A 55,950-nucleotide genomic window follows, 5' to 3' on the forward strand; every position below is an offset into this window, starting at 1 on the left:
TCGCACCCCCTGGAATCCCCCACATCACGATCACTTGTGACCCAGCACTTGACTCTCAATACAGTTGCTTTCTTTGCAGCAGCAAAGAAAGTGACTGCCGCCCCGCATAGGGGCAACGCTAATAGACCAATAACAAACCGGGACCCACCACCTAAAAGCAGGAACACCAATTGCGACCGGTTGAGCGCAAAACCTCACCCGCAAACCCGGAGTCCCCCAAATGGCAACAAACAAACAGCCGCCCCCGAGCGGCGTCGCCCGCACCCCGTCGCAAAGCAACACCAACAAAAAAGTCGAAGCCCTCGAAACCTTCCGCACCGACGCCACGAACCAGGCCCTGACGACGAACCAGGGCGTCAAGGTCGCCGATAACCAGAACACGCTGCGCGCCGGCGAGCGCGGCCCCTCGCTGCTCGAAGACTTCATCATGCGTGAAAAAATCACGCACTTCGATCACGAGCGCATTCCAGAACGCATCGTCCATGCCCGTGGATCCGCCGCGCATGGCGTATTCAAAGTGTATGAATCGCAGGCCGAACTCACCAAGGCCGCGTTCCTGCAAGACCCATTGAAGGAAACGCCTGTCTATGTGCGTTTCTCAACCGTGCAAGGCTCGCGCGGCTCGGCCGATACCGTGCGCGACGTGCGCGGCTTCGCCGTCAAGTTCTATACGGAAGAGGGCAACTTCGATCTCGTCGGCAACAACATGCCAGTGTTCTTCATCCAGGACGCGATCAAGTTCCCCGACTTCGTCCACGCCGTCAAACCCGAGCCGCATAACGAAATGCCGCAAGGCGCATCCGCGCACGACACCTTCTGGGATTTCGTTTCACTCGTCCCCGAGTCCGCGCACATGGTGCTCTGGACGATGTCCGACCGCGCGATTCCCCGCAGTCTGCGCACGATGGAAGGCTTCGGCATCCACACCTTCCGGTTCATCAACGCGCAAGGAAAAGGACGGTTCGTGAAGTTCCACTGGCGCCCGACGATCGGCTCGGCGTCGCTGCTGTGGGACGAAGCACAGAAGCTCGCGGGCAAGGACTCGGACTTCCATCGGCGGGATCTATGGGAAGCGATCGACAACGGCGACTATCCCGAGTGGGAACTCGGCGTGCAGATCGTCGAGGAAGAGGACGAGCACAAGTTCGACTTCGATCTGCTCGATCCCACCAAGATCATCCCCGAGGAACTCGTGCCGCTGAAGATGATCGGCAAGCTCACGTTGAATCGCAATCCGGACAACTTCTTCGCCGAGACGGAGCAGGTCGCCTTCTGCCCGGGGCATATCGTGCCGGGCATCGACTTCACGAACGATCCGCTGCTGCAAGGGCGTCTCTTCTCGTACACCGACACGCAGATCAGCAGACTCGGCGGTCCCAATTTCCACGAGATTCCGATCAACCGCCCGCTCGCGCCGCTGCATAACGGTCAGCGCGACGCGATGCATCGCCAGACGATCGACAAGGGGCAGGCCTCCTACGAGCCGAATTCGATCGACGGCGGATGGCCGAAGGAAACCGCGCCGGCCGCGGCGGGCGGCGGCTTCGAGACTTATACGGAACGCGTCGAAGGGTCGAAGATCCGCGTGCGCAGCCCGTCGTTCCGGGATCACTACTCGCAGGCGACGCTCTTCTGGAACAGCATGACCGATCCCGAAAAGGATCACATCGTCGGCGCTTATTCTTTCGAGCTTTCGAAGGTCGAGCGCAAGCCCATTCGCGAGCGCCAGCTCGGCATCCTCGCGAATATCGACGAGACGCTCGCCGCGCGCGTTGCCGCCAATCTCGGGCTACCCGCGCCGAAGAAGAGCGCCGACGCCGACGAGCTCGGCAAGTCGTCGGTGAAGGAGTCGCCGGCCTTGTCGATCATCGCGAAGGCGAAGCCTTCGGTCAAGACGCGCAAGGTCGCGATTCTCGCCGCACGGGGCGCCGACGCCGCGAGCATCAAGGCCGTGCAGGACGCGCTCAAGGCCGAAGGCGCGCACGCGAAAGTCATCTCGCCGACGCTCGGCTCGCCGGCGCCAGGCATCGAGGCCGACGCGACCATTCTCGGCATGCCGTCGATCATGTTCGACGGCGTGATCGTCGCGGGCGGCAAGGAGAGCGCGAAGACGCTGTCCGAATCCGGCGACGCGCGTCATTTCGTGCTCGAAGCGTTCAAGCATCTCAAAGCGATCGGCGCGCTCGGCGACGGAGAGGATCTGCTCGCAGCCGCTCATCTGCCAAACGGCGAGGAAGGCGTCGTCGTCGGCAGCGATGTGAAACAGGTACTGAAGCGGTTCATCGAAGCGATGAGCATGCATCGCGTGTGGTCGCGCGCGCAAAAGGCTGAATCGGTCCCGGCCTGACGCAAGGTTCGCAAAACAAGCCCGCGCGTCGCGTTTCGCCGGTTGCAACGGTACGGGCGACCATGCCACTGGCCGGTGATATACGCACCGCGGCCTTTTTGAGAAACTAACCGCACCGATTATTGCGGAGGTGCGGCTTGTTCGATCATGCAGGGCCAGGTAGCGACGTTGCGCGGGCCGCACGCGCGCGACGGCGCTCGTGCGTGGCGATCCTCTTCGTCATCCTGATGACAGGCGTGCTATGCGCGGCGTCCGCGACGGCGGCCGCGAAAGAGCGCATCGTCGTCGGCGTGGCACCAGGCGTCGTGCCGCCGCTCGACATGGCGTATCCGCGTGCGGGCGATCCGCGCGGCATCTCGGTCGACTACGTGAACGCCGTCGCGGGCGCGCTAAAGGCCGATACGCAATGGCGTCTCTATTCGAGCCGCGCCGCAATGATTGCAGCGCTCAAGCGCGGCGAGATCGACATGGCGACCGGCGCGACGGGCGAGGACAGCGGCGCGGCGCTCGCCTACAGCCGCCCGTATCTGCCGCGCAAGCAGCTCTTCATCGAACCGATCGAGACGCGCCCGCCGACGCATCGGATCGCGTACGTCGACACGCAAACCTCGCCGGCGCGCTTGCGGGCCGCGTATCCGTCGATGACGCCCGCCGCTTATCCCGACCTGATCGGCGCGCTGCTGGCCGTATCGTTCGGCGATGCCGACGCGTTCGTCGGCGACATGACCGCCGCCGCCTACGTCCTCAGGCATTTCAAGTTGCCAAACGTGGCCGTCACCCACTTCGCCGCTGCCGACGAAGACGGTTACCGTTTCGCATTCGCGGCGGACCGGCCCGGAGCCGTTTCATTGCGGCACCGGATCGATGACGCGCTCGCAGCGCTGCCGCCGGCATTTCTGCTGCTCGAGTATGCACGGTGGAATCCGAGCGCGGACTTGATCGCGCAGCGCAGACCCATCGAGCTGTCCGAAGAGGAAGCCGCGTGGGTGAAGGCGCATCCCGTCGTTCACTTCTCGATGCTCGCGCAAGGCGCGCCCCTCTCGTTTCGCGACTCGCAAGGCCAGCCAGCGGGCGTCGCGGTCGATCTGCTCAATGCGATCGGACGCGTCACGGGGCTGCGCTTCGAAGCCCGCATGCGCGATTCGATCGATCAGTTGACGGCCGACATGAAAAGCGGCACATCCGCCATCGTGCCTTACGGCATAGGCGATGCGCCCATGGCCGGGACGGTATCCTCGGCGCCGACCGGCGAGGGCATCTTCGCGATCGTGACGGCGGCGGGTCAGCCGCGGCGGCGTGACGCAGCCGCGCTCGCGGGCAAGCGGGTCGCGCTCGCGGCCTATGCGCCGCTGCAAACACTCGTGCGGCAGCAGGCTCCGGACGCGCGTTTCATCTACACGGCGCGGCTTGAAGAGCAGCTTCACGCCGTCGCGCGAGGGGAAGCCGACGCAACTGTCACCGATCTGACCTTCGCAAACTATCGGGTGGGCAATCCGTACCGCGGTTCGCTCGTCGTGAGCGGTGTGCTGTCGACGCAGCCGGTCCCGTACAGGCTGAGCGTTGCGGCCAACGAGCCGATCCTGCTCGGCATCATCAATCGTGCGCTCGCCAGCTTGCCGCTTCCGCAACTGGAGTCGATCCGCGCACGCTGGGCCCTCTCCGAGCATCCCGAGCTGCTGTGGGAACGCCGCCGCCCGCAAGTCGCGCTCGGCGCGCTGCTGGGCGCCGCGCTCGTGCTGGTGCTCGCTGGCTGGGCGCTGACGCTGCGCGTGCAGGTCGGCCGCCGGATTGCCGCCGAGAATGCAATGCGCGCCGCGAAGGAAGAAGCCGAGACGGCGAACCGCGCGAAGTCCACCTTCCTCGCGGCGATGAGCCACGAAATCCGCACGCCGATGAACGCCGTGCTCGGGCTGCTCGAAATGGAGCTGCGCGCACCCGGTGAGCGCGCCGCGACCGAGCGCGCGCTGTCGATCGCGCACCGGGCCGCACACGATCTGCTCGGCCTGATCGACGATTTGCTGGACGTGGCGAAGATGGAGGCCGCACGCCTCGTGCTCGCGCCTGCGCCGCTCGAGATCGAGGCGTGGGTCGCGGGCGTCGCGGCGATCTATGAGCCCGTCGCGCGCGCGAAGGGCGTCGGGCTCGCCGTGAAGTGCCTGTCCGATGGCGGCCCCGCCTGGGTCCTCGCCGATGGCCAGCGTCTGCGGCAGATCGTCGGCAACCTGCTCTCGAACGCGATCAAGTTCACCGATGCCGGCGCGGTCACGCTCGAATACGGCGTCGCCCCGCCCCGCGACGACAGGCGCGCGGTGACGCTCGCGGTATCCGACACGGGCATCGGCATCGCGCCCGAGAAACAGGCGATGCTGTTCACGCCGTTCGTGCAGGCGCACGATGGCCACGCGCGCAGCGTCGGCGGCACCGGGCTCGGACTCACCATCAGCAAGCGGCTCGTCACGATGATGGGCGGCACGATCGAATTCTCGAGCGCACCCGGACGCGGCACGCGCTTCACGGTGCGGCTCGATTTGCCGCAGGCGCAAGCCGTTGCATCCGTTGTCCCATCCGTCGTCGAGACGGGACCGGTACAGGCGCATGCCATGGAGGCATCGCTCGCGGGCCTGCGCGTGCTCGTCGTCGACGATCATCCGGCCAACCGCATCGTGCTCGACCGGCAGATCAGGCTGCTTGGCGGTGTCGCGCAACTGGCAGTCGACGGCCAGGGCGCGCTCGCACGCTGGCGCGCCGAGCCACGCGCGCTCGACGTGATCGTCACCGATTGCTCGATGCCCCGAATGAGCGGCGAGGAACTCACGCGAACGATCCGGGACGACGAAGCCAAAGACCCGTCGAGGCCGCGCGCCGTGCCGATCGTCGGCCTGACCGCGAATGCGCAGCCCGACGCGGCCATGCGCGCGATCGCATCGGGCATGAACGCCTGCCTCGTGAAGCCGCTCGCCCTCGACGATCTGCGCGAGGCGTTACTTGCGGTGACGCGCCGCGGCCGAGAATCGACGGCGTCGCCGAAAGTGCCAACGGCCGCGCCCGATCCGGACACGCCGGTGTTCGACCACGCCGCGCTGGCAGGCTTCGGCGATCAGGCCGGCACGCTCATCGACACGCTGAGAGCCGCCAACGCACAGGACCTCGCCGATGCGCACGCCGCATTCGACGCCTGCGACCACGCCCGCCTGCGCGATATCGCGCATCGCATGAAGGGTGCAGCCGCGGTGATCAAGGCGGCGCCGTTCATTCGCGCGTGCGTCGCGTTGCAGCGCGATTGCGAACGCGCGGTCGCCGAAGATCGCAACGGCGACGACGATGCGCCTGTCGCCGCATCGTTCGCGGCATTCGTCACGGCGGCCGGGGCGCTCGATGCGGCGCTCGCCGATCCGCTCGCCTGTGCGTCGTCCGCATCCGGCTCATCGACATGACGCGCTTCGAGGCTCGTGACGAACGCTTCGCGTGCAGCGTGCGTTTCGTGTGTTTTAATTGAACCTCAATCATCTCAAAAAACGCGCGGCTATCCGTGGCCGCGATGGATGCGCAAAGAGGCATGAGTCGAAGGGATACGCGGTTCACCGAGAAAACGAAGCCGGGCGCGGGCCGCAGGAGCCGGCGCGCGCGTGCGGCGCTGGCGTTTTGCTGCGCGATGTTCGCGTTGATGCCGGGCACGCCGCGCGCCCAGCGCGCCGAATGGCTCGATGCGCGCGTCACGCAGGCGACCATCGTCGATACGATCTGCGTGCCGGGCTATGTGGACCGCGTGCTGCCGTCGTTCGAGATTCAGATGCACCAGAAGGAGCGGCTTTTGAAGCAGCGGAGCATCGATGCGTCGTTCGCGTCGGAATATGCGCTCGATCACCGCATGCCGGTGCTGCTCGGCGGCTCGCCCAATTCTCCCGCGAATCTCGATCTGCGCCGCTGGGAAGGGCGTGCGGGCCAGCGGCGCAAGGAACGGCTCGCCGTCTATCTGAAGCGCTGCGTCTGCACCGGCGACATCACGCTAAAGAGTGCGCAGAGCGCGATGGCGGGCGACTGGCCCAATCGCTATCCGAATCTTTCGAGCATGACGTGCAACGGCTTCTGACGATTGATCCGGGGCATCCGTCCGATTTAGAACATTTATTGAAAAAGGACGCGATGTCGCAGCACGCGAATGGTCTACGGGATTAGTATGGAGCTATCTCGAAATTCGTCTGGAGCTTGCCATGATCGTTACGTAGTGTCCTTTCTGGTCATCGGCACGCTTGCGGCGCACATGATCGTGAAGCAGCGCCGGCAGCCCGTGCGCGTGCGCGCAAGGAGGTGAAGGCGATGAACCTGATCGTCTGGAATCTTCCGCAACGCTGCGCCGCGCGCGACGTGCGACGCTTTCTGGAGCATGAGCTCGGCGGCTATGCGAGCGATATCGAAGTCCACGGCGCAGGCACCGCTCACGCCTACGCGACCGCCAGGCTCGCGATCGATGTGCCTTACATCGGCGAGGCGATCGCGCAGAAGCTGTGTCATCAGCGCTTGCTCGACGAGCCCTTGCGCGCGCGCGCATCGCCATCGGGTGATGCGTCCATCCGCCTGCATTGAGCGCCTGCGCTGCGCCGTACGGCGCGCGGCGCCCGGAATGAACTTTGCTGAATTTCCCCTGACGAACGTTATGTAGCGGCGAAGCCGGTGCCTCGTGCGCACCGGCTTTTTTGTCTGCGCGAGATTTGACGCAGGCGCCGCTCGTCGGCAGAACGCAAAGCGGATCATTCATATCGATGCATCAGGCAGGAAAGAACAAGACGCCGCTCGGCGCAAGGATCTTCATGAGCGCGGCGGCGGGCGCGCTCCTTTCGATGGCGACAGCGGTTCATGCGCAGCCTCAGGCTGCGTCGGGCGCATCGGGGACGGTCGGGCAGGGCCGTGTGACGGCGCGGCCCGTCGCGCCCGCGGTGCCCGTGCCGCCGATGCCGCAAAGCGCGAGCATCCCGCATGGCGCGAGCGCGCCTGAACGCGGGCTGCCGGCCATGCCCGTGCCGATGCCGGCGCAACCGGCCCCCACAGCTTCCGCGGCTTCCGAGGCTGCCGCCGCATCAGCCGCGAGCGCGGCGTCGGCGGCATCGGCGGCAAGCGCCGCGAGCGCGGCATCCGAAGCACAGGCGCCCGAAGTGCCGCTGCCCCCGGAGCCGCCCGAACCCAATCTTGCGCAGCGTACCGGGATACCGCCGGCGGGCGCATACGCGATGCGGCAGAACTTCGCGAAGGAAGTCGACCGGCGTCTCACTGTGCCCGTCGCGGATCAGCAGGCGTATGGCCGTTTGCTCCAACATGCGCTCGACGATGACGGCCACGGCGATCTCGCCAACGAGTTCGTCGTGCTGGTCGATCGCAGTGCGAACGTGCAGGCGATCTTCATCTACTTCCGCGCGAAGGCGGGCGATGCGTGGTCGATGATCGGCGCGTCGCCGGTATCGACGGGCCGTCCCGGCACGTACGATCACTTCGTCACGCCGCTCGGCGTCTTCCAGCACGTGCCAGGCAACATGGACTTCCGGGCCGAGGGCACGCTGAACGAGTTCAAGATCCGCGGCTACGGCGCGCGCGACATGCGCATCTACGATTTCGGCTGGGCCGAGGGCGAGCGCGGCTGGGGCAAGGGCGGCAAGTCGCCGATGCGCTTCCAGATGCACGCCACCGATCCGGAGAAACTGGAGCCGCTGCTCGGCATGCGGCATTCGAAGGGGTGTGTGCGCATTCCGTCGACGCTCAACACGTTCATCGATCATTACGGCATTCTCGACGCGCAATACGAGGCACGCGCATCCGAAGGCGAGTCCATGTGGGTCCTGAAGGCCACGCGCAAGACGACGCCTTGGGCGGGCCACTATCTCGTTGTCGTCGATACGGGAAGGAAAACGCGGCCGGCGTGGTCGCCGGGCCCGGGGAAGGCGGTGCGCGAGCACATTCCGGCGGGCGCGAACACGGTCGATTGAGCCGCGCGCCTGTTTCGAGCGCGCGAGCAAGCGCGGATAGAACCGCGCGAGAAAGACCCCGAGGCGGCTATCTCGCGCGCGCGAGCAGCACGCCCGCAAGCGCGACGCCAAAGCCCGCGAGTTGCACGGCGTCGAGCGTCTCGCCGAACGCGAGAAAGCTTTCGAGTGCGGCGAGTGGCGGCGCGAGAAAGAGCAGGGCGGTCGCGCGCGATGCGTCGCCGCGCCGGACCATCCATACGAGCAGCGTCGTCGCGACGCCCGAGAGCATCGCGATGCCCCATGCGAGCGAGAGCCACGTCGTCATCGACGGAATGAAGCGATGCTCCCCGAGCGCCATGACCAGCACCAGCGCGACGATCGCCGCGCCGGCGTTCTGCAGCGCGCTGGCGCTGCGGATATCGGCGCGTGCGAGGGAGGTCTTCTGGTACAGCGTGCCCGCGGTGATGGCGACGACGGAGAGCAGCGCGATCGACACGATGATCCACTGCGAGGCATGCCCGCTTGCTGCATGTTGGACGTGCGCGCCGCTCGCCGCGATCTTCGGCGCGAGTACGAGCGCGACGCCCGCGAGGCCCAACGCGAGGCCGCCCCATGCGCGTGGCGAGAGCCGTTCACCGAAGAGCCGCGCGGCGACGGCGGCCGTCAGGAGCGGTTGCAGCGCGCCGAGCAGCGCCATGACGCCCGCGCCCAGCCCCTCTGCGACGGCCCAGTAGCCCGCGCCGAGATAGACCCCTTGCAGGAGCGCGCCAGCGACGAGGTGCCGGCCGATGTCGCGGCCCTTCGGCCAGGGCGCCCGCGTGATGACGGCGATCACGAGAAACAACAGCGTCGTGCCGGCGAAGCGCGCGAGCAGATACAGATTCGGATCGACGTAAGGCGTGATCGCCCGTGCGACGATGAAGCCGGTCGACCAGAGAAACACGAAGACGGGAGCGGCGAGGATCGAAACCATGTGAGGCATGCGGCAAGATGAGATGCCGCAGTATCGGTGCGGATGCCCGCAGTCGTCTTGTTCAACCGTGCACTCGCCGGTGCGGGCGCGTCATTCGATTGCGAAGGTGTCGAGCGGCTGATTCGCGCGTGCATCGCCCTCGAAGCGGCGCGATAGTTGCGCATGCAACCGCTTTGCTTCGTCGAGGGTGAGATCGATCCAGTACGGATCGCCCGCAGCGTCGTTCAAGCGATCGGGAGGGAACTGGATTTCGATCACTACGCCTTTTTTGTACATCTTCGTGCCTTGTCCGGAGCTTCGTGCGAAGCCAGATAGTCTAGCGGACAGGTACTCGTGGATTGCTTACCCTGCGGAAAGAATGCATTGCTTTGGGCGGGCAAAACAACCAAACCCGGTTCACATCGATGTCACAGACCTCTGCAATGCTTGGCGGTTGAAGGTCGCCACCGCCCATCCACCACCCCGACAAGAGACACCATAAATGACCCGCGATTTCCGCTTCGCGCGCCACGTGCTGCCGGCGTTCGCCGCCATCACCCTGTTTGCCGCGATGCCCGCCCACGCCACCGACGCCGTCGTCCTGTACACCGCCGATGGTCTCGAGAATCTCTACAAGGACGTGCTTCCCGCATTCGAAAAGAAGGAAGGCGTGAAGGTCAACATCGTCACGGCGGGCAGCGGCGAAGTGGTCAATCGCGCGACCGTCGAGAAGGATTCGCCCAAGGCCGACGTGCTCGTCACGCTGCCGCCGTTCATCCAGCAGGCGCAGCAAGGCGGCCTGCTGCAGCCCTATCAGAGCGTGAACTACAAGAACGTGCCCGCCATCGCCAAGGCGCAGGACGGCGCATGGGCCACGTTCGTCAACAACTACTTTTCGTTCGCGATCAATCCGGAAGTCACGAAGGCCGCACCGAAGACCTTCGCCGATCTGCTGCATCCGAGCTACTCGGGCAAGATCGCATATTCCAATCCGGCGACGGCAGGCGACGGCATGGCCGTCATCATCCTGACCTCCGCGCTGATGGGCGAGGACAAGGCGTTCGACTACCTCAAATCGCTCGAGCAGAGCGCGAAGTTCCATACGAAAGGCACGGGCTATCTCGACGTGCTGCTCTCGCGTAACGAGATCGCGTTCGCCAACGGCGATCTGCAGATGGACCTCGACGACGCCGCGAACGGCGGCCTCTCGATCAAGCCGCTCTTCCTGTCGCACAAGGCCGGCGAAGCGCCGACCACCTTCCAGTTGCCGTATGCGATCGGCCTCATCAAGAGCGGTCCGAATCAGGCGGCGGGCAAGAAGCTGATCGACTATCTGATGTCGTCGGACGTCCAGTCGAGAGTGCCCGATATTTACGGCATTCCGGGCCGCACCGACGTGCCGCTCGCCGGCAAGAACGGCGAGGCCGTCAGGCAGGCGATCTCGGGCGTGAAGCTGATTTCCGTCGACTGGAACGAAGTCATGCGGAAGAAGGCCGGCTGGACCGAGCGCTGGAAGACCGAGGTCATCGGCAATACGGGCAAGCAGACCGAAGTCGTCAAGCCGAAGTCGTAAAGTGAGCGCTCTGCCCAAAGAAGTGTCCGGCGTTCACGCGACGCCGGGTGTGCACATCGATCGTCTGACGGTGCGCTTCGGTACCCGCACCGTGCTCGACGATCTCTCGCTGCGCATCGGTCGCGGCGAATTCCTCACCGTGCTCGGCCGAAGCGGCTGCGGCAAGACCACGCTGCTGCGCTTCATCGCGGGCTTCGTCAAGGCCGATGCACTGGCGGGCACGCTCGCCATCGCGGGTCGCGATCTCACGCACGCGCCGCCGCATCAGCGCAATCTCGGGCTGCTGTTCCAGAGCTATGCGCTCTTTCCACATCTGTCCGTGTTCGACAACGTCGCGTTCGGGCTGCGCGCACGCAAGCTGAAGACGGGCGAGGTCGCAAGGCGCGTCGCCGATGCACTCAAGCTCGTGCAGCTTTCCGATGCCGGCCACATCATGCCCGCGCAGCTTTCCGGCGGCATGCAGCAGCGCGTTGCGCTGGCGCGCGCGCTCGTCATCGAACCGGATGTGCTGCTGCTCGACGAACCGCTTTCCGCGCTCGATGCAAACTTACGCGCCTCGGTGCGCAGCGAACTGAAGGCCTTGCATGAGCGCTTGCCGAATCTGACGATCGTCTGCGTGACGCACGATCAGGACGATGCCCTCGTGCTCTCCGATCGCACGCTCCTGATGCGCGATGGCCGCATCGCGCAACTCGGCGCGCCGCGCGAACTATACGACGCGCCCAACGATGCGTTCGTCGCGCGCTATCTCGGCGCGGCGAATCTGCTGCCGCCGCGCGTGGTGTATCCCGTCGGCGATGCGCGGCACGACGAGCGCGAGCGCCTCGCGTGCATTCGTCCCGAGCGCTTCACGATCGTCACGCTGGGCGAAGGTCCGTTGCATGGCACCATCGCGTCCGTCGAATGGTATGGCGCGGCGCTTTCCATTACGGTCGCGCTCGATGCGTCGCCGGGCGAACCCGTGCTCGTGACGACGCAACGCGGCCATGCACGCATGCCCGAGAAAGGCACGCGCGTGTCCCTTCGCTTCGAGGCTGACGATGTCGTCCTTGTTCGTTCCTGACAGCGCCGTGCGCGACGAAGGCGGCATCACGGACGCAGATCTCTGCGCGCAATTCGCCGCGCATGCCGCGCACGCGAAACGCCGCGAGCGCAAAGGGCAATGGCATCTGCTCTTCATACTCGTGTTCGTGCTCGGGCCGCTCGTCGTCTATCCGCTCGCGCGACTCGTGATGCTCAGCGTGACCGGCACGCATGGTTTCACGCTGCACGCGTACACCGCGTTCTTCGGCAATACGGAAACGCGCGGCATGATCGGCACGACGCTCGGCATTCTCTTCGCGAGCGCGAGCATCGCTTCTTTGCTCGGCGTCGCGATCGCGTCGATGTTGTTCTTCAGACCGTTCGCGGGCGCGCGTTTGCTTACGCGCTTTCTCGAGTTGTTCGTCGCGTTTCCGTCGTTTCTGGTCGCGTTCACGCTGATCTTTCTTTACGGTTCGCAAGGGTCCGTCAGCATCGGCTTGCAGCGGCTCTTTTCGCTCGATGCGACGCCGCTCGATTTCCTCTTCGGCATCGGCGGCGTGATTCTCGCGGAAGTCGTGTTCTATGCGCCGTTCGTCGTGCGCCCGACGCTTGCATCGTATGCGACGCTCGACATGCGGCTCGTCGAGGCGGCGAGGAGCCTCGGCGCCGGTGGCTGGATGGTCGCGACGAAGGTCGTGTTGCCGCTCGCGTGGCCGGGCATCGCCGCCGGCACGATTCTCTGCTTCCTTCTCACGCTGAACGAATTCGGCATTCTGCTCGTGCTCGGCAGCGCGCATCTGATCACCTTGCCGATCGCGATCTACAGCGCGGCAACCGTCGATCTCGATCTTCCCACCGCGGCCGCGGGCTCGGTCGTGATGCTGCTGATGTCGCTATCGCTCTATGCGCTATACAGGCGCGTCAACCGGCGCGCAGGAGTCCGCTGACATGCAGCTTTCGGGTTCATCGCGATTCACGCCCGGCGCGTGCCTGCGCCTCGCGATCACGGGCTTCGTCGCGCTGCTGTGCTTCTGGCTGTTCGTGTTGCCGGTGGTCGTCGTTGCCTTGTCGAGCGTCGCGTCGCACTGGTCGGGAACGATCTTGCCGGATGGCGTCAGCACACGCTGGTTCGCGCGGCTTTCATCGAGCGATCTCGATGCGTTGAGCACGAGTCTCGGAGTCGGCGTGGGCGTCGCGTTCATCGGCACGGCGCTCGGTTTGTGGCTCGCGCTCGCGCTGGAAGGGCGCGACCGGCGCGGCCTCGGCGCGCTCGTCGATGCCGTCGCGATGATGGGCAGCGGCGTGCCGAGCGTCGTGCTCGGGCTCGCGGTGTTGATCGCGTATCACAAGCGTCCGCTCGATTTGTCCGGATCGGCCGCCATCGTCGTACTGGTGCAGCTCGCGCTCGTGCTGCCGTTCTGCTATCGCTGCGCGGCCGCCGCGCTGCGTCCCGAGCTCACGATCTTGCGCGAGGCCGCCGCAAGTCTCGGCGCACCGCCGCGAATGGTGCTCGTGCGCGTGGTATTGCCGCAACTCGTGCCCGCGATCCGCGCGAGCCTCGCGCTCGGCTTCGCGCTCTCGCTCGGTGAGCTGGGCGCGACGCTCACCGTCTATCCGCCGGGATTCGCGACCGTGCCGATCGTCGTCGTGGGTCAGGTCAATCGCGGTTACTATCTGCCTGCGTCGGCGCTCTCGCTGATTCTGCTGGCCGTATCGCTCGCGGCGCTTCTGCTGATCGCCGCTCGCGCACCGCGCCGCTGATCGCTCAAAAAAAACATCTGGAATCCGAAATAAATCGCCTTGTCATGTCAGGTTCGCCGTTGTTGCAAGCAATTCGCGGGCCTCGCCTCCGTTTCCGCCTCGTCATACCAAAAAAAACAAAACTGGCGTAACCTGCACATTCAGGCACGTCCGCACCCGCTCGACCGGATCAGCGCGCCAATATGGGGCACTCGGCGTGAACTCTCGTCATGCTTTCGCGGTCGTTGCATATGTCGCAAATACCGGAGGTTCCGATGACATCCGTCGACCTGGAATTCGACCAGCTCAACAGCACTGTCGATGCGCTCAGGCGCTCCATCTCGAACCGCCTGATGTACGGCGTAGGCAAAGATGCGGTCACCGCGCAGCCGCGCGACTGGCTCCATGCCGCCGAACTGGCGGTGCGCGATCGTCTCGTCGCACGCTGGATGCGCACCACGCGGCTGCAGTACGAACAGGACGTGAAACGCGTCTACTACCTGTCGATGGAGTTTCTCATCGGCAGAACTTTCAGCAATGCGCTGCTCGCGCTCGGCATCTACGACGAGGTGCGCGATGCGCTGGCCGGGCTCGGCGTCGATCTCGCGGCGCTCGAGGACCTGGAGCCGGACGCCGCGCTCGGCAACGGCGGCCTCGGCCGTCTCGCGGCCTGCTTTCTCGATTCGATGGCGACCGTCGGCGTGCCGGGCTTCGGCTACGGCATCCGTTACGAATACGGCATGTTCCGCCAGACGATCGTCGACGGCAATCAGGTCGAGATGCCCGATTACTGGCTGCGCGCGGGCAATCCGTGGGAGTTTCCGCGGCCCGAAGTCGTGTACACCGTGCATTTCGGCGGCCGCACGGTGCAGCACGACGATCGCACCGACTGGATCGACACCGAGCACGTGAATGCGATGGCCTACGATACGGTCATCCCGGGCTTCGCGACCACCGCAACGAATACGCTGCGCCTGTGGTCCGCCCGCGCGACCGATGAGTTCGACCTGTCGGCGTTCAATCAGGGCGACTATCGCCGCGCGGTGGAGGCGAAGAACACGTCGGAGCACGTCTCGCGGCTGCTGTATCCGGATGACTCGACGCAGGCTGGCCGCGAGCTGCGCCTGCGTCAGGAGTACTTCTTCGTCTCCGCGACGATGCAGGATCTGATTCGCCGCTATCAGCGCACGCACACGCACTTCGGGCGGCTCGCGGAAAAGGTCGCGGTGCATCTGAACGACACGCACCCGGTCCTCGCGATTCCCGAACTGATGCGTCTTCTCGTGGACAGGCATCATCTGCCGTGGGACAAGGCGTGGAAGCTCATTCAGCAAATGTTCTCTTACACGAACCACACGCTGATGCCCGAGGCGCTCGAAACGTGGGACGTCGAGATGCTCGCGCGTTTGCTGCCGCGGCATCTGGAGATCATCTTCGAGATCAACGCGCAGTTCCTGAAGCAGGTCACCGAGAAGTTCGGACGCGATGTCGATCTGATTCGGCGCATCTCGCTCGTCGACGAGTATGGTCAGCGGCGCGTGCGCATGGCGCATCTCGCGATCGTCGCGAGCCACAAGGTGAATGGGGTGTCGAAGCTGCACTCGCAACTGATGGTGCAGAACATCTTCTCCGACTTTGCGCGCATGTATCCCGAGCGCTTTACCAACGTAACGAACGGCGTCACGCCGCGACGCTGGCTTGCGCAGGCGAGTCCGTCGCTGTCTTCGCTGATCGACAAGCGGCTGGGGCCGCGCTGGCGCACCGATCTCTTCGAGCTCGGCCGTCTGCGCGAATGGCGTGACGATCCGGAGTTCTGCAAGGCCTTCCACGACGCGAAGTTCGCCAGCAAGCTCCGCCTGGTGGAACGCGCGAAGCGCGACGCCAACGCGATCATCAATCCGGAAGCGTTGTTCGACTTGCAGGTGAAGCGCATTCACGAGTACAAGCGGCAACTGCTCAACATCCTGTACGTGATCGTGCGCTACAACCGCATCCGCGAGAATCCGGAGAAGGACTGGACGCCGCGCGTCGTGATGTTCGCGGGCAAGGCGGCATCCGCATACAAGATGGCGAAGAACATCATCAAGCTCATCAACGATGTCTCGAAGCGAATCAACGCGGACCCCCTCGTGGGCGACCGGCTCAAGGTCGGCTTCATTCCGAACTACGGGGTGAGCGTGGCCGAGCTCATCATTCCGGCGGCCGATCTGTCCGAACAGATTTCGATGGCGGGCACCGAGGCATCGGGTACCGGTAACATGAAGCTCGCGTTGAACGGCGCGCTGACCATCGGCACGCTCGATGGCGCGAACATCGAAATCTGCGACGCGGTCGGGCGCGAGAACATCTTCATCTTCGGCAACACGACCGATGAGATCGAATCGCTGCGCGCAGCGGGGTATCGGCCGCGGCAGATCTACGAGGAGAACCCGGAACTGAAGCTCGCGCTCGACCAGATCCGCCTCGGGCATTTTTCGCCGGAAGAGCCGCATCGTTTCTACGACATCTTCCACACGCTCGTGGATTGGGGCGATCACTACATGGTGCTCGCCGATTTCGACAGCTTCGACAAGACGCAAACCGAAGTCGATCTGAAGTTCCGCGACAAGGAAGCCTGGACGAAAAGCGCGATCGAGAATGTGGCGGGCATGGGCATCTTCTCGTCGGATCGCACGATCGCGGAATATGCGCGCGACATCTGGCACGTCGAGCCGCTGCAGGTGACCTGACGATGCGCTCAGTGCCGCGTGACGCGCGTCACGCGGCCGAGCGTTGCGTGAGGGAAATGTGCGGTGAGCGTGCCGATGACGTCGTTGATGTCTTCGCTGTCGGTCTCGACATGGAGCGTCGTGCAGTCGTGAAGACGGCTCGTCTCGACGACATACGCCTGCGCACGCGCGCCGAATGCATACGCGAGGACTTCACGCGCGGCTGACGAGTCGAGTCCCGGAACGGTCAGATCGAAGGCGACGCAACGACGCGTTTCGCGGCGGCGTGGCGAGCCGCCGCTGAGCGTATGGGGAAGGCCGGCTGAATCGGATGTGCGGAGGTCCATCGATGTAAGCCGTCCGATGACGGCTCGTAGTGGCAACGCTTGCACTGTAGCGTCGCGCGCCTAAAGGCCGGGCTAAAGTGGTGCGCCGCCGTATAAACGCCGTATCAAGATCACGCTTGCGGCTTGGCCGCCGCGCTTGCCGCGTGTTTCGCGACTGCCTCGCCGACGAGCGCCGCCACCTTGTCCGCGAATTCCTGATCCTTCGTGATGAGCACTTCGCGCTCGCCGTCGGGCGTCGCGACTATCAACTGATAGATCACGTCCTGCGTGATCCACGTGAGATAACCCACCACGGTGGTCATCACGCCCAGCACGAGCGCCGCACCCGAGCCGGTGATGATTCCCGCCCCGAGCGCGACGAGGCCGAGCAGCGCAATGATGACGGGCAGCGGCTTCTGGCGCGGAATCATCACGACGCGCGCGGCGCGCAAATCGCGCAGCGGAATCATCTGACCCGACGCCGACAGGCCGGCGCGCGAGAGCGTGACGCCACGTTCGTTGAAAGGAGTATCCATAAGGTTTCGTAGTTTCTTACGGCCGGTGAAACCCGGGAGCGTACCAGACCGTGCCGGGCGGCGGCAGTTACTGACAACGCGCGGAGCGACTTCTGACAATATTCTGCACGACGCTCGTCATGTCACGATTTGCATATCGTGAATTTACGATATATACTTCGCCGCAAGACGATTCGAACAACCTGTGCGTTCCAATCGTCAGACGCACGAGCAACGAAATGGACATCGACGCAATTCACAAGGCCCTCGCCAACCCCCTTCGCCGCGAGATTCTCGAATGGCTGAAGGAGCCCCAGCAGCATTTCCCTGATCAGGAACTGCCGTTGTCGCATGGCGTCTGCGCGGGCCAGATCGATGGGCGCTGCGGCATGTCGCAGTCCACTGTTTCCGCGCATCTCGCGACCTTGCAAAAAGCCGGACTCGTCACCACGAAGCGCGTTGGACAGTGGGTGTTCTTCAAGCGCGACGAAGCGGTCATCCAGGCGTTCCGCGATTCCATTCGGAATCTCTGAGTTTTGCTTACCGCACGGTGAAAGTCTTCTTTCAACTTCATTAGGACACCAATTCATGTCGACACTCTTCGATCCGCTCAAGCTCGGCGCACTCACGCTCAAGAACCGCATCATCATGGCGCCGCTCACGCGTCAGCGCGCGGGCGTCGAGCGCGTGCCCAACGCGCTGATGGCGCAGTACTACGCGGACCGCGCAGCGGCGGGTCTCATTCTCAGCGAGGCGACCTCCGTCACGCCGCAAGGCGTCGGCTATGCGGACACGCCGGGCATCTGGTCCGACGAACAAGTCGAAGGCTGGAAGCTCGTGACGAAGGCCGTACATGACGCGGGCGGCAAGATCTTCCTGCAGTTGTGGCACGTAGGCCGTATCTCGGATCCGGTCTTCCTGAATGGCGAGCTGCCGGTGGCGCCCAGCGCGATCGCGGCCGGCGGGCATGTGAGTCTCGTGCGTCCGCAGCGTCCGTACGTGACGCCGCGCGCGCTCGAACTCGATGAAATCGCCGGTGTCGTCGCGGCATTCCGCAAGGGTGCGGAGAACGCGAAGCGCGCGGGCTTCGACGGCGTCGAAGTGCATGGCGCGAACGGCTATCTGCTCGACCAGTTCCTGCAGGACAGCACCAACAAGCGTGCCGACGCTTACGGCGGTTCGATCGAGAATCGCGCTCGTCTGCTTCTCGAGGTCGTCGATCAATGTATCGATGTGTGGGGTGCGGATCGTGTCGGCGTGCATCTCGCGCCGCGTGCGGATTCCCACACGATGGGCGACAGCGATCGCGCCGCGACGTTCGGTCATGTCGCGCGTGAGCTCGGCCGCCGCAAGATCGCGTTCATCGCGGCGCGCGAGCATGAAGCAGCGGACAGCCTCGGGCCGCAATTGAAGAAGGCGTTCGGCGGCGTCTATATCGCCAACGAAGGCTTCTCGAAGGCAAGCGCCGAAGCGATCATCGCTCGCGGCGATGCGGACGCGGTCGCGTGGGGCAAGCCCTTCATCGCGAATGCGGATCTCGTGCGCCGCTTCGAACTCGACGCAGCGCTCAACGACTGGGATACGTCGACGTTCTATGCGGCCGGTGCCGAGGGCTATACGGATTATCCGTTGCTCGAAACGGCGGAATAAGACGCCTGGCAGTCTGCGTCCCGATGTGAGAACAGCGGCTTCGGCCGCTGTTTGCTTTTTGGGATCGTGAAAGCATGGATCGATAAAAATTCCGCGTAGTCAAGATTGCGAATTAAGGTAAGTGCGCGTCGTTCGTCGCAGCGTACCGGACGATCTTCGACCCAGGAAGGGCCCCGAACGAACCACGGGGGAGAAGAGCTTTCGCGGCTTCAGCCTCGGCGCGGTGACGGCGACCTTGCTCGCGGCCATCGCCATGGACGATCACAAGGCCAGGCAAGAAAGGCAAGTAATCGCGCGAAGCAAAAAAACGGGCCGCTCGACGCGGCCCGATTCATGTCGGCCGAGCGGCCGAGGCTTAGAACTTGTGGCGGATGCCGACGCGGAACGCGAGCTGGTTGTTTTCGCCCAGTCCCGACGTGCCGAAGTAGCTCGACGACGACGAACCGATCGACGCCTGATTCTCGACGCCGTTGTTCGACCCCGACGCCTTTTGATAGACCGCGAGCGCGTACACGTCGGTACGCTTGCTCAACGCGTAATCGAAGCTCGCGTCGATCTGGTGCCAGTGGCCCTTGAAATTGTCGTACAGGTCCATGTAGGTATAGCCGAGACCGGCCGTCATCGCGGACGTGAATGCGTACTTGCCGCCGATGTCGAACGCGTTCAGGCGCGAGCTCGAACCGACGATCGGCTCGAAGCGCGTGTTCGTCCACAGGCCGAAAACCGTCGCCGCGCCGAACGCGTAGTTAGCGCCGATGCCGAACGTGCGCAGATCCTTCGCGTTGTTGGTCGTCCCGGTCGTGTTGATGTTGGCGATCGTGGAGCTGAATGCCGGCGTCGCAGCCGTCGGATAACGAATGTCCGTGTACGCCGCACCGATGCCGAGCGGGCCGGCCTTGTAGTTCAGGCCGAAGCTGTAAGCGCGCGACGAGCCCTGGGTCGTCGTGGTCCCGACCGTCGTGTTGGGCGTGCCCGCGAAGGCGCCGGCCGTGTTCGAGAAGCCGTACATCGCGCCGAACGTGAAGCCGTAGAAGTTCGCGCTCGAGAACTTGACCGCATTGTTGATGCGGCTCGACGTCAGCTGGTCGAAGTCGTTCATGTGGTACGCGTAGTTACCCGCGACGGTCTGGCCGCCGATCGCATAGTTCGAGCCGAGGTAGTCGGTGCTGAAGCTGTACTGACGACCGAAGGTCAGCGAGCCCACGTTGTTCTGCGCGAGACCGACGTAGGCCTGACGGCCGAATTCCGCGCCGCCCTGACCGAGCGTGCCCGTGCCGCTGTTGAAGCCATTCTCCAGCGTGAAGATGGCCTTCAGGCCGCCGCCGAGATCCTCGGCGCCTCGCAGGCCCCAACGGCTGCCTTGCGCGACGCCGTCGTCGTACTTGACGAGGGAATCGCCGGCGCGCGTCGGGCTCGCGGAGCTGTTGTTCACATAGCTGATGCCGGCGTCGATGATGCCGTAGAGGGTCACGCTGCTTTGCGCGTGGGCGGAGGTGGCGGCGAGGGCGGCAAATGCGGCGAGCGCGGCGGTCGCCAGGAGGTTCTTCTTCAAAACAAGCTCCGTGAGTTGGTTCGCGGTGTGGTTGTTGACGGTGTCTGCGGTGCGTCGCGCTCTGACGGCGCGTGGCGGCGACGGGCGCAAATGTAGCGATCGCTGAAGAAAGAAATGTGACACTGCTTGCAACCCGCTTGCGGTGTGTCGTGTGTGCAACACGGCTGGTGAAACATCGCCGCTTGTGCATCCGGCAGGTCCGATGCGATGCTCACGGTTCCGTCACCGCGAGCGAAATCATGGACGAGCAAGGAATCCGCGAACTGGAGGAGCGCCTGAAGAAGGCGATGGTGGCGTCGGACGTGGACGCGCTCGATGCGCTATTGGCCGACGACCTGAGTTTCGTCGATGCGACCGGCAAGGTGTGGACCAAGGCCGACGACCTGAATGGGCATCGCTACGGCATGCAGCGTATCGAGAAGCTGGATGTCGAAGAACAGAGCGTGCGCGTGTACGGTGCCTTTGCCGTCACGGTGACGCGTGTGGCGCTTTCAGGGACCTTCGCGGGCGCCCCGTTCGCGGGCAGCTTGCGCTACACGCGAACGTGGGGAGACATCGGCGGCGGGTGGAAGATCGTGGCCGCGCAATGCTGTCTTGCGCCGTTCTGACGCAAGCGCTTACGCCGACAACAGCGAGCCCGTCCGATAAGCCTTCGCGCCCGCGATGCGCGCCACTTCGAGCCCCGCGGTCGCGAAACGCGTGATGTGCCGCGCGTACATCACGCCCGAGGTCGTGCATTTGAGCGTGGTGACGGTGTCGGTGAGCGGATCGACGATATCGGCGATCGGCGCGCCCGCTTCGATGAACGCGCCCACTTCCGCACGGAACACGAGTACGCCGGACGCCGGCGCGACGATCGGCTCGGCGCCTGCGAGCGGCGTCGCCGGATGCACGAGCGGCGGCTGCTCCGGCACGGGCGCATCGATCACGCCGCGATGGATCAGATAGTTGACGATCGCCCGCGCGTCCTTTTCGGCGAGCTCGTAGGAGACATCGTGCTGGCTGCGCAGCTCGACCGTCACCGAGATGCCGCCGTTCTCGATCGGGAAACGCTCGCCGTAACGCTGGCGCAGATCCGACCAGCAGAAGCTGTGGATTTCATCGAACGGATTGCCGACCGAATTCAGCGCGAGCAGCGAAGCCTTCGCATCGAGATAGCGGGCGAGCGGCTCGACTTCGTTCCAGATGTCCGGGTTCGTGTAGAGATGCAGCGCGGCGTCGAGATCGCAGTGCAGATCGAGCACGACATCGGCGTCGAAGGAGAGCTTCTGCAGCGCAAGGCGTTGCGATTCGAGCTCGGTGTGCGGCGTCTGTTCGTCGAGCGCTTCCTTCATCGCGGCGCGCACCGCGAGCTTGTTGGCGCCGGCGTCCTTCCCGAGGCGCGCTTCGATCCGCGGCGCGATCAGCGCGGCGAGATCGTAGAAATTCCGATTGAAGTTGTGACCGCTGTTGGTCTCGAAGCGGCCCATCAGCGTGCCGTGCAGATGCTGCGAGAGGCCGATCGGATTCGGCACCGGCACGATGACCACTTCGCCGCGCAGCTTCCCCGCTGCCTCGAATTCGGCGAGCAGGCGCCGCAGACGCCACGCGACGAGCATGCCGGGCAGTTCGTCCGCGTGCAGCGAGGACTGGATATAGATCTTCTGGCCGCCACCGGGGCCGTAGTGAAAACTCGTGATGGTGCGGGAAGTGCCGAGCGTCGGCGAAATCAGGGGATGAGTTCTGGTTTGCATGTTGGTCGCGCGCACGCGAATGCGCGGGTCTTGCCTCTGGGAATTGCCGGGCGCCGCGGTGTCTCCGTCCGTCGGCGTCCTACCGGACGTTCGATCTTAGCCGAAATCGGCGCGGCGGGCCTCCAAAAGGAAAACGGGCTCCGCGCCCTTGAGCGCGGAGCCCGTTTCTCAGCCGGTCGGCGTGAGCGTGAGGCTTAGCCGCCGTACACGTCGAAGTCGAAGTACTTCTTCTCGAGCTTCTTGTAGGTGCCGTCCTTGATGATGTCGGCGATCGCCTTGTCGATCTTCGCCTTCAGGTCGGTGTCTTCCTTGCGCAGACCGATGCCCGCGCCGTTGCCGAGCGTCTTCGGATCGTCGATGTTCTTGCCGGCGAAGTCATAGCCTGCGCCGCGCGGCGTCTTCAGGAAGCCGATTTCGGCCTGCACGGCGTCCTGCAGCGCGGCGTCGAGACGGCCCGAAATCAGGTCGGCGTAGACCTGGTCCTGGTTCTGATACGGCGTGACCGTCACGCCCTTCGGCGCCCAGTAGGTCTTGGCGTAGGTTTCCTGGATCGTGCCTTGTTCGACGCCCACGTTCTTGCCCTTCAGGCTTTCAGCCGTCGGCAGAATGTTGCTGCCCTTTTTCGCGACGAGGCGCGTCGGCGTGTTGAAGAGCTTGCTCGAGAAGGCGATCTGTTCGGCGCGTTGCGGCGTCATCGACATCGACGAGAGCACGCCGTCGAACTTCTTCGCCTTGAGCGCGGGGATCATGCCGTCGAAATCGTTCTCGACCCACACGCACTTCGCTTTCAGGCGCGCGCAAATCTCGTTGCCGAGATCGATGTCGAAACCGACCAGCTTGCCGTCGGCACCCTTCGATTCGAACGGAGGGTAGCTTGCGTCGACGCCGAAACGAATCGTCGAATAGTCCTTCGCAAGCGCCGGCGTGACGGCGGTGAGCGACGTGGCGGCGAGAAGGGACATCGTCAGTGCCGCGAGCAGTTTCTTCACTGTTTTAACTCCAGAAGGTGGTCAGTTCAGCCCGGAAGGTCTCGTATCCGGGCGTCCGGCGCGTCGATGAGCGCCGGAGCATGGCATTCCGCGGATCGTGTCCGCTCAGAATCGGCAGAAGGTTACCAAGCCAAAATAGTTCGGGAGCTAGTAAAAGCCCGGATAGCAGGGCTTTAGAGCTTTTCTTCGCGTTCCTTTTCCATCAGCGCTTCCTGAGCGGATGGTCCTTCAGGAACCACGATAGCGCGAAAGCGATGAGCGCAATGCACGCGGCGACGAGATAGACCGTGTGCATCGAGCCCGCGAACGCGTGCAGGTAATCGTCATGCAACGCGGCCGGCAGATGCGCGACCGCCTGCGGTCCGAGCGATTGCGGCAGCTCGGTGCCCGGCGGAATCAGCGTTTCGAGGCGAGACCGCAAGCTGTTTGAAAAGATCGCGCCGAATGCCGCCACGCCGACCGAGCCGCCGATCGAGCGGAACAGTGTCGCGCTGGAGGTCGCCACGCCCGTCAGCCGGAACTCGACGACGTTCTGCACCGCGAGCACGAGCACCTGCATCACCATGCCGAGCCCGAGGCCGAGCAGCGCCATGTAGATGTTCATGACGGCGAGCGGCGTGTCGAGGTCGAGCGTCGAGAGCAGCAGCATCGCAGCGAGACGAGCGCCGTGCCCATGATCGGGAAGAAGCGGTATCGAACGGGCGGGAAAGATCAGGGACGACCGGAGTCTTCGTGTTCATTGCGCCGGCGATGCTGATCGTGATGGCGGCGATTGGCTTCATGGGGCCGCCAACGCGCGATCTCGCGCTGGAGAAAATCTCGCGCTAGGCGCAAAAAGCGCGCGATGCTGTGAGTCAGCCTCCCGTATGCCAAAATCCGCAGAACGTACCCAATCGGCGGCCAATATTCGAATATGTCCGATACGCTCAACACACTCGAAGCAGATCATGCGATGCGCAACTGGACGTACCGGTCGATGGGGACCATTCCGATCGGTTCGGACCTGCACAAGCGCATGTTCTGCGAGATGCTGCTGACGACACACAATCCGTACAAGCCCGCTGTCATCGACTGGCCGAAGCTCGATCCCGCCGCGCTGAAGCGTGTGACTTCGCTGCCGATCTGGGATATCGCCGTTCAGACCGAGGGGCGCGCGTCGATTCGCGTCGCGACCTACGCGGGCACCGTCGCGGACCCCCAACTGCGGGAAGCCTTGCGCATGAACGGCGGCGAAGAAGCGCGGCACAAGCTCGTGCTCTCGAAGCTGGTCGAGGCGTACGGCATCGCCCTTGCGCCGGAGCCGCCGTATCCCGCGCCCGCCGATGCGCTGCGTGCATGGATGCTCACGGGCTACAGCGAGTGCATCGACAGTTTCTTCGCGTTCGGGCTTTTCGAGGCGGCGCGGCAATCGGGATATTTCCCCGAAGCGCTCGTCGAAACTTTCGAGCCGGTCATTCAGGAAGAAGCGCGGCACATTCTGTTCTTCGCGAACTGGGTCGCGTGGTATCGGCGCAGCCTGCCCTGGTATCGCAAGCCGTGGTTCCTGGCGAAGACCGCGAGCGTCTGGTTCTCGCTGATCCGCGACCGCATCTCGCTCGCGCGCGGCTTCGACAAGAGCGGTGCGGCGCAGGACGTGAACTTTCCTGCGAATGTCGGCGATTCGGTGGCGGGTGACGTATCGGTTCGCTCGTTGATCGAACTGTGTCTCGCTGAAAACGATCGCCGGATGGGGGGCTACGACGCGCGGCTTTTGCGCCCGACCACCGTGCCGAAGCTCGCGCGCTTCGCGTTACGCTTCATCAGGAAGTAGGCTTCTCTCGCGCGGCGCTCGTTTCAAAGCGCCGCGACGCTTCCTCCACGTCTTGCCGGAACTGCGCGAGCGCCGCCAGTTGCGCATTCGGCGGCTGTAGCGCCGTCCACAATACTTCCACCAGTTCGTTCGCCGTCGTCTCGATCTGAGTCTGACTCAGACGGCGCTTGGCAAGCGTCGCATCCCACAGCACGTGCTCCATCGGGCCGAATACGAGCGAGCGCAAAAGGCGCAACGGCAGGTCGCTGCGTACATGGCCGAGCGCCTGGCCGCGTGCGAGCACGTCCATCAGCGGCGCGGTATAGCGGCGCTGCAATTCCGTCAGCGTGTCCGACAGATCGTGCTGCTTGCTGCGGCCTTCGGACAGCACGAGCGCGCACAGCCCTGTTCCGTTCATGAGCATCAAGCGCATGTGCGTCCTGACGATGAACGCAAACTGCTGGCGCACCGAGCCGTCGCGCGGCAGGCCGGTCTCGAAAGCGTTGATGATTTCGTCGTACCAATCGGCGATCACGCGCGCGCATAGTTCGCGCTTGCCGCTGAAGTAGCTGAACACGGTCGCTTCCGAGATGCCCGCGCGTTGCGCGATCTCGGCGCTCGTCGCGGCGTCGTAGCCTTTCTCGGCGAACACGTCGCGACCCGCCTGGAGGATGTCCTTCACGCGCTGCTGCGATTTGACGCCGGCGGGCGCGCGGCGGCCGGTGGCGGTAGTTTGCGTCGACATTGGCGTGGGCCCGGAAAAATGAGCGTGCGAAATAAATGTGAGCGTAGCTCAAAAACCTATTGACGGCTAGCCGATTTGAGCGTGAAATTGCCTCATTCCGTGGTTTGCTGCCCTGTGTGAGTGAAACTCAAATTCAGGGCGCGCCGAAAACATCGCATCTGGAGGAGACGACTCATGAGCAACGTACCCGGACTGAATTTCGCGTTGGGCGAAGACATCGACATGCTGCGCGACTCGCTCGCCAATTTCGCGGCGAAGGAAATCGCGCCGCGCGCGGGCGAAATCGACCATAGCGACCAGTTTCCTATGGATCTCTGGAAAAAGTTCGGGGACCTCGGCGTGCTCGGCATGACCGTCTCCGAGGAATACGGCGGCGCGAACATGGGCTACACCGCGCATATGGTCGCGATGGAGGAGATTTCGCGGGCGTCGGCGTCGGTCGGATTGTCGTACGGCGCGCATTCGAATCTGTGCGTGAACCAGATTCATCGCAACGGCACGGAAGCGCAAAAGCAGAAGTATCTGCCGAAGCTGGTGTCGGGCGAGCATATCGGCGCGCTTGCGATGAGCGAGCCGAACGCGGGCTCGGACGTCGTCAGCATGAAGCTGCGCGCCGACGAAAAAGGCGATCACTACGTGCTCAACGGCACGAAGATGTGGATCACCAATGGCCCGGACTGCGACACGCTCGTCGTGTACGCGAAGACGGACATCGAAGCCGGTCCGCGCGGCATCACGGCGTTCATCGTCGAGAAGGGCATGAAGGGTTTTTCCGTCGCGCAGAAGCTCGACAAGCTCGGCATGCGTGGCTCGCATACCGGCGAGCTCGTGTTCGAGAACGTCGAAGTGCCGAAAGAAAACATCCTCGGTCAACTGAATGGCGGCACGAAGGTGCTGATGAGCGGCCTCGACTACGAGCGCGCCGTGCTCGCGGGCGGTCCGACCGGCATCATGCTCGCGTGCATGGACGCGGTCGTACCGTATATCCACGATCGCAAGCAGTTCGGCCAGGCGATCGGCGAATTCCAGCTCATTCAGGGCAAGGTCGCGGACATGTACTCCACGCTGCAGGCCTGCCGCGCGTATCTCTACGCTGTCGGCCGCCAGGTCGATACGCTCGGCTCGGACCACGTCCGCCAGGTGCGCAAGGACTGCGCGGGCGTCATCCTCTACACCGCCGAAAAGGCCACGTGGATGGCCGGCGAAGCCATTCAGGTTCTCGGCGGCAATGGCTACATTAACGAGTACCCGGTCGGTCGGCTGTGGCGCGATGCGAAGCTCTATGAAATCGGCGCGGGTACGAGCGAGATCCGCCGCATGCTGATCGGCCGCGAACTGTTCGCCGAGACGGCCTGAGGCGCGCGACATGACGATCATCGAATCGAAACTGAATCCGCGCGGCGAGGAGTTCCGCACGAATGCGGCGGCGCTCGAGGCGCTCGTCGCAGACCTCAAGGAGAAGGTCGCGAAGATCGCGGAAGGCGGCGGACAGGCCGCGCGCGATCGGCACGTGTCGCGCAACAAGCTGCTGCCGCGCGATCGCATCGCGCAACTGCTCGATCCGGGCACGCCGTTTCTCGAACTGTCGCAACTCGCGGCATACGGCATGTACAACGACGACGCCCCGGGCGCGGGCATCATCACGGGCATCGGGCGCATTGCGGGGCAGGAGTGCGTCGTCGTGTGCAACGACGCGACCGTGAAGGGCGGCACGTACTATCCCGTGACCGTCAAGAAGCATTTGCGCGCGCAGGAAATCGCGGAGCAGAACCGTTTGCCGTGCGTGTATCTCGTCGATTCGGGCGGCGCGAACCTGCCGAATCAGGACGACGTCTTCCCCGACCGCGATCACTTCGGCCGCATCTTCTACAACCAGGCGAACATGTCGGCGCAAGGCATCGCGCAGATCGCCGTGGTGATGGGCTCGTGCACCGCGGGCGGCGCGTATGTGCCCGCGATGAGCGATGAATCGATCATCGTCAAGAATCAAGGCACGATCTTTCTGGGCGGCCCGCCGCTCGTCAAAGCCGCAACGGGCGAAGAAGTCAGCGCCGAAGATCTGGGCGGCGGCGACGTGCATACGCGTCTCTCGGGCGTCGCCGATCATCTTGCGCAGAACGACGCGCATGCGCTCGGCATCGCGCGCAGCATCGTCGGCAATCTGAATCGCGTGAAGACGCCGACGCTCGCGTTGAAAGAACCGCTGCCGCCGCGCTATGACCCGCAAAGCGTCTATGGCGTGATCCCCGTCGATACGCGCAAGCCCTTCGACGTGCGCGAAGTGATCGCGCGCATCGTCGACGATTCCGCGTTCGACGAGTTCAAGGCGCGCTACGGCACCACGCTCGTTTGCGGCTTCGCGCATATCTGGGGCCATCCGGTCGGCATCGTCGCGAACAACGGCATTCTCTTCAGCGAATCCGCCCTGAAGGGCGCGCATTTCATCGAGCTGTGCGCGCAACGCAAGATTCCGCTCGTGTTCCTGCAGAACATCACGGGCTTCATGGTCGGCCGTAAGTACGAGAACGAAGGCATCGCGCGCAACGGCGCGAAGATGGTGACGGCCGTGGCCACGGCGAAGGTGCCGAAGTTCACGGTGATCATCGGCGGCTCGTTCGGCGCGGGCAACTACGGCATGTGCGGCCGCGCATATTCGCCACGCTTCCTGTGGATGTGGCCGAACGCGCGCATCTCGGTGATGGGCGGCGAGCAGGCCGCCTCCGTGCTGGCGACCGTGCGGCGCGACGGCATCGAGAAGAAGGGCGGCACGTGGTCGAAGGAGGAAGAAGAAGCGTTCAAGGCGCCGATCCGCGATCAGTACGAGGCGCAGGGGCATCCGTACTACGCGAGCGCGCGTCTGTGGGACGACGGCGTGATCGATCCCGCGCAAACGCGCGACGTGCTGGGCCTCGGCCTGGCGGCGACGATGAACGCACCCATCGAAGACACGCGCTTCGGCGTGTTCCGCATGTGACCCACGGATGTAATGCCATGTTCAACAAAATACTGATTGCGAACCGCGGCGAGATCGCGTGCCGTGTCGCGGCGACGGCAAAGCGCCTGAACGTGGGCAGCGTCGCCGTCTATTCCGACGCGGACGCGAAAGCCAAGCACGTCGATGTCTGCGATGAAGCGGTGCATGTCGGCGGATCGGCCGCGGCGGAGAGTTATCTGCGCATCGAGCGCATCGTCGAAGCAGCGAAGAAGACCGGCGCGCAGGCGATTCATCCGGGCTACGGCTTTCTGTCGGAGAACGAGGACTTCGCCAATGCGTGCGAGAAGGCGGGTCTCGTCTTTATCGGACCGCCCGTCGAAGCGATCCGCGCGATGGGTTCCAAGGCGGCCGCGAAAACGCTGATGCAGTCCGCTTCCGTGCCGCTCGTGCCCGGCTATCACGGTGACGATCAGGATCCTTCGCTGCTTCAGCGCGAAGCGGATCGCATCGGCTATCCGGTGCTTCTGAAAGCGAGCGCGGGCGGCGGCGGCAAGGGCATGCGTGTCGTCGAGAAGAGCGAGGACTTCGCGGCGGCGCTCGCATCGTGCAAGCGCGAGGCGGCGTCGAGCTTCGGCAACGATCGCGTGCTGATCGAGAAGTATCTGTTGCGCCCGCGTCACGTCGAAGTCCAGGTGTTCGCCGACAAGCACGGCAACGCGGTTTATCTCTTCGATCGCGACTGTTCCGTGCAGCGTCGCCATCAAAAGGTGCTCGAAGAAGCGCCCGCCCCGGGCCTTCACGACGAAACCCGCCGCGCGATGGGCGAAGCCGCGGTCGCGGCGGCGCGCGCGGTGAATTACGTCGGCGCGGGCACGGTCGAATTCATCCTGACGCAGGACGGCCAGTTCTACTTCATGGAGATGAACACGCGCTTGCAGGTCGAGCATCCGGTGACGGAGATGGTGACCGGGCTCGATCTCGTCGAATGGCAACTGCGCGTGGCGGCGGGCGAGCCCTTGCCGCTGAAGCAGGACGAGCTGAAGGTGCACGGCCACGCGATCGAGGCGCGCATCTACGCGGAAAATCCGTCGCGCGGGTTCCTGCCGTCGACGGGCACGCTCAAGCACGTGCGCATGCCGCACGCGGTCGAGTTCTCGATCGACGGCGACGTGCGCGTGGACAGCGGCGTGCGTCAGGGCGACGCGATCACGCCGTTCTACGATCCGATGATCGCGAAGCTGATCGTGCATGGCCGCGACCGCCGCGATGCGCTCGCGCGCATGGCGCGCGCGCTGGCGGAGTGCGAGATCGTCGGGCTCTCGACGAACGTGGAGTTCCTGCAACGCATCGTGAAGAGCGAGCCGTTCAGCGCGGGCGATCTCGACACGGGCCTGATCGAGCGTCATCACGACGCGCTGTTCGAGCCTACTCACGTCTCGCGCAAGAAAGGGCTTGCGCTCGCGTGCGCGGCGCTGCTCACGCGCGAGGGCGGCGAGGCGCATGGCCAGTCGCCGTGGGATGCGCTGTCGCACTGGCGCATGGCGGGCGGCTACAGCCAGGATTTGAACTGGCGTGCGCTCGATACGGACGAAACGCTCAAGGTCGTGTTCACGAAGAACGGCGACAAGCATTTGCGGTTCGATGACGAAAGCGCGCGCTTCGACTGGTCGCACAGCGGCGCGACGTCATTCGCGGTCCGGCTCGACGATGCGCTGATCAAGGGCCACGTCTTCACCGACGGCGACGTCTTCCACGTCTTCCACGAAGGCGCGGCGTTCCAGTTCGAGTGGCAGAACCTGATGGCCCATGCGGGCGATGCCGAGCACGAAGGCCGTCTCACGGCGCCGATGCCCGGCAAGGTGATCGCGGTGCTCGTGGAGGCGGGCGCGACGGTGACGAAGGGCGCGCCGCTGATGGTAATGGAAGCGATGAAGATGGAGCATACGATCGTCGCTCCGGCCACGGGCAAGATCGGCGAGATTCTGTTCGAAGTCGGCGATCAGGTCGCCGACGGCTCGCAGTTGCTCGTGCTGGAGGTGGAGCAGGCGGCTAGCGCTTGACCTTCGCGGGCGTGCCGAGCAGCGTCTCTTCGCTCTCGGCGCGCACCAGAATCTCCACACGGCGGTTCAGCGCGCGGCCTTGCGCCGTGTCGTTGCTGGCGATCGGCCGCTGCCACGCCATGCCTTTCGTCGCGATGCGCTCGGCCGGTACGCCGCGCGCGATCAACGCTTGTGCGACCGCCTGGGCGCGCGCATCGGAAAGCGCACGGTTATAGGCCAGCGTGCCCTGGTTGTCGGTATGGCCCTCGATCAAGATGGGGCGCATGCTGCGCTTCAATACTTGAGCCGCGCGATCGAGCAGCGGCGAATAGCCCGCGCGGATCGTCGATTCGTCGCTATCGAAGAGCGGTGCCTCGGGCAACCGCATCTCCACGCCCCCTTTGACCGGCAACATGATGATGCCGTTTTGCGCGTTCAACTGATCTTCCTTCGACCGGTTGAGGCCGCTGGAACATCCGGCGAGCAGTGCGAGCGACAAGCATGCGCCAGCCGTTGCGCGTGAGGCTATGTCCTTCATTTGCAAGATTCCTGCGTCGATGGCGAGTTTTGATTATAGGGAGCGCGAAACATGCCTTTTGTAAATAAAGTGCATCACTGCGCGCATCGAGTGGAATGATTCGTGCGTGATTACAATGCTGGCGGGCGATTCATGTTCTGCCGACAATCGACACATCACGAAGAGGAACCACTCACTCATGGCGATCCAACCGCGCAACGATCCGACATCGGGCGCATCGGAACACACGCGCAAGATGCAGCGCGCCGCGTCGGCGGTGTTCTATGCGGTGCTCGTGCTGGTCGCGCTCTATACGGCGCGCACCTTCATTCCGGCGGTCGTGTGGGCGAGCGTGATCGCGATTGCACTATGGCCCGCGTTCGGCTGGCTCGAGCGCCGGCCGATGTTCAGGCGGCATCACAACCTGCTCGCCGTCGTGCTGACGGCGGCAATCGGCCTGTTGTTCGTCGTGCCGTTCTTCATCGTCGCGGCGCAGACCGCGAACGAAGCGCACGACATGCTCCACTGGTTTCACGAGGTATTGCGCACCGGCATTCCGATGCCCGCTTTCATCGAACATCTGCCGATGGGTTCGCAGCAGATCGGGCGCTGGTGGCAGGAGAATCTCTCCACCCCGCTCGAAACTTCGCCCGCCGTGAAGAACCTGCACGGCGCGAACGTCGTCGCGATGACGCGGCACTTCGGCGGTCGCGTGGTCCACGCCGTCGTCATCTTCGGCTTCATGCTGATGACACTTTTCTTCGTGTTTCTCGCGGGCTCGAAGCTCGGCGAGCAACTGCTCGCGGGCTCGCGCCGCGCGTTCGGCCCGGATGGCGCCGCGATCGTGCGGCGCATGGGCGAGTCGGTGCGCAGCACGGTGGTGGGTCTCGTCGTCGTCGGGCTGGGCGAGGGCGCGCTGCTCGGCATCGCCTATGCGGTGACGGGCGTGCCGCACGCCACGTTGCTCGGCATGCTGACGGCCGTCGCGGCGATGCTGCCGTTTTGCGCGCCGATCGTGTTTCTCGGTTCGGCGCTGTGGCTGCTTGCGCAGGGCTCGATGATCGCGGCGGCATGCGTCGCCGTGTTCGGGATGATCGTGGTGTTTGTCGCCGAGCACTTCGTGCGGCCCGTGCTGATCGGCGGTTCGGCGCGGTTGCCGTTTCTGCTCGTGCTGTTCGGCATTCTCGGCGGCGCGGAGACCTTCGGGCTGATCGGGCTGTTCATCGGCCCGGCGCTGATGACGATTCTCGTCGTGCTCTGGACGGATTACGTCGTCGACCGGAGCTAGCGCGTTTCGAGGCCGTGAAATCAGCCGCGTTCCTGCACGCAGACCCACGGCGAGAGGACGACGGCCCACAATTGCGGATCGCGCGCGGCGAGATCCGCAGCCGTCTCAGCCTGCATGCGCTCGATCAGCCCGGCGGCGAGCCATTGCGCGACCTGTTGCGTGTCGTCGGCGGCGAGGGATTCTGCGACGCTCACGAGATCGAGATCGCCCTTCACCCAGATGAGCTTGCCTTGCGCGAAGAAGCGCTCCAGTTCGGACCATCCGATCTGGGCGGTTTCACCGAGGAGCTTGACGTAGAGCGGGCTGGGCGTGGGAGCGTCGGACATGGAAGAAAGCGGATAAAAGACAAAAGGCGTCCGACACTATAGCGCAGTGCCGGACGCCTTTCGTTTCAAACAACTGCTGCGAGAAACTTTACAGATCGAAGAATACGGTCTCGTTCGGGCCGCGCAGATGGATGTCGAAACGATAGATCGTGCCCGACGAACCCGGCTTGCCCGACGCGCCCGCCTCGCGCTTCGCGATCAGCGTATGACGGCGCTCGGCCGGCACGCTCTGCAGCACGGCGTCCTTCGCATTGGCTTCGGTTTCGTCCTCGAAGTAGATGCGCGTGTACGCATGCAGCAGCATGCCGCGCATCAGCACGATGACGTCGAGATGCGGTGCGGAGTCATCGGCGGTCGCGCCCGGCTTCACCGTATCGACGATGAAGCGCAGCTTCGGATCCGTGCCCGTGCCCACGCGGGCAAAGCCGCGGAAGCCCGATTCGCGCGCTTCCTGCACGTTCTGCACATAGCGGCCGTTCGCATCGGCCTGGGCGACTTCGATCAGCGCGTCGTTGACGGGCTTGCCTTCGGCGTCGAAGACATTGCCGACGACGGCGATATGCTCGCCCGGCACTTCACGATCCGCCGCCGATGCGGTGAAGAGGCTCTTCAGATCGAAGTTGTATTGCTCGGGAACCAGGCCGTAAGCGAAGTACGGTCCGACGGTCTGCGAAGGGGTCTGTTTCAGCGTGGTCATGTTCGGTTACTCCGTCGGCGTTTGATCCGGGCCGCGCAGCACGATGTTGAATTCGTAGCCGAGCGCGTAGTTTTCCTGCGTCGTGTCGATCGAGAAGGAAGAGACGAGACGCTCGCGTGCATGCTCGGGAATGCCCTGGTAGATCGGATCGAGGTCGAGCAGCGGATCGCCGGGAAAGTACATCTGCGTGACGAGGCGCGAGCCGAAGTATTCGCCGAAGAGCGAGAAGTGGATGTGTTGCGGACGCCACGCGTTCGGGTGATTGCCCCACGGATACGCACCCGGCTTGATCGTCATGAAGCGATAGCGGCCTTCGTCGTCGGTCAGGCAGCGGCCCGCGCCGAGGAAGTTCGGGTCGAGCGGCGCGTCGTGCTGGTCGGCCTTGTGGACATAGCGGCCCGCGGCGTTCGCCTGCCACACTTCCACGAGCGTGTTGCGCACCGGACGGCCGCCCTCGTCGAGCACCCGCCCCGTCACGATGATGCGCTCGCCGAGCGGTTCGCCGTTCTTGGCGGCGTTGCGGGTGAGATCGTTGTCGAGCACGCCCAGATCGTCAGCACCGTAGACCGGCACACGTCGGTTGCGCAGATTTTCCTTCAGCGCAATGAGCGGCAAGCCCGGGCTGCGCAGGATCGACGACTTGTAGCCCGGCGACAGATACGCGGGATGGGATTCCCAATCGCGCGGTGTGAGGATGGGGGAGGTCATGTCGACTGTCTCCTGTATTTGTGGAAGTTGAATAGGATGTTTCTGACGGCTACTTTATAGAACGACGCAAGTTATGGAAAATGATGTTTCGTGCCATCTTGCATAACGGATCGTCATGGATACCGACTTCACCAACACCCGCGTCAAGTTCCGGCATCTGCAGTGTTTTCTTGCCGTCACGCAGCTCGGCAGCGTGCAGCGCGCCGCCGACAGCTTGTCGATCACGCAGCCCGCAGTCTCCAAGACAATCGGAGAACTCGAATCCATTCTAGGCGTACGGCTCTTCGAGCGCGGGCGGCGCGGCGCGGTGCCCACGCGCGAGGGGCGGCTCTTCGCGCCGCACGCGAGCGCGTGTGTCGCGTCCTTGCGGGAGGGCGTCGACATGCTCTTGCGCGAACGCGGCGACATGCCCGGGTCCATTGCAATCGGCATCTTGCCGACGGTCGCGCCCGTGCTGCTCTCGCCCGCGCTGATGTCGTTCCGGCAACAGTGGCCGGCGGTGTCGCTGTCCGTCTGGACGGATTCCAACGCGCTCCTCCTGGAGAAGCTCAAGGCGGGCGACGTCGATCTCGTCGTCGGGCGGCTGTCGGAGCCGGAGGCGATGCACGGGCTGTCCTTCGAGCAGATCTATCGCGAGCCGCTCGCCGTGGTCGTGCGCCGCGAGCATCCGCTGACGCTCGAGACGCCGCTCACGCCCGCCTTGCTCGCGCGCTTCGTGATCGTCGTGCCGCCGTTCGGCACGTTGATTCGTCAATCGGCTGAAAGCGTGCTGACGGCGTTCGGCGCGCATGCGCTGACGGCGCTCGTCGAAACCTTGTCGGTGTCGCTCGGGCGCTCGCTCGCGATGAACAACGACGCGGTGTGGTTCGTGCCCGCCGGCGCGGTGGAGCAGGACATCGCACTCGGGCTGCTCGCCGCGTTGCCGATGCCCTTCGCCGGCACCGACGAGCCCATCGGCCTGATTCGCCGCAACGACGCCGCGCGCACGCCGGTGGAAGAAACGCTCGTCGATGCGTTGCGCGAAGCCGGCCGATCGCGCGCCGGGAGCAAATGACCGGCGACGCCGGGCGGCGCGCAAGTTGCTGAGGCAGCATTTACCGCGCAGATTTCGCGCGGAAGAAATACTATGACGAAAGCGGCAGTACGAAGTGACTGCAACAAACGCCGATGGCGGCGGTCACATCCGAGGTTGTTCGCCGCCTCCGCCGTGGACACCCCATCGCACACACACGCCGCACTCGAACATGTTCGCAAGATGAAGACCGTACTGCTCGTCGACGACGACCCCGCCACCATCGAAGCCTGGACCCTCTGCATGCAAGGCGAGGACTGCACCGTCTTATGCGCGTTCGACGGCAACGGCGCGTTGACGATACTCGGGGAAGAGCGGGTGGACATCGTCGTGTCCGACTGGATGATGCCCGGCCTCGGCGGCGCGCTGCTCTGCCAGACAATGAAGAACGACGCGGCGCTCGCGCACATTCCCTTTCTGATGATTTCGGGGCATCCGAATCCGCCGGCTTTCGTCAGCTACGACGGCTATCTGCGCAAGCCCGTCGACATGGAGACGCTGATTTCCGCTGTCAATCGCCTGTGCGCCGCGAAGAAGCGGCCTCTGTATTGAGCGTCGTTCAACGCAATTCCGCCAGCGCCTCATCCATCTGGGACTGCGCGAGGCGGTTCAACTCCTGTGGAATCTCGCAATCGAGCGGCAGACAAGGCGTGACGATGACGCGGATATGCCCGCCGCGATCCGGCCAGCCCTTCGCCGGCCAGACCTTGCCCGCGTCATGCACGACGGGCACGACCGGCACCTTCGTCGCGCAGGCGAGGCGCACGCCGCCCGATGCGAGCTTGAGCGGCGCATCGTGCGCGACGCGCGTGCCTTCCGGAAAGATCACCACCGAATCGCCTTTCTTCAGCCGCGCGGCGCACTCGCGCGTCACGGCGGCGTGCGCCTGGCGGATCGATCCGCGGTCGAGGCTCACCATGTCGAGGCCGCGCAGCACCCAGCCGAAGAACGGAATATTCATGAGTTCGTGCTTGAACACGAAACTGATGCGCCGGGGAAAGAGCGCCATGAACGAGAGCGTCTCCCAGGTCGATTCGTGTCGCGACAGGATGATGCACGGCCCGTCGGGCAGATGCTCCAGTCCTTCGATCGAGCACGTGACGCCGGTGATGACGCGCATCATCCCGACCATCGCGCGGCACCAGAGCTTCGCGAGCCAGTAACGCCCGTTGCGGCCGACGAACGGAAACAATGGCAGGATCAGAATCGACCAGACGATGCCGCTGCCGAGCAAATAGGTTGCAAAGAGCCACTTGACGAAGGTGCGTCGCATCGGGATTCGTGAGATGACGGGAATGACGAACGGCGGGAATCCGCAAGCATAGCGTATCGGGCGAAATGCGCCGGACGGGCATCGCGCGTCATCCGGTGTCATCGAACCGATGCAACAATGGACCCCGACGAAACACATTCAGCAAGGATAAAGCGCAATGGACAATCAATCGCCGGTGCAGTTCGACGAAGGCATGCTCGACGTGGGCGACGGTCATTCGATCTACTGGCGCGCGCAGGGCCCGCGCGAGGCGCCCGTGATGCTTGTCGTGCACGGCGGCCCCGGCGGCGCGATGAACGTGAAGTGGGCCGAGGTGCTCGAAGCGGACAAGTGGCGCGTCGTGTTCTTCGATCAGCGCGGCTGCGGCAAGTCCACGCCGTTCGGCAGGCTCGAGGCGAACGGCATCGACGCGCTCGTCGGCGACATGGAAAAGCTGCGCGTCGCGTTGAAGATCGAGCAATGGGCGATTTTCGGCGGCTCGTGGGGCACGACGCTCGGGCTCGCATACGGCGTTGCGCATCCGCAGCGTTGCACGGGCTTCCTGCTGCGCGGCGTTTTTCTCGCGCGGCGCGAGGACATCGACTGGTTCCTGTGGGACGTGCGGCGCGTCTTTCCCGAGGCGCATCGCGCGTTTCTCGATGCGATCGAGGCCGCGTGCGGCAAGCGTCCCGCGAACGCGCACGAGATCCTGCAGATGACCGAAGCGCCGCTCGCGCGCTTCGACGAGGCCGGCACACGGCTCGCGCGCGCGTGGACGCAATACGAGACGACGCTGTCCGTCGTCAACAAGCCGGAGAAGGAACCCGCCGAGGAAGAGAAGCGCCCGAGCGCGGAAGCCAACGCCGCCGCCATTTCAATGGCGCTCCTCGAGCGTCACTACATGGCGAACGAGCTGCCGCCGGCGCCGCTGTTGCCGCTCGTCGTGCGCATCGCGCATCTGCCTTGCCGGATCGTGCATGGACGCTTCGACATGGTGTGCCCGGCCGATCAGGCCGTGGACCTTGCCGCGCGCTGGCCCGGCGCGGAGCTGGCCGTCGTGAATGCGGCGGGGCACTGGACGTTCGAGCCGGGCAATCTCGCGGCATTGCGCGCAGGCGCGGCGGCGCTTGCCAGTTCGATCGCGCAAGTGAAAAGCGCCGCCGCCTGAGGCTCAGAAGACCGAGGGCGCCGCCTGGCTCAGCCTGCGCCAGTCCAGGTCCGCGCCGATCACGACCGGCTTGCCGGCGCGCTGCATCGCGACCGTAAGCGTTACGCACAGCGACGTCCCCGTCACGGAGAGATAAGGCGCGCTCGTCACCACCTGCTGCGGTTTCGCGTGCGCATCGACGAAGTACGGGCGATTGTCCCAGCGTCCGGTCGACGGATCGGCGATCGGCGCGAAGCGCTCGCTCGGTGCAATCGCGGCCGCGCCCGCTAGCCCGGGCAGGAACTCGCGTCCGTTCTGATCGAGGAAGAAGCAACTGAGCGTGCAGGGCAGCGCGAGCAGATCGGCGCAGGCGGATTCGGTCGTCGCGCCGGAGGCGAAGCGCCGTGCGGCCTGCGTGAGTCCCGCGCGATAGGGCAACAGAAGCAGATCGCCCGCGAGGCGCTCGGTGCGGCGCATCTGCGCGAGCGCATCGAACACGTCTTCGAAAAGCGGCGTGGCCGCGCCCCGTTCGGCGAGTTGCGCCGACGGCATGCCGAACAGATAGCCCTGCACGAAATCCACGTTCGAGCGCGCGGCGAGCATCAGATCCTCGCCCGTCTCGATGCCTTCGGCGACCACGAACATCCCCGACTCGTGCAGAAGGTCGACGAGCTTCGGCATCAGCGCGTCGCGCATGTGTGCGCTTCTGGCCCGCACGAGACTGCGATCGAGCTTCACGATGTCCGGCCGCAGCGTGATCAGCCGGTCGATGTTGGAGTGCCCCGCGCCGAAATCGTCCACCGCGACAAGAAAGCCCTGCGCGCGAAACGCGCGCGTCGCGCGCGAGATGTCCTCGACGTCCGTGCCGCCCGACTCCAGCACTTCGATCACGAGCCGCTCGGGCGCGAGACCCGCTTCGCGCGTGGCCGAAGCGAGCCGCGCGGCATAGCCCGGTTTCGTGAAGGTCGCCGGGTTGATGTTGATGAAGAGCCACTGCGCGGCGGGCAGCATGGCCGCCGCATTGCGCAGATGCGCGAGATGGCTCATGCGGTCGAGTTCGGTCAGCTTGCCCGCCACGATCGCGCGCCCGAAGAGATCGAACGGTCCGACGAGCGCGCCGCCGCCCGTCTCGCCGCGCAACAGCGCCTCGTAGCCCACCTCCCGTTGATGCGGCAGGCTGTAGATCGGTTGCAGATGCGTGCGCAGCGCGATGCCGTCGACGACCTCCGTCTGTCGGGTCAGCACGTTCAGGCGGACGTGGAGGCCGGGCGCCGCGCGGCGCCCGGCGAGGGCGTACGGGAAGCGCGCGCCGGCAGACGAACGCACGAGGGAGCAGTCAGGTCGATGAACGGCACGGCAGTCACGCGTTTCGGTGGGGATGAGCGCAATATCGGCCGGTCGTGCGCAAACTTGAGCATCGAATCGGTCCATGCGTCGGCGGTTTGCCGCCGGGGCCCGCGCGTCCTATCTTTGTTGGTGCGGTGCTACGATCCGCCTGCAACTTAAGCCGGGCCGCACTCGTCGAAAGTTGCAACGAACCCCTAGAGAGAGATATGGCGCAACAGAAAACCAATCCCAAACTCGAGCAGGCGCTGACACGCGGCGATCTCGCGATCCGCCAGGCCAACTCGGGCCGCGCCACCGCCGTGCTGCGCGCGCTCGGCAAGATGATCGTGGAAGCATCGGCGACCATCGGCGTCGAGGCGCACGTCGTCATTCACGATGGCGACAAGATTTACGATCCCGCCGACGGCGTGTGGCCTCAGCAATTGCTGGTGTCGCTCGATGGACCGGTCGAAGAAAACGATCCGGACGAGATCCGCACGATCACGCTGCTTGCCGATACCCCCGCGACGATCTTTCGCTGCGAGTGGCAACGCGCCGACGGCAATATCGGGCGACAGGAAGGCCGTCCGCTCGCGATGGTGGCTTTCATAACCGATGTCGACATCCCGTGGCTCGACGAAGACGACTGAATTTTTAATCCGCTTCAGCGGAATTCACGCAGTCGACATGATTATGTCGTGATAGGGCGGGCGTTCTTCCAAAAGAACGCCCGCTTTTCGTTTCACATTTCGGGCTTCCGAATCCCAATCTCTGCGCTTTCCCGATTTCGCACATTGTGCGAAGAAAAAATGTAAGCAAACGTTACCGAACCCCTTTTTATAAGTGTTTTCCAGCGTTTACGCGATGCTCCGCGGCGGTTCGGCGAAGGCTATTCTCCTGATTGCCTCTCGCGTCGATTGGTGGCTGCTCGCCCTCGTTCTTTCACCCTCATCGGGCTCGCATATTCGCTCACGGCATATGCGTATATGGTTTGCGGCGGCTACCGGCGATGGGCTTTTTCGTCGATTAGAAGCTTTCTTCCACAGCTTTAGCCTGAAAGTTGCTGAGAAACAGTAGCAAGCGCGCACCCCGTTTTTCGACTTCGTGAGAGGCTCGTTTTGCCCGTGTAGGGAACCCTCCAATAAACGTCCTCAACACGCGGCATCTTTTCAATCGCCAAGAAAAAATGGGGTTTACAAATGGAACGTCTGAACCTTGCCAAGAACGCCGCCGCTAACCAATCCGAACCGGCGGTTCGCCCAGCTCTCACGGTCGTGCCCGCACTTCAGAAAAGCGAGCGTATGCCGTTTACTATCCGTATCGTCCGTGACGATGCCGGATTGCAAAAAGCCGTGAGCATCAGACGTTCGGCCTATGGGCGGCATCTGCCCGAATTCGCCGAAAAGATGACGATCGAGTCCTCGGATCACGATCGCGGGACGGCCGTGCTTCTGGCTGAATCCAAGCTGGACGGCGCACCGCTCGGCACCATGCGCATTCAGACCAATGCCTATGGTCCGCTCGCCGTCGAGCAGTCGGTGCGTCTGCCCGAGCATCTGGCGACGAGCCGCCTCGCCGAAGCGACGCGTCTCGGCGTCGCGGGCGGGATGGTGGGCCGGGTGGTCAAGGTGGCATTGTGCAAGGCGCTCTGGATGTTCTGCGAATTGCACGAGATCGATTACATGGTGATTACGGCGCGTACGCCGCTGGATCGGGAGTATGAGGCGATGCTCTTCAAGGATGTTTTCGGCGCGGGCGAATTTCTGCCGATGTCCCATGTCGGCGGCCTGCCGCATCGGGTGCTGGCGAAAGACGTCGCCGCTGCGCGCCAGCGCTGGGAAGAAGCCCGTCATCCGCTCTTCAATTACATGGTGCACACGCATCATCCCGACATCGATTTGCATTCTGTAGATTTATCTTTTGACTGGGAACCGGTACGATGCCCTGAAGCTCCGCTGATGGCTTACGGCAGGTGAGAAAGGCACGATCGTATCCAGGAAGGTAAAAGCGAATAACCGGATCAAGGAGCGGTCCGGTAGGCCAAAAGCGGTGGTGCGCGGGGATCCTTCGCGCTCCGCCGCTGTCTGCGCCGGCGCATTTCTCGCTGCGCGCAAACGGGGGTTTTTCCAGGTATGGCGTCGGTTATTCCAGCTTCCTTATCGAGATTCAGACGCACGGGCTCGTGGATCGACGACGCGCTGTACGCGGTCGCCGTTTATGCCGTGCCGATCCTGATTTTGCTCGGTACGATCGCGACGCTTTACTTCCTGCCGCGTCAATATGAAACACGCGGCGCGGTCCCTCTCGCGCTGCGTGTCGTCGCCGATAACGGCGGCATCACCACACCCGCCGAGGCGCTCGACGCGCTGCAAGGCGCTGCGCCCGTTTCGCGCTACAGCACGCGTCTGTCCGAAAAGCCAATCTGGTTCAGCTTCACAACGCCTAGCATGAGCGCGGAATCATCGACGGTCGTCGAATTGCCATCGCGCCATGCGCAAACGCTTGCCTGCTGGAACGCGAGCACGCTCGCGCTGCTCGGCCAGGCGGACCGCGACAGCGTGAGCGGCGAGATTCGCACGGTGAAGGCGGGCTTCTTCATACAGGTCGGCCGTATCAGACAGGCGGAGAACGTTCTGTGCCGGGGCACCTTTTCCGGTCCTGCGCAGATCAATGCGTACGCGTGGGAATGGCAGGGCCTGCGCAGTTCGGCGCTCGATTTCCAGGAGAGTTCGGGGCTGATCGCCGGTGGTTTGCTGACGCTCGCGGTGTTCGTCTTCGTCACGGCGCTCATCAATCAGGAATGGACGTATGTGATTTTCGCCGTGTGGCTCGTCGGCAATCTGCGGCTCTGCGCGAACGCGATGGGCTGGGACATGCAATGGCTCGGCCGCGTGCTGCCGTCGGAATTCATGCAGCCGTTGCGACAGTTTACCTTCGCCGCCTATTACTTGCTGACGGCCGCGCTCTTCCAGCAGCTTTTCCGGCGCGAGTTGCGCGTAGTCGGCTATCGCTGGCTGCTGCGCGTGATCCAGTATGTCGGCATTGTCTTGCTGGCGGCCGCGTTCGCACTGCCGTATGCGCTTTTCATTCCGACGCTCTGGATCATCGCGGGGTTCGGCATCTGCGTGCTGCTGTTTTTCCTCGCGCGGCTCGTGTGGATGGCGCGCTCGCGCACCGTGCTCTGGTATGTCGCGTCGCTCGGCGTCGTGCTGTTCTCGACGTTCTCCGAAGTGCTCGGCGCGGCCTTCGGCCTGAAGGTGCTCGTCGGCGGCGTCAATACGGTGATGGCCGCGCTGTCGTCGAGCATGATGGCGGCCTTCGCGATCGCCGAGCAGATGCGCGCCGAACGCGATTTCCGCCGTCAGGCGCAGATGGAATTGCGCAACACCTACGAAGTCACGCCGATCGGCCTCTTCACGCTCGATGCCGACGGTCACTTCGTGCGCGCCAATCCCGCGTTGCGCGCGATGCTCGATCTGCAAAAGAGCGACTACAAGGCGCGCCATTGGAACGACTATTTCGAGGCGGGCGCGTGGGGCGCGTTGCAGGCGCTGGCCTCGAAGGGCAGCGACGGCGAACTCGAAATGGGCGGTTCGCCCGAGCGCGGCACCGGCGAACGACGCTACTTGCTGAAAGCCATCCGCTCGAACGGATGGATCGAAGGCTCGCTGCAGGACACGACGGAACGTTCGAAGGCCGTCGAGCGGCTGCGTTTTCTCGCGGAGCACGATTCGCTGACGGGCTCGCTGAATCGCCGCGGCGTAGAGAAGGCGATTTCCGCGCAGAGCGAAGAGACGCTCCCGTGGGCGCTCGCGTATGTCGACCTCGACCGCTTCAAGCTCGTCAACGATCTCTTCGGCCATCGCAGCGGCGACGAAGTGCTGCGCCAGGTCGCGGCGCGCACACGGGCGCACTTCTCGCGCAGCTATCCGGTCGGGCGTATCGGCGGCGACGAGTTCGTCTGCGTGATGCACGACACGTCGATCGAAGACGCCATCGCGCAATGCCGCGAGCTCATTTCGATTCTCTCCGACGCGCCGTACCAGGTCGGCAATCGCGCGTTCCAGGTGAAGGCGTCGATCGGTCTCGTCGAATGCTCGCAGGGCGTGCGCGTGCAGGACGCGCTTTCACACGCGGATCGCGCGTGCCGTGAAGCGAAGAAGGTCGCGCACACGCATCTCGTCACCTATCGCAAGGGCGCGGCGGCATTCGAGGAGCGCGCGGAGGAACTGAGGCTCGTCGAGACGCTCGGGCGCAATCGCCTTCCGCCGGGGCTTTTCCTCGTGATGCAGCCGATCATGTCGCTGTCCGCGCCGACCGAATCGCTCAACTTCGAAGTCCTGTTGCGCATGCGCGCGCCCGACGGCGCGACACTGCCCGCGGGCAAGGTGATCGTCGCGGCGGAGGAATCGGGCAATATCGCCGCGATCGACCGCTGGGTCATTTCGACGCTGCTCGACTGGATCGAGGCGCATCAGCACCGGCTCGGCAACACGCAGTTCATTTGCGTGAACCTGTCGGGCGGCTCGCTGAACGACGAGCAGTTCATGGAGGACATCTTCGCGCTCTTCGCGCGTCATCAGTCGATCGTGCATTACCTGTGTCTCGAGATCACGGAGAGCGTCGCGCTGCACGATCTGGAGAACACGCAGCGCTTCATCGCGCGCGTGCACGACATGGGCGGCAAGATCGCGCTCGACGACTTCGGCGCGGGATACACGTCGTTCAAATATCTGAAGGCGCTATCCGCCGATGCGCTGAAGATCGACGGCGAGTTCGTGCGCTCGATGTGCGCGCATCCGGCGGACATTGCGATCGTCGAGGCGATCGTCGCACTCGCGCGCAATCTCGGCATGCGCAGCGTCGCGGAGTGGGTCGAGGACGTCGATACCTTGCGCGCGTTGCAGGAGATCGGCGTGGATTACGTGCAGGGCTTCCTGATCGCGCGGCCGCAGGAGAGCTCGGCGATTCTCGCGGCGAGCTCGGCCGCGAGTTTCGTGAAGGATCCGGAAGTGATCAGTTTCGTCGAAGGCCTGTCGGAGCCGGCACAGGCGAACGTGTTCGACTACGAATGGCACGCGCGTGCCTCAGGGACGCACTGAGCCCGGCACGGCTCAGGCCGTCTTCATCTCGTTCAATACCTTTGCCGCCGCAATCGGAATGCGCGTGTCGTCCCATTGCGCGAGCCATTGAATCTCCTTGCGCGTGAAATAGCCCGCGTGATTGCGCAGCGCGAACTGCAGCGAATCGACGATGTGATCGCGAATGATCTGCGGCGCGTTCTCGTCCTTGACGATCGCGTGTAGGGCTTCGAGTGTGCTCATGTTTTTGCCGGGCGTGTGTGTGTCGGGGATGACCATCTCGCCGACCATAACCGACCAAAAATTCGTGAAAAAAATCGGCCTGCATCGCGCGGCCGGTCTATGAACGGGCGCTTGATAAAATCGGCCCGGATGTCTTTACTAAATAAAAAGACTGGATTTAATCGAACGGGGACGAACACATGAACGATGTCCGGCGCTCGCGGCTGCCCGGAGAGGCGCGAGCCGATGTCTGAGCGGCCCGCGCGCAAAGCCTCGGCGCATTCCGTCGGCTCGAATCAGCTCGGCATGCGCCAGTTCAACGAGCGCATCGTCCTGCAGGCGATCCGGCTCCACGGCGCGCTGCCCAAGGCCGACATCGCGCGCATGACGCGCCTGTCGATGCAGACGGTCTCGCTGATCGTCGATCATCTGATCGAGGACGGCCTGCTCGCCAAAGAGCCGCGCGCGCGCGTGCGCGGCCGCATCGGTCAGCCGTCGGTGCCGATCTCCCTGCGTGCGGACGGCGCGTTTTCCATCGGCGTGAAAGTGGGGCGGCGCAGTCTCGACGTGCTGTCGATGGACTTCGCCGGCAACGTGCGCGCGCGCGAAACGCTGGCCTATCCGTATCCCGATCCGCATACGCTCTTTCCCGCGCTGGAAGAGCGGCTCGCGCGCACGATCGGCGCGCTCGGCGACGGCGCACGGAAGATCGCGGGCATCGGCGTCGCGGCGCCGTTGTGGCTGGGCGGCTGGCGCGACTTCTTCGACACGCCGCCCGATGTGCTCGCGGCGTGGGACGACATCGACATCCGCGAACGGATCGAAGCGATGACGGCGCTGCCGGTCGAGTTCGCCAAGGACACGACGGCCGCGTGCGCCGCCGAACTGGTGATGGGCCAGGGACGCGGGCTGCGCAACTTCCTCTATGTTTTCATCGGCACATTCATCGGCGGCGGACTCGTGATCGACGGCCGATTGCACGCGGGCCCAAGCGGCAACGCGGGCGCCATCGGCTCGTTGCCGCTGATGAGCCACGGCAACGGACGACGCGCGGGGCAACTGCTCGACAAGGCGTCGGTGTATGTGCTCGAAAAGGCGTTCGTCGCGGCGGGCGCGCCGGCCGCCGCCGCGCACGACGAGCGCGCATGTTCGCCGCCGTTGCGCGCGCTATCGGACGCGTGGATGCGCGGGACGTGTCCCGCGATCGCGACGGGCATCGCAGCGTCGGCGGCGCTGCTCGATCTCGAAGCCGTGGTGATCGACGGTGAAATCGACCGGATCTTGCTGCGCGAGGTCATCGGGCGCACCGACGACGCGCTCGCCGCGTTCGACTGGCAAGGCATGACGCGCCCGCGCCTCGTCGAAGGGCAGATCGGCCCCGACGCCCGCGCAATGGGCGGCGCGATCCTGCCGCTCTATGCGCATTTCGCGCCGAAGCACGAGCTTTTTCTGAAGCCGCTCGACGCCTGAGGTCAGTCCAGTGAGAGCCGCGCGGCGAACGCGAGCAGCGCGGCGGAGAACGTCCAGCGCTGCACGGTCTGCGCTTTCGGATGGCGGCGCAGCCAGCCGGAAATTCGCACCGCGCCCGCCGCCAGCGTGAGGTCGAACAGGACGCCGACCGCAACCAGCACGACCCCCAGTTCCAGCACTTGCGACCAGACCGGACCGCTCTGCGGCCGCACGAATTGCGGCAGCAGCACGGAGCAGAACAGCAGCGCCTTCGGATTGAGAATGCTGCTCAGAATGCCCTTCGCGTAGGCCGAACGCAGCGTGGATGCGGCCGCCTGACCGGGCGTCGCGTCGAGCCCGAACGCGGGCGATCGGAAAATCTGAATCGCCACGTAAGAGAGATACAAACCACCCGCGATGCGCACGCCGTCGTAAAGCCACGGCGCGCTGCGCAAGAGCGCGGCGACGCCGAGCGCCGATAGCGTCACATGCGTCGCCCGCGCCGTGGCGAGTCCGCCGGCCACGGCGAGACCGTGGCTCAAACCGCGCGTGCCGCTCGTCTGAAGCACGAGCGCCATGTCCGGTCCGGGCAGCGCATACACCACCGCGAGCGCGCCGATGAAAACCCATAGCAAGTGTGCCGAGACCATGATGCGCTCCTGTTTCGATGGCGATATCGTGCCACTTCGGAGGGAGCGTTTTCTGGCTTTTTTACTCCCGATATGGTCATCAAGCGAGACTTTCCCCTAGAATCGGATCAATAAGAAGGGGAAAGCTCCATGATCGAAATCGATCGTATCGACCGCGCCATGCTGGCCGCGCTTCAGCAGGACGGCCGCATGCCTGTCGCGAAACTCGCCGAGCGCGTCGGCCTGAGCGAGACGCCGTGCGCGCGCCGGCTCAAGCGTCTGGAAAGCGAGGGCTACATCGACGGCTATCGCGCGGTGCTGTCACGCAAGGCGCTCCAGTTGGGCGTCGTCGCGTTCGCGCAGGTGCGCTTCAGCGTGCACGATCGCGCGCTGTCGGATCGCTTCGAGCGCGAAATTCAGGGGATTCCGCGCATCGTGTCGTGTCACAACATCTCGGGGACGGCGGATTATCTGCTCCAGATCATCGCGCGCGATCTCGACGAATACGGCGTCTTCATGCGCGACATCCTGCGAACCTTGCCGGGCGTGACAGCCGTCGAATCGATGCTCTCGCTGCGCGAGGTGAAGCGCGACAGCGGCGTGCCCGTGCCCTGATAATTGTCTATACAAGGCTGAGGCGAACACGGCGAGAATAGCTCCGGGATTCCCCTAATACAACCTAAGTTGTATATACAAGAACATGAGACTCATTCGATGGCGTCCCATCGACACTCTCTTTCTTGATGCGCAGGAGCATTCGTGACTTCATCCTCCCGTTTTCGCGACACCGAGATCCGCGCGCCGCGCGGCACCCGACTCAACGCCAGGAGCTGGCTGACCGAAGCGCCGCTGCGCATGCTGATGAACAATCTCGACCCCGAAGTGGCCGAGAATCCGAAGGAACTGGTGGTGTACGGCGGCATCGGGCGGGCGGCGCGCGACTGGGCGTGCTACGACAAGATCGTCGAGACGTTGAAACGCCTCGAAGCGGACGAGACGCTGCTCGTCCAGTCGGGCAAGCCGGTCGGCGTGTTCAAGACGCATGAGAATGCGCCGCGTGTTCTCATCGCGAATTCCAACCTGGTGCCGCATTGGGCGAATTGGGAGCACTTCAACGAGCTCGACGCGAAGGGCCTCGCGATGTACGGACAGATGACCGCCGGCAGCTGGATCTACATCGGCAGCCAGGGCATCGTGCAGGGCACCTATGAGACCTTCGTCGAAGCCGGACGCCAGCATTACGGCGGCGAGCTCAAAGGCCGCTGGGTGCTGACCGCCGGTCTCGGCGGCATGGGCGGCGCGCAGCCGCTTGCAGCGACGCTCGCGGGCGCGTGTTCGCTGAACATCGAATGTCAGCAAAGCCGCATCGATTTCCGTCTGAAGACGCGTTACGTCGATGAACAGGCGACCGATCTCGACGACGCCCTCGCGCGCATCCAGCGCTACACGTCCGAAGGCCGCGCGATTTCCATCGCGCTGTGCGCGAACGCGGCGGACATACTGCCCGAGCTCGTGCGCCGCGGCGTGCGTCCGGACATGGTTACCGATCAGACGAGCGCGCACGATCCGCTCAACGGCTATCTGCCGAAAGGCTGGACCTGGGCGCAATACCGTGACCGCGCGCAAAGCGATCCGGCGGGCACGGTGAAGGCCGCGAAGCAATCGATGGCCGAGCACGTCCGCGCGATGCTCGCGTTCCGCGAACAGGGCGTACCGACGTTCGATTACGGCAACAATATCCGCCAGATGGCCAAGGAAGAGGGCGTCGACAACGCGTTCGATTTTCCGGGCTTCGTGCCGGCCTACATCCGTCCGCTTTTTTGCCGCGGCGTCGGGCCCTTCCGCTGGGCCGCGCTCTCGGGCGATGCGGAAGATATCTACAAGACGGACGCGAAAGTGAAGGAACTCATCGCCGATGACGCGCATCTGCATCGGTGGCTCGACATGGCGCGCGAGCGCATCAGCTTTCAGGGCCTGCCGGCGCGCATCTGCTGGGTCGGGCTCGGCCAGCGCGCGAAGCTCGGCCTCGCGTTCAACGAGATGGTGCGCAACGGCGAGTTGTCGGCGCCGGTCGTGATCGGCCGCGATCATCTCGATTCTGGCTCGGTCGCGAGTCCGAACCGCGAAACCGAAGCGATGCAGGATGGCTCGGACGCCGTGTCCGACTGGCCGCTTCTGAACGCGCTCCTGAATACGGCGAGCGGTGCGACGTGGGTCTCGATTCATCACGGTGGCGGCGTCGGCATGGGCTTCTCGCAGCATGCGGGCGTCGTGATCGTGTGCGACGGCAGCCGCGAAGCCGATGCACGCATCGCGCGCGTGCTGCACAACGATCCCGCGACGGGCGTCATGCGCCACGCCGACGCGGGCTACGACATCGCCATTGAATGCGCGCGCGAGCAGGGCCTCGATCTGCCGATGATCACGCGATGAAAACCCTCTGGCACCACTGCCACGCCGCGACGATGGCCGGTGGCAAGTATTCGATCATCGAAGACGCGGCGATCCTGACCGACGGCGCGCGCATCGAATGGATCGGGCCGTCCGCTTCGGCGCCGGAAATCGGCGACTGCGGGCGTGTCGATCTCGAAGGCGCGTGGGTGACGCCGGGGTTGATCGACTGCCACACGCATCTCGTTTTCGGCGGCGATCGGAGCGGCGAGTTCGAAGAGCGGCTCGAAGGCGTGAGTTATGCGCAAATCGCGGCGCGTGGCGGCGGCATCGCGAGCACCGTGCGCGCGACGCGCGAAGCCAGTGAAGACGCGTTGTTCGAAGTCGCGAAGAAGCGCGCAGTCGGTCTGATGCGCGAAGGCGTGACCGCGCTCGAAGTGAAATCCGGCTACGGGCTCGATCTCGCCAGCGAACGCAAGATGCTCGCCGTGGCGCGACGTCTCGGCGACACGCTGCCGCTCACCGTGCGCGCGACCTGCCTCGCCGCGCATGCGTTGCCGCCCGAATACGCGAACCGCGCGGATGACTACATCGCCTATGTCTGCGACGAGATGTTGCCGGCGCTCGTCGAAGAAGGTCTCGTCGATGCCGTCGATGCATTTTGCGAGCACATCGCGTTTTCGACGCAGCAAGTCGAGCGTGTGTTTCGATGCGCGCACGAACTCGGCGTGCCCGTGAAGTTGCATGCCGAGCAGTTGTCGTCCTTGCATGGATCGTCGCTTGCGGCGCGCTATCGGGCACTGTCGGCGGATCATCTCGAGTACATGACGGAGGACGATGCCATCGCGATGGCGCAGTCCGGCACCGTCGCCGTGCTCCTGCCGGGCGCGTTCTACATGTTGCGTGAAACCCAAGTGCCGCCCATCGACGCGCTGCGGCGTCATCGCGTGCCGATCGCGCTCGCGAGCGATCTGAATCCCGGTACGTCGCCGGCGCTATCGTTGCGCATGATGCTCAACATGGGATGCACACTGTTTCGCCTGACGCCGGAAGAAGCGCTCGCCGGCGTGACGATTAATGCGGCGAGCGCGCTCGGACTGCGATCGACGCACGGCTCGCTCGAAGCAGGAAAGGCCGCGGATTTTGTCGCCTGGCGGATCGACAGGCCTGCTGAGCTTTCGTATTGGCTCGGCGGCGCGCTGCAAAATCGCGTCGTGCGTGGCGGCGCGGAGACTGATTTCGAGCGCATCGCGCGATGAAACAAAACGCCTCGTCCGGGCCGGGACGAGGCGTTGCGCCAGAAAAGAAACGATGAAGCGTGGCGTTACGTGCGCTTGCGGATCATTCCCCAGACGACGAGCAGGATGATGGCGCCGAGCACCGAGGCGATCCATCCCGCTGGCTGTCCCGGCTGATACCAGCCGAGCGCCCGGCCCACGTACCCCGCGATGAGCGAGCCGGCGATGCCGAGGATGATGGTCATGATCCAGCCCATGTTGTCGTCGCCCGGTTTGAGCGCGCGCGCGATGAGCCCGATGACGAGTCCGACGATCAAAGTGCCGATGAATGCAAACATGCGGTTGCTCCTTGACAGAGTTTTACAGTTTCTTGATTGCGTTGCCGATGGATTCCGGACGGTCCCGGTACGTTCAAAGTAGCACGGCGCAATGCGTTTGGGTAAGACACTGGCCGTCTGGCCAATCCTTGAAGCACGAACGATGCCCCGTGCATCGCCCAAGGTAAAATTCGTCGCATTGCCTCAATCCGTGCCTTGCTACGATATGACCGATTCCGAATTCCCCTCCAACGACGATACGATCCACGAAGATCGCCTCTGGCGCGACGACGGCTGGACCGCGCGCGTGATCAAGAACGAGGACGACGACGGCTGGGCCGTCGAGATGATTCAGGCGGGCGAGACGGAGCCCGCGCTCGTCGGACCGTGGACGATGGGCCGCGACAAGAAAAATCCAAAGCCGCTCGACGCAAACGCGTTTCGAACATTAGTCAAGACGGCGTCGGAAGTCTTGCGCCGGCACGAACAGCAGCGTCATGCAATGCTGAACAAGAATGTCACCGTCGATCTGCGGGGCGAGGACATTACCGTCACGCTGGAGATCGTTCCCGATGAGGACGATCCCTACGCGAATCTCAAAGCCTTCGATGCGTACGGCGCGCAGCTCGCGCACGTGCGCGTGTCCCCTTCATTCAAACTCAGCAAGGCGAGCGCCGAGCGATGGGCCGAGAACGAGTTCGCGAAGCCCAACTGAATCGCCCATTGTGCTCATCGCGCATGCCTAAAAGGAAAACGCCGTCTCACTTTCGTGAGACGGCGTCGGGAGAAGGATGCCGTGAGTCGGATCGGATCTCAGCGTTTCCTGACGACGAACTCGATCCGTCGATTGGCGAAACGTCCGCTCGCAGTATCGTTGTCGGCAATCGGATTGGCGTCGCCAAAGCCCGTGGCCGTGAGCGATTGCGGCGGTACGCCGTTTCGCACCAGGTAGCCCCGGACAGCCTCAGCGCGTTCCTTCGATACTTCGAGCTTCGCCGCTGCTGCACCTTGCGCATCCGAATAGCCCGCAATTTCGAGATTCACGATCGAACCCTTGGCGGCGCAGCTCTTGAGCAACTGCGCCGTCTCGCCGAGCGTGGAGTACGCGCTTTCCGGCACCTGTGCACTCGAGCGCGCGAAGTTGACAACCTGAAGGTCGAGTACCCGCGTCAGCTTGTCGCCAGAGCACGGCGTGTCAGTGGCGAGCAGGCTCTTCATCGCGTTGCGAAAGGATTGCGTTGCGGTGGCGACGGCGCCGTCTACGTCGAACGCCGCAACCTGGAACATGCCGCCGAGCGTGCCTTTCAGACGATCGGTCCAGCCGAGCTTCCCGTTCGCCGCCGTGCCGCTCAACTCGACTTTCGAGCCGCTGACCTTCGCTTCCGCACCAGGCACGGCCATGAGCGGGAAGAAGTCGTTCAGGCGCGAGAGCCAGGTTGCCGGGCGGGTTTCGGGAATGACCGAAACGTCCGCCGTGTAGGCCTTTCCGAAGCGGGCGGTCAACGTGTCGACCAGATGCTTCTTCTCTGCTTGCGTGCCCACGGTCGCCTCGATCGCCGGCACGCCTGCCGCGTTGACGCTGAACAACAACTGCGCGTCTTTCCAGGAGGCGGGCGCGGCCTTCGGCGCCGAGGCCGTTTCCGGCTCTGCCGCGGTTGCGACCGGCGTGTTCACAGGTGCCGCTACCGGCGCAGTGTCGGTGACCGGCGTAGTCGATAGCGCTGCGGACGACGCCGGCATTGACATGTCCGTGACGTGCTGCGTGGCCGGCGCGGCGCTCAGATCCACGCTGTCGCCATGCGTGAAGCCGCGGTAATAAACCAGCGCGAGAACGGCGGCCAGCACGGCAAAGAGCAGCCAGATCCACTTGTTCGAGCGTTTCGGCGCGGGTTTGCGCACCGGTGCGCGCATCGGGGGCGGCGCGGATTTTGAAGCTGGCGCAGTTTGCACGGGCGGAGCGGTCTGCATAACGGGCGCGGGCGCGGGTGCAACTGCCGCGGCCATCGCTACATCGCCATCCGTACGCGGCTCGAGGCTCGATGCGACCGTATCGAGCCGCGGCGTGATGCAACTCGTGAAGCCTTCTGTGTTACCGACGCCGATGGCTGTCGCGACCGCGTTCGACATCGACGAATTGATTTCGCCGACCTGATCGCGCAGCAGCTTGGGCACCTGCGGCAGTCCCCACTGCGCGAGCAGGAAGTGGCGCTTCATGATGCCGAACAGCACGGCGGCGACGATGCCCGCGAGCGCCGACGTGGCTTGCGTGGGAACGCCGGTTTCGGCCGAAACAGCGTCGGTCAGCGCATCGACGCGCTGGCCCGTCGCGAGCGCGGCAAGCGAATGACCATTGGCTTCGAGCTGCTTGAGTCCGCCGGTGGTCGCGATCACCTTGGATAAGTGATCCGCGATGTGGGCGTTGGTCTCCGACTGCATGATGACGGAATACACCGACTGCGAGCCGGGTACGAGCGTCGCCCGATCCATCAGCGATGCGACCAGGCCGGGCGCGATGCGTATCACGAGCTGCCGGACGATCTGACCGGGAATGCCGAATTGTTGCGACAACTGCTCGGCGATGGGTTCCGAGATCGCGGCATTGACCGCCTGGACCAGATTGATGCTCATCGACTGAGATTCCTTTCTACATGAACGCTTAACGCAAGCGCAAGTACGTAGCGGATTCTATATGCACAGGTATCCTAAAAAGAACCGTGCAAACTTCTTTACGAAAACGGTGCTTAAATGCGATTCGCGTTGTGCTTTTTAACGTGCGCGCAGGCTCAGTTCCGAGAAGAATCTGACGACGCGTCTGGCGGCGGCGCCGAGCGAGCCCGGCTCCGCGGGCGCGGGTTGCGCTTCCTTCACGGCAAGCGCGACGAACGACAGTATGGAATGCGACTGGATGAGCGTGCGGTACGACGCGTCGAGCGGCGACGTCCACGCGCAGCTGCGGCAATCGTGCTTGGGGCACGCGTTGCAGGGAGGTTGATTGCGGTTCATGGCGGAATCCTTCTGGGTATCCGCATATGATCTTCGATACGCTATCGTTAGGCGATCAGATACTTCCGATTGAACTCTTGGTTTTCATCTCGGAAATAGGACAAACTAACTCGATGAATCCGGGACTGTTTCAGCGCAAGGAGGCGGCGATGCACTATTTGTTGATTTACGATCTCTGTTCAGACTATCTGGAGCGCCGCGCGCAATTTCGCGACGCGCATCTCGCCCTTGCATGGGCTGCGGTCGAGCGGGGAGACATCGTGCTCGCTGGTGCGCTCGATGCCCCCGCCGATCGCGCGATGCTGCTGTTTCACAGCAATTCGCCCGCCGTCGCGGAAGACTTCGCAAAAAACGATCCGTACGTGACGAACGGGCTGGTCGAGCGCTGGGAAGTGCGCAAGTGGAACACGGTCGTGGGCACGAATGCGGCCACGCCCGTGAGATAGCGCGGCGCGGGCATCACGCGCCGGCGGTTTCTTCCTCGGGACGATCCCGGCGGGTGGGGCCGCGGCGCTGCGCCGAACGATAAAGGCTCGTCAGCGTGTCGTCGATTTGCTGCGAGCGCTCGAAGAGCGCCGCGAGCCAGTCGACGAACACCGACACGCGCGGCGTTGCCTGACGGCTTTTCAGAAACGCCACCGATACCTTGAGCGGCGGCGACTTCCATTGCGGCAGCAATTCGCGCAGTTGCCCCGAGCGCAGATACGGCTGCGCCGCGATGCGCAGCGGCTGGATCATCCCCAGCCCTTCGATGCCGCATGCGAGGTACGCATGCTCGTCGGCGACCTGCACGAAGCCGCGCATCTTCATGGTGACGGGCGCGCCGTCGACATCGAAATCGAAGTCGGCGGGGCGGCCGCTTTTCTCGGAGATGCAATTGACCGCGACGTGCTGCGCGAGATCGTCGAGTGTTTCCGGCGTGCCGTGCTTCTCCAGGTACGCCGGACTTGCGCACGTCACCTGTTCGAGCACGCCGAGCCGGCGCGCGATCAGACCCGAATCGGGCAATTCGCCGAGCTGCACGCTGCAATCGACACCTTCGCCGACGAGATCCACATTGCGATTGCCGATGCCGATCGACAGCTCGATCTGCGGATAGCGCGCATGAAACTCCGGCAGCGCGGGCACGACGATCGAGGTCGCGACGGTATCCGGCATCTCGACGCGCAGCCGTCCGCGCAGACGCTCCTCGCCCGCGCCGAAGCCGGATTCGAGCTCGTCGATATCGGCGAGGATTTGCGCGCAACGCTCGTAATAAGCGGCGCCATCGACGGTGAGATTCAGGCGCCGTGTCGTACGTGCGAGCAATTGCACGCCGACCAGCGCTTCGAGTTGTTGCACGGTCGTCGAAACACTCGCGCGCGGCATGCCGAGCGACTCGGCCGCACGCGTGAAGCTGTTCGTATCGACGACACGCGTGAAGACACGCATGGCATGGACGCGATCGATCACGTTGTGTTTTCCTTTTATGACGATTGAATGGCGATGCGCGAAAAAAAGCGTATCCACCGCGGCTATGAAGCGGCGGAAAAAAGGCGCATCGGCGATGGTTAGATCGTACGGACGGGAAGCGTCAACGTGAATACACAAAAATGGAGGATTCTTGCCTGATCCTTTCTGACGGCGCGAATCGCGCCATTTACAGCGCCGGCATTTCGCCGCGCAGACGGCCCGCGAAACCGGTCATGTCGGCGCCGGAGGGTGCCTGATAAAGGCGCAGCCCCATTTCCGGCAGGATCGACAGCAGATGATCGAATACGTCGCCCTGAATGCGCTCGTATTGGGTCCACGCGGTCGTCGCGGTGAAACAATAGACTTCGACCGGGATGCCCTCCGATTGCGGTTCCATCATGCGGACCATGATCGCCATGTCCTGGCGGATTTCCGGATGGCGTTGCAGATAAGCGAGCCCGTACGCGCGAAACGTGCCGATATTCGTGAGCCGCCGCCGGTTCGCAGGCTCGTTCGCGAGTTCGCCGAGATTGCGGTTCGCCTGCTCGACCTCGGTCTGCTTCTGTTCCAGATAATCGTGCAGCAGCCGAAAGCGCTTCAGGCGTGCGGTCTCTTCCTCGGTGAGAAAGCGCACGCATTGCGCGTCGATGCGCAAGGTACGCTTGATGCGCCGTCCGCCCGATTCGAACATGTGCCGATAGTTGCGATAGCTCTCCGAAAAGAGCTTGTACGTCGGCACGGTGGTCACGGTGTTGTCCCAGTTCTGGACCTTGACCGTATGCAGCGCGATGTCCTTCACGAAGCCATCGGCGGCGGCTTGCGGCATTTCGATCCAGTCGCCGATCCGCAGCATGTCGTTCGATGTCAGTTGCGTGCTCGCGACGAGCGACAGCAGCGTGTCCTTGAAGACGAGCAGCAGCACCGCGGACAACGCGCCGAGACCGGAGAGCATCCAGAGCGGCGAGCGGTCGATGAGAATGGACAGCACGAGCACGCCGCACACGAGCGCGAGCGCCAGCTTGCCGATCTGGATATAGCCCTTGATCGAGCGCGTCTGTGCTTCCTTGCTTTCCGCATAGACGTCCTGCCACGCGGACAGCGCGCTGCCCGCGGCGAAAAACAAGCAGACCCACGCGCCGCCGTGCGCGACGCGGCCGATGACCGTGGCCCAGTGGCCGATGCGCGGCACGTCGTCGATGCCGAGCGCGACGGTCGCGAACGGCACCGCGTACCAGAGGCGATGATAGGCGCGATGCTTGATGCAC

General features: G+C 64.2%; 51 protein-coding genes and 1 pseudogene (1 of these 52 only partly in view). 30 read left to right on the forward strand and 22 right to left on the reverse strand.

Annotated elements, in window-relative coordinates; all coding sequences use genetic code 11:
• The first annotated feature begins 220 nt into the window (after positions 1-220).
• The 5 genes from katE to NCR38_RS15295 all read left to right on the forward strand — a co-directional run bounded on the left by katE (position 221) and on the right by NCR38_RS15295 (position 8,322).
• Positions 221-2,347, forward strand: a complete 2,127-nt coding sequence (gene katE, locus NCR38_RS15275; RefSeq protein WP_061118215.1) for a catalase HPII — start codon at positions 221-223, stop codon at positions 2,345-2,347.
• A 203-nt stretch (positions 2,348-2,550) separates the two neighbouring features.
• The gene (locus tag NCR38_RS15280) at positions 2,551-5,781 is read left to right on the forward strand and encodes an ATP-binding protein (RefSeq protein ID WP_250477329.1); all 3,231 of its coding nucleotides are present in this window, start codon (positions 2,551-2,553) and stop codon (positions 5,779-5,781) included.
• A gap of 122 nt (positions 5,782-5,903) precedes the next feature.
• Positions 5,904-6,437, forward strand: a complete 534-nt coding sequence (locus tag NCR38_RS15285; protein WP_061118357.1) for a hypothetical protein — start codon at positions 5,904-5,906, stop codon at positions 6,435-6,437.
• A gap of 227 nt (positions 6,438-6,664) precedes the next feature.
• Positions 6,665-6,931, forward strand: a complete 267-nt coding sequence (locus NCR38_RS15290) for a hypothetical protein (protein ID WP_061118356.1) — start codon at positions 6,665-6,667, stop codon at positions 6,929-6,931.
• Between the two features lie 176 nt (positions 6,932-7,107).
• Positions 7,108-8,322, forward strand: coding sequence for a L,D-transpeptidase (locus tag NCR38_RS15295; RefSeq protein ID WP_061118355.1), 1,215 nt, complete (start codon positions 7,108-7,110; stop codon positions 8,320-8,322).
• Between the two features lie 67 nt (positions 8,323-8,389).
• On the opposite strand, the gene NCR38_RS15300 is transcribed toward NCR38_RS15295, so the two are convergent.
• Positions 8,390-9,274, reverse strand: coding sequence for a DMT family transporter (locus NCR38_RS15300; protein WP_061118214.1), 885 nt, complete (start codon positions 9,272-9,274; stop codon positions 8,390-8,392).
• Between the two features lie 90 nt (positions 9,275-9,364).
• The gene (locus NCR38_RS15305; RefSeq protein WP_061118213.1) at positions 9,365-9,550 is read right to left on the reverse strand and encodes a hypothetical protein; all 186 of its coding nucleotides are present in this window, start codon (positions 9,548-9,550) and stop codon (positions 9,365-9,367) included.
• A 205-nt stretch (positions 9,551-9,755) separates the two neighbouring features.
• Between NCR38_RS15305 and phnS the strand changes: the two genes are divergently transcribed.
• The 5 genes from phnS to NCR38_RS15330 all read left to right on the forward strand — a co-directional run bounded on the left by phnS (position 9,756) and on the right by NCR38_RS15330 (position 16,318).
• Entirely contained in the window at positions 9,756-10,826 is a 1,071-nt protein-coding gene (gene phnS, locus NCR38_RS15310; protein WP_061118212.1) for a 2-aminoethylphosphonate ABC transporter substrate-binding protein, read from the forward strand.
• A 1-nt stretch (position 10,827) separates the two neighbouring features.
• Positions 10,828-11,889, forward strand: coding sequence for a 2-aminoethylphosphonate ABC transport system ATP-binding subunit PhnT (phnT, locus tag NCR38_RS15315; protein ID WP_061118211.1), 1,062 nt, complete (start codon positions 10,828-10,830; stop codon positions 11,887-11,889).
• Positions 11,867-12,796 carry a 2-aminoethylphosphonate ABC transporter permease subunit gene (gene phnU / locus NCR38_RS15320; protein WP_061118210.1) on the forward strand — a complete coding sequence of 310 codons (930 nt, stop codon included), beginning with the start codon at positions 11,867-11,869 and terminating at the stop codon, positions 12,794-12,796. The genes phnT and phnU overlap by 23 nt, the downstream gene beginning before the upstream one ends.
• A gap of 1 nt (position 12,797) precedes the next feature.
• On the forward strand, positions 12,798-13,610 hold the full coding sequence (phnV, locus tag NCR38_RS15325) for a 2-aminoethylphosphonate ABC transport system, membrane component PhnV (protein WP_061118354.1): 813 nt from the start codon (positions 12,798-12,800) through the stop codon (positions 13,608-13,610).
• A 254-nt stretch (positions 13,611-13,864) separates the two neighbouring features.
• Complete coding sequence (locus tag NCR38_RS15330; protein ID WP_061118353.1) at positions 13,865-16,318, forward strand: glycogen/starch/alpha-glucan phosphorylase; 2,454 nt, start codon at positions 13,865-13,867, stop codon at positions 16,316-16,318.
• 8 nt (positions 16,319-16,326) lie between these two features.
• Here the strand turns inward: NCR38_RS15330 and NCR38_RS15335 are convergent, their stop codons facing one another.
• Both NCR38_RS15335 and NCR38_RS15340 read right to left on the reverse strand, forming a co-directional pair.
• Positions 16,327-16,644 carry a hypothetical protein gene (locus NCR38_RS15335; protein ID WP_061118209.1) on the reverse strand — a complete coding sequence of 106 codons (318 nt, stop codon included), beginning with the start codon at positions 16,642-16,644 and terminating at the stop codon, positions 16,327-16,329.
• A 110-nt stretch (positions 16,645-16,754) separates the two neighbouring features.
• On the reverse strand, positions 16,755-17,159 hold the full coding sequence (locus tag NCR38_RS15340; protein ID WP_061118208.1) for a DUF6232 family protein: 405 nt from the start codon (positions 17,157-17,159) through the stop codon (positions 16,755-16,757).
• Between the two features lie 218 nt (positions 17,160-17,377).
• On the opposite strand from NCR38_RS15340, the gene NCR38_RS15345 reads away from it, so the two are divergent.
• Positions 17,378-17,671 (forward strand): helix-turn-helix transcriptional regulator, encoded by a 294-nt coding sequence (locus NCR38_RS15345; RefSeq protein WP_061118207.1) that lies wholly within the window; start codon positions 17,378-17,380, stop codon positions 17,669-17,671.
• A gap of 55 nt (positions 17,672-17,726) precedes the next feature.
• Positions 17,727-18,788: an alkene reductase gene (locus tag NCR38_RS15350; protein ID WP_061118206.1), complete on the forward strand. Its 1,062-nt coding sequence runs from the start codon at positions 17,727-17,729 to the stop codon at positions 18,786-18,788.
• A 355-nt stretch (positions 18,789-19,143) separates the two neighbouring features.
• Here NCR38_RS15350 and NCR38_RS15355 read toward each other — a convergent pair whose 3' ends face one another.
• Positions 19,144-20,340, reverse strand: a complete 1,197-nt coding sequence (locus tag NCR38_RS15355; RefSeq protein WP_061118352.1) for a porin — start codon at positions 20,338-20,340, stop codon at positions 19,144-19,146.
• A 239-nt stretch (positions 20,341-20,579) separates the two neighbouring features.
• Between NCR38_RS15355 and NCR38_RS15360 the strand changes: the two genes are divergently transcribed.
• Positions 20,580-20,948: a nuclear transport factor 2 family protein gene (locus NCR38_RS15360; RefSeq protein ID WP_061118205.1), complete on the forward strand. Its 369-nt coding sequence runs from the start codon at positions 20,580-20,582 to the stop codon at positions 20,946-20,948.
• A gap of 9 nt (positions 20,949-20,957) precedes the next feature.
• On the opposite strand, the gene NCR38_RS15365 is transcribed toward NCR38_RS15360, so the two are convergent.
• From NCR38_RS15365 to NCR38_RS15375, 3 genes and pseudogenes are all read right to left on the reverse strand, one after another.
• Positions 20,958-22,073, reverse strand: coding sequence for a succinylglutamate desuccinylase/aspartoacylase family protein (locus tag NCR38_RS15365; RefSeq protein ID WP_061118351.1), 1,116 nt, complete (start codon positions 22,071-22,073; stop codon positions 20,958-20,960).
• A 194-nt stretch (positions 22,074-22,267) separates the two neighbouring features.
• Complete coding sequence (locus tag NCR38_RS15370; protein ID WP_061118204.1) at positions 22,268-23,062, reverse strand: ABC transporter substrate-binding protein; 795 nt, start codon at positions 23,060-23,062, stop codon at positions 22,268-22,270.
• 202 nt (positions 23,063-23,264) lie between these two features.
• Positions 23,265-23,758, reverse strand: a pseudogene (locus NCR38_RS15375) (EmrB/QacA family drug resistance transporter); the annotation flags it as partial.
• A gap of 217 nt (positions 23,759-23,975) precedes the next feature.
• Between NCR38_RS15375 and NCR38_RS15380 the strand changes: the two are divergent.
• Positions 23,976-24,872 (forward strand): hypothetical protein, encoded by an 897-nt coding sequence (locus tag NCR38_RS15380; protein WP_061118202.1) that lies wholly within the window; start codon positions 23,976-23,978, stop codon positions 24,870-24,872.
• Here the strand turns inward: NCR38_RS15380 and NCR38_RS15385 are convergent.
• A complete protein-coding gene (locus NCR38_RS15385) occupies positions 24,862-25,596 on the reverse strand; it encodes a TetR/AcrR family transcriptional regulator (protein ID WP_061118201.1) in 735 nt (244 codons plus the stop codon). The genes NCR38_RS15380 and NCR38_RS15385 overlap by 11 nt on opposite strands.
• A 174-nt stretch (positions 25,597-25,770) precedes the next feature.
• On the opposite strand from NCR38_RS15385, the gene NCR38_RS15390 reads away from it, so the two are divergent.
• Genes NCR38_RS15390 through NCR38_RS15400 form a run of 3 tightly spaced genes read left to right on the forward strand, consistent with a single transcriptional unit; the run spans position 25,771 to position 30,591 of the window.
• Complete coding sequence (locus NCR38_RS15390; RefSeq protein ID WP_250477330.1) at positions 25,771-26,952, forward strand: isovaleryl-CoA dehydrogenase; 1,182 nt, start codon at positions 25,771-25,773, stop codon at positions 26,950-26,952.
• Positions 26,953-26,962: 10 nt separating this feature from the next.
• Positions 26,963-28,570 (forward strand): carboxyl transferase domain-containing protein, encoded by a 1,608-nt coding sequence (locus tag NCR38_RS15395; protein WP_061118199.1) that lies wholly within the window; start codon positions 26,963-26,965, stop codon positions 28,568-28,570.
• A 17-nt stretch (positions 28,571-28,587) separates the two neighbouring features.
• Positions 28,588-30,591 carry an acetyl/propionyl/methylcrotonyl-CoA carboxylase subunit alpha gene (locus NCR38_RS15400; protein WP_061118198.1) on the forward strand — a complete coding sequence of 668 codons (2,004 nt, stop codon included), beginning with the start codon at positions 28,588-28,590 and terminating at the stop codon, positions 30,589-30,591.
• Here the strand turns inward: NCR38_RS15400 and NCR38_RS15405 are convergent.
• Positions 30,581-31,108 carry an OmpA family protein gene (locus NCR38_RS15405; RefSeq protein ID WP_061118197.1) on the reverse strand — a complete coding sequence of 176 codons (528 nt, stop codon included), beginning with the start codon at positions 31,106-31,108 and terminating at the stop codon, positions 30,581-30,583. The genes NCR38_RS15400 and NCR38_RS15405 overlap by 11 nt on opposite strands.
• A 178-nt stretch (positions 31,109-31,286) precedes the next feature.
• Between NCR38_RS15405 and NCR38_RS15410 the strand changes: the two genes are divergently transcribed.
• Entirely contained in the window at positions 31,287-32,375 is a 1,089-nt protein-coding gene (locus NCR38_RS15410) for an AI-2E family transporter (RefSeq protein WP_061118196.1), read from the forward strand.
• 20 nt (positions 32,376-32,395) lie between these two features.
• On the opposite strand, the gene NCR38_RS15415 is transcribed toward NCR38_RS15410, so the two are convergent.
• The 3 genes from NCR38_RS15415 to pcaH all read right to left on the reverse strand — a co-directional run bounded on the left by NCR38_RS15415 (position 32,396) and on the right by pcaH (position 34,106).
• The gene (locus NCR38_RS15415; RefSeq protein WP_061118195.1) at positions 32,396-32,701 is read right to left on the reverse strand and encodes a DUF2288 domain-containing protein; all 306 of its coding nucleotides are present in this window, start codon (positions 32,699-32,701) and stop codon (positions 32,396-32,398) included.
• A gap of 88 nt (positions 32,702-32,789) precedes the next feature.
• Positions 32,790-33,398 (reverse strand): protocatechuate 3,4-dioxygenase subunit alpha, encoded by a 609-nt coding sequence (gene pcaG, locus NCR38_RS15420; RefSeq protein WP_061118194.1) that lies wholly within the window; start codon positions 33,396-33,398, stop codon positions 32,790-32,792.
• Between the two features lie 6 nt (positions 33,399-33,404).
• Complete coding sequence (gene pcaH, locus NCR38_RS15425) at positions 33,405-34,106, reverse strand: protocatechuate 3,4-dioxygenase subunit beta (protein ID WP_061118193.1); 702 nt, start codon at positions 34,104-34,106, stop codon at positions 33,405-33,407.
• A 115-nt stretch (positions 34,107-34,221) separates the two neighbouring features.
• Between pcaH and pcaQ the strand changes: the two genes are divergently transcribed.
• Positions 34,222-35,160: a pca operon transcription factor PcaQ gene (gene pcaQ / locus NCR38_RS15430; protein ID WP_061118192.1), complete on the forward strand. Its 939-nt coding sequence runs from the start codon at positions 34,222-34,224 to the stop codon at positions 35,158-35,160.
• A gap of 201 nt (positions 35,161-35,361) precedes the next feature.
• Entirely contained in the window at positions 35,362-35,730 is a 369-nt protein-coding gene (locus NCR38_RS15435) for a response regulator (protein WP_250477331.1), read from the forward strand.
• A 7-nt stretch (positions 35,731-35,737) separates the two neighbouring features.
• Here the strand turns inward: NCR38_RS15435 and NCR38_RS15440 are convergent, their stop codons facing one another.
• Entirely contained in the window at positions 35,738-36,451 is a 714-nt protein-coding gene (locus tag NCR38_RS15440) for a 1-acyl-sn-glycerol-3-phosphate acyltransferase (RefSeq protein WP_061118190.1), read from the reverse strand.
• Positions 36,452-36,608: 157 nt separating this feature from the next.
• Here NCR38_RS15440 and pip point away from each other — a divergent pair, with 157 nt between their 5' ends.
• The gene (gene pip, locus NCR38_RS15445) at positions 36,609-37,598 is read left to right on the forward strand and encodes a prolyl aminopeptidase (protein WP_061118189.1); all 990 of its coding nucleotides are present in this window, start codon (positions 36,609-36,611) and stop codon (positions 37,596-37,598) included.
• 3 nt (positions 37,599-37,601) lie between these two features.
• Here pip and NCR38_RS15450 read toward each other — a convergent pair whose 3' ends face one another.
• Positions 37,602-38,903, reverse strand: a complete 1,302-nt coding sequence (locus NCR38_RS15450; RefSeq protein WP_086961036.1) for an EAL domain-containing protein — start codon at positions 38,901-38,903, stop codon at positions 37,602-37,604.
• Between the two features lie 227 nt (positions 38,904-39,130).
• On the opposite strand from NCR38_RS15450, the gene NCR38_RS15455 reads away from it, so the two are divergent.
• The 3 genes from NCR38_RS15455 (at position 39,131) to NCR38_RS15465 (ending at position 44,005) form a co-directional block, all read left to right on the forward strand.
• Positions 39,131-39,553, forward strand: a complete 423-nt coding sequence (locus NCR38_RS15455; protein ID WP_014251177.1) for a hypothetical protein — start codon at positions 39,131-39,133, stop codon at positions 39,551-39,553.
• A gap of 549 nt (positions 39,554-40,102) precedes the next feature.
• Positions 40,103-40,879: a hypothetical protein gene (locus tag NCR38_RS15460; RefSeq protein WP_061118188.1), complete on the forward strand. Its 777-nt coding sequence runs from the start codon at positions 40,103-40,105 to the stop codon at positions 40,877-40,879.
• A gap of 156 nt (positions 40,880-41,035) precedes the next feature.
• Complete coding sequence (locus NCR38_RS15465) at positions 41,036-44,005, forward strand: bifunctional diguanylate cyclase/phosphodiesterase (RefSeq protein WP_250477332.1); 2,970 nt, start codon at positions 41,036-41,038, stop codon at positions 44,003-44,005.
• A 12-nt stretch (positions 44,006-44,017) separates the two neighbouring features.
• Here the strand turns inward: NCR38_RS15465 and NCR38_RS15470 are convergent, their stop codons facing one another.
• A complete protein-coding gene (locus tag NCR38_RS15470; protein ID WP_061118349.1) occupies positions 44,018-44,227 on the reverse strand; it encodes a hypothetical protein in 210 nt (69 codons plus the stop codon).
• A 225-nt stretch (positions 44,228-44,452) separates the two neighbouring features.
• Here NCR38_RS15470 and NCR38_RS15475 point away from each other — a divergent pair, with 225 nt between their 5' ends.
• Positions 44,453-45,676 carry an ROK family transcriptional regulator gene (locus NCR38_RS15475; RefSeq protein WP_061118348.1) on the forward strand — a complete coding sequence of 408 codons (1,224 nt, stop codon included), beginning with the start codon at positions 44,453-44,455 and terminating at the stop codon, positions 45,674-45,676.
• Positions 45,677-45,678: 2 nt separating this feature from the next.
• Here the strand turns inward: NCR38_RS15475 and NCR38_RS15480 are convergent, their stop codons facing one another.
• Complete coding sequence (locus NCR38_RS15480; protein WP_061118186.1) at positions 45,679-46,305, reverse strand: LysE family translocator; 627 nt, start codon at positions 46,303-46,305, stop codon at positions 45,679-45,681.
• Positions 46,306-46,434: 129 nt separating this feature from the next.
• Between NCR38_RS15480 and NCR38_RS15485 the strand changes: the two genes are divergently transcribed.
• From NCR38_RS15485 to hutI, 3 genes are all read left to right on the forward strand, one after another.
• A complete protein-coding gene (locus NCR38_RS15485) occupies positions 46,435-46,899 on the forward strand; it encodes an Lrp/AsnC family transcriptional regulator (protein ID WP_061118185.1) in 465 nt (154 codons plus the stop codon).
• 144 nt (positions 46,900-47,043) lie between these two features.
• Positions 47,044-48,717: a urocanate hydratase gene (gene hutU, locus NCR38_RS15490; protein WP_061118184.1), complete on the forward strand. Its 1,674-nt coding sequence runs from the start codon at positions 47,044-47,046 to the stop codon at positions 48,715-48,717.
• Positions 48,714-49,934, forward strand: coding sequence for an imidazolonepropionase (gene hutI, locus NCR38_RS15495; RefSeq protein WP_061118183.1), 1,221 nt, complete (start codon positions 48,714-48,716; stop codon positions 49,932-49,934). The genes hutU and hutI overlap by 4 nt, the downstream gene beginning before the upstream one ends.
• A gap of 65 nt (positions 49,935-49,999) precedes the next feature.
• Here the strand turns inward: hutI and NCR38_RS15500 are convergent, their stop codons facing one another.
• Entirely contained in the window at positions 50,000-50,251 is a 252-nt protein-coding gene (locus NCR38_RS15500) for a GlsB/YeaQ/YmgE family stress response membrane protein (RefSeq protein WP_061118182.1), read from the reverse strand.
• Between the two features lie 205 nt (positions 50,252-50,456).
• Here NCR38_RS15500 and NCR38_RS15505 point away from each other — a divergent pair, with 205 nt between their 5' ends.
• Entirely contained in the window at positions 50,457-50,945 is a 489-nt protein-coding gene (locus NCR38_RS15505) for a hypothetical protein (protein WP_061118181.1), read from the forward strand.
• Positions 50,946-51,043: 98 nt separating this feature from the next.
• Here the strand turns inward: NCR38_RS15505 and NCR38_RS15510 are convergent, their stop codons facing one another.
• Together NCR38_RS15510 and NCR38_RS15515 are read right to left on the reverse strand one after the other, a co-directional pair.
• Entirely contained in the window at positions 51,044-52,858 is a 1,815-nt protein-coding gene (locus tag NCR38_RS15510; RefSeq protein WP_061118180.1) for an OmpA family protein, read from the reverse strand.
• 138 nt (positions 52,859-52,996) lie between these two features.
• The gene (locus NCR38_RS15515) at positions 52,997-53,233 is read right to left on the reverse strand and encodes a hypothetical protein (protein ID WP_061118179.1); all 237 of its coding nucleotides are present in this window, start codon (positions 53,231-53,233) and stop codon (positions 52,997-52,999) included.
• 149 nt (positions 53,234-53,382) lie between these two features.
• Between NCR38_RS15515 and NCR38_RS15520 the strand changes: the two genes are divergently transcribed.
• Positions 53,383-53,679, forward strand: coding sequence for a YciI-like protein (locus tag NCR38_RS15520; RefSeq protein WP_061118347.1), 297 nt, complete (start codon positions 53,383-53,385; stop codon positions 53,677-53,679).
• Between the two features lie 13 nt (positions 53,680-53,692).
• Here the strand turns inward: NCR38_RS15520 and NCR38_RS15525 are convergent, their stop codons facing one another.
• Both NCR38_RS15525 and NCR38_RS15530 read right to left on the reverse strand, forming a co-directional pair.
• Positions 53,693-54,685, reverse strand: a complete 993-nt coding sequence (locus NCR38_RS15525) for a LysR family transcriptional regulator (RefSeq protein WP_061118346.1) — start codon at positions 54,683-54,685, stop codon at positions 53,693-53,695.
• 187 nt (positions 54,686-54,872) lie between these two features.
• Positions 54,873-55,950, reverse strand: the 3' portion of a protein-coding gene (locus tag NCR38_RS15530) for a mechanosensitive ion channel family protein (protein WP_061118178.1). It continues 188 nt past the right edge of the window; 1,078 of the gene's 1,266 nt are visible here — the last part of the coding sequence; its start codon lies off the right edge, out of view — the gene reads right to left on this strand; it ends in the stop codon at positions 54,873-54,875.

It is taken from the genome of Caballeronia sp. INML1 (assembly GCF_023631085.1).
Classification (GTDB): Bacteria; Pseudomonadota; Gammaproteobacteria; order Burkholderiales; family Burkholderiaceae; genus Caballeronia; species Caballeronia turbans.

What these genes read in the sequence shown, in the direction of transcription:
- NCR38_RS15455 (WP_014251177.1), top strand. Translation starts at nt 39,131, where the DNA reads ATGGCGCAACAGAAAACCAATCCCAAACTCGAGCAGGCGCTGACACGC.
- NCR38_RS15510 (WP_061118180.1), bottom strand. Translation starts at nt 52,858, where the DNA reads ATGAGCATCAATCTGGTCCAGGCGGTCAATGCCGCGATCTCGGAACCC.
- NCR38_RS15485 (WP_061118185.1), top strand. Translation starts at nt 46,435, where the DNA reads ATGATCGAAATCGATCGTATCGACCGCGCCATGCTGGCCGCGCTTCAG.
- NCR38_RS15405 (WP_061118197.1), bottom strand. Translation starts at nt 31,108, where the DNA reads ATGAAGGACATAGCCTCACGCGCAACGGCTGGCGCATGCTTGTCGCTC.
- phnS (WP_061118212.1), top strand. Translation starts at nt 9,756, where the DNA reads ATGACCCGCGATTTCCGCTTCGCGCGCCACGTGCTGCCGGCGTTCGCC.
- NCR38_RS15440 (WP_061118190.1), bottom strand. Translation starts at nt 36,451, where the DNA reads ATGCGACGCACCTTCGTCAAGTGGCTCTTTGCAACCTATTTGCTCGGC.
- NCR38_RS15400 (WP_061118198.1), top strand. Translation starts at nt 28,588, where the DNA reads ATGTTCAACAAAATACTGATTGCGAACCGCGGCGAGATCGCGTGCCGT.
- NCR38_RS15470 (WP_061118349.1), bottom strand. Translation starts at nt 44,227, where the DNA reads ATGAGCACACTCGAAGCCCTACACGCGATCGTCAAGGACGAGAACGCG.
- pcaG (WP_061118194.1), bottom strand. Translation starts at nt 33,398, where the DNA reads ATGACCACGCTGAAACAGACCCCTTCGCAGACCGTCGGACCGTACTTC.
- NCR38_RS15505 (WP_061118181.1), top strand. Translation starts at nt 50,457, where the DNA reads ATGACCGATTCCGAATTCCCCTCCAACGACGATACGATCCACGAAGAT.
- NCR38_RS15300 (WP_061118214.1), bottom strand. Translation starts at nt 9,274, where the DNA reads ATGGTTTCGATCCTCGCCGCTCCCGTCTTCGTGTTTCTCTGGTCGACC.
- phnV (WP_061118354.1), top strand. Translation starts at nt 12,798, where the DNA reads ATGCAGCTTTCGGGTTCATCGCGATTCACGCCCGGCGCGTGCCTGCGC.
- NCR38_RS15415 (WP_061118195.1), bottom strand. Translation starts at nt 32,701, where the DNA reads ATGTCCGACGCTCCCACGCCCAGCCCGCTCTACGTCAAGCTCCTCGGT.
- NCR38_RS15305 (WP_061118213.1), bottom strand. Translation starts at nt 9,550, where the DNA reads ATGTACAAAAAAGGCGTAGTGATCGAAATCCAGTTCCCTCCCGATCGC.
- NCR38_RS15285 (WP_061118357.1), top strand. Translation starts at nt 5,904, where the DNA reads ATGAGTCGAAGGGATACGCGGTTCACCGAGAAAACGAAGCCGGGCGCG.
- NCR38_RS15335 (WP_061118209.1), bottom strand. Translation starts at nt 16,644, where the DNA reads ATGGACCTCCGCACATCCGATTCAGCCGGCCTTCCCCATACGCTCAGC.
- pip (WP_061118189.1), top strand. Translation starts at nt 36,609, where the DNA reads ATGGACAATCAATCGCCGGTGCAGTTCGACGAAGGCATGCTCGACGTG.
- NCR38_RS15475 (WP_061118348.1), top strand. Translation starts at nt 44,453, where the DNA reads ATGTCTGAGCGGCCCGCGCGCAAAGCCTCGGCGCATTCCGTCGGCTCG.
- pcaH (WP_061118193.1), bottom strand. Translation starts at nt 34,106, where the DNA reads ATGACCTCCCCCATCCTCACACCGCGCGATTGGGAATCCCATCCCGCG.
- NCR38_RS15340 (WP_061118208.1), bottom strand. Translation starts at nt 17,159, where the DNA reads ATGGATACTCCTTTCAACGAACGTGGCGTCACGCTCTCGCGCGCCGGC.
- NCR38_RS15460 (WP_061118188.1), top strand. Translation starts at nt 40,103, where the DNA reads ATGGAACGTCTGAACCTTGCCAAGAACGCCGCCGCTAACCAATCCGAA.
- pcaQ (WP_061118192.1), top strand. Translation starts at nt 34,222, where the DNA reads ATGGATACCGACTTCACCAACACCCGCGTCAAGTTCCGGCATCTGCAG.
- NCR38_RS15520 (WP_061118347.1), top strand. Translation starts at nt 53,383, where the DNA reads ATGCACTATTTGTTGATTTACGATCTCTGTTCAGACTATCTGGAGCGC.
- NCR38_RS15295 (WP_061118355.1), top strand. Translation starts at nt 7,108, where the DNA reads ATGCATCAGGCAGGAAAGAACAAGACGCCGCTCGGCGCAAGGATCTTC.
- NCR38_RS15345 (WP_061118207.1), top strand. Translation starts at nt 17,378, where the DNA reads ATGGACATCGACGCAATTCACAAGGCCCTCGCCAACCCCCTTCGCCGC.
- NCR38_RS15290 (WP_061118356.1), top strand. Translation starts at nt 6,665, where the DNA reads ATGAACCTGATCGTCTGGAATCTTCCGCAACGCTGCGCCGCGCGCGAC.
- NCR38_RS15435 (WP_250477331.1), top strand. Translation starts at nt 35,362, where the DNA reads ATGAAGACCGTACTGCTCGTCGACGACGACCCCGCCACCATCGAAGCC.
- NCR38_RS15410 (WP_061118196.1), top strand. Translation starts at nt 31,287, where the DNA reads ATGGCGATCCAACCGCGCAACGATCCGACATCGGGCGCATCGGAACAC.
- NCR38_RS15385 (WP_061118201.1), bottom strand. Translation starts at nt 25,596, where the DNA reads ATGTCGACGCAAACTACCGCCACCGGCCGCCGCGCGCCCGCCGGCGTC.
- NCR38_RS15330 (WP_061118353.1), top strand. Translation starts at nt 13,865, where the DNA reads ATGACATCCGTCGACCTGGAATTCGACCAGCTCAACAGCACTGTCGAT.
- NCR38_RS15350 (WP_061118206.1), top strand. Translation starts at nt 17,727, where the DNA reads ATGTCGACACTCTTCGATCCGCTCAAGCTCGGCGCACTCACGCTCAAG.
- NCR38_RS15380 (WP_061118202.1), top strand. Translation starts at nt 23,976, where the DNA reads ATGTCCGATACGCTCAACACACTCGAAGCAGATCATGCGATGCGCAAC.
- phnU (WP_061118210.1), top strand. Translation starts at nt 11,867, where the DNA reads ATGTCGTCCTTGTTCGTTCCTGACAGCGCCGTGCGCGACGAAGGCGGC.
- NCR38_RS15395 (WP_061118199.1), top strand. Translation starts at nt 26,963, where the DNA reads ATGACGATCATCGAATCGAAACTGAATCCGCGCGGCGAGGAGTTCCGC.
- NCR38_RS15365 (WP_061118351.1), bottom strand. Translation starts at nt 22,073, where the DNA reads ATGCAAACCAGAACTCATCCCCTGATTTCGCCGACGCTCGGCACTTCC.
- NCR38_RS15515 (WP_061118179.1), bottom strand. Translation starts at nt 53,233, where the DNA reads ATGAACCGCAATCAACCTCCCTGCAACGCGTGCCCCAAGCACGATTGC.
- NCR38_RS15500 (WP_061118182.1), bottom strand. Translation starts at nt 50,251, where the DNA reads ATGTTTGCATTCATCGGCACTTTGATCGTCGGACTCGTCATCGGGCTC.
- hutI (WP_061118183.1), top strand. Translation starts at nt 48,714, where the DNA reads ATGAAAACCCTCTGGCACCACTGCCACGCCGCGACGATGGCCGGTGGC.
- NCR38_RS15465 (WP_250477332.1), top strand. Translation starts at nt 41,036, where the DNA reads ATGGCGTCGGTTATTCCAGCTTCCTTATCGAGATTCAGACGCACGGGC.
- katE (WP_061118215.1), top strand. Translation starts at nt 221, where the DNA reads ATGGCAACAAACAAACAGCCGCCCCCGAGCGGCGTCGCCCGCACCCCG.
- NCR38_RS15480 (WP_061118186.1), bottom strand. Translation starts at nt 46,305, where the DNA reads ATGGTCTCGGCACACTTGCTATGGGTTTTCATCGGCGCGCTCGCGGTG.
- NCR38_RS15360 (WP_061118205.1), top strand. Translation starts at nt 20,580, where the DNA reads ATGGACGAGCAAGGAATCCGCGAACTGGAGGAGCGCCTGAAGAAGGCG.
- NCR38_RS15390 (WP_250477330.1), top strand. Translation starts at nt 25,771, where the DNA reads ATGAGCAACGTACCCGGACTGAATTTCGCGTTGGGCGAAGACATCGAC.